53 protein-coding genes, 4 tRNA genes and 1 pseudogene (1 of these 58 running past the window's edge) are annotated in these 54,931 nt (G+C 69.4%); 22 read left to right on the top strand and 36 right to left on the bottom strand.

Annotated elements, in window-relative coordinates:
* Together WDJ58_RS04125 and WDJ58_RS04130 are read left to right on the top strand one after the other, a co-directional pair.
* Positions 1–602, top strand: partial view of a hypothetical protein gene (locus tag WDJ58_RS04125; protein WP_338916361.1) — the 3' portion only. 67 nt of this gene lie to the left of the window's left edge; 602 of the gene's 669 nt are visible here — the last part of the coding sequence; the start codon falls outside the window, past its left edge; the stop codon is at positions 600–602.
* Between the two features lie 242 nt (positions 603–844).
* The gene (locus WDJ58_RS04130; protein WP_338916362.1) at positions 845–1,123 is read left to right on the top strand and encodes an amphi-Trp domain-containing protein; all 279 of its coding nucleotides are present in this window, start codon (positions 845–847) and stop codon (positions 1,121–1,123) included.
* Between the two features lie 123 nt (positions 1,124–1,246).
* Here WDJ58_RS04130 and WDJ58_RS04135 read toward each other — a convergent pair whose 3' ends face one another.
* A complete protein-coding gene (locus WDJ58_RS04135) occupies positions 1,247–2,002 on the bottom strand; it encodes an SDR family NAD(P)-dependent oxidoreductase (protein WP_338916363.1) in 756 nt (251 codons plus the stop codon).
* A 235-nt stretch (positions 2,003–2,237) separates the two neighbouring features.
* On the opposite strand from WDJ58_RS04135, the gene WDJ58_RS04140 reads away from it, so the two are divergent.
* The gene (locus tag WDJ58_RS04140; protein ID WP_338916364.1) at positions 2,238–3,419 is read left to right on the top strand and encodes an MFS transporter; all 1,182 of its coding nucleotides are present in this window, start codon (positions 2,238–2,240) and stop codon (positions 3,417–3,419) included.
* A 100-nt stretch (positions 3,420–3,519) separates the two neighbouring features.
* On the opposite strand, the gene WDJ58_RS04145 is transcribed toward WDJ58_RS04140, so the two are convergent.
* The 6 genes from WDJ58_RS04145 to WDJ58_RS04170 all read right to left on the bottom strand — a co-directional run bounded on the left by WDJ58_RS04145 (position 3,520) and on the right by WDJ58_RS04170 (position 11,615).
* Positions 3,520–5,550: a hydantoinase/oxoprolinase family protein gene (locus tag WDJ58_RS04145; RefSeq protein WP_338916365.1), complete on the bottom strand. Its 2,031-nt coding sequence runs from the start codon at positions 5,548–5,550 to the stop codon at positions 3,520–3,522.
* Entirely contained in the window at positions 5,547–7,340 is a 1,794-nt protein-coding gene (locus WDJ58_RS04150) for a hydantoinase B/oxoprolinase family protein (protein WP_338916366.1), read from the bottom strand. The genes WDJ58_RS04145 and WDJ58_RS04150 overlap by 4 nt, the downstream gene beginning before the upstream one ends.
* Before the next feature lie 60 nt (positions 7,341–7,400).
* The gene (locus tag WDJ58_RS04155; protein ID WP_338916367.1) at positions 7,401–8,093 is read right to left on the bottom strand and encodes a universal stress protein; all 693 of its coding nucleotides are present in this window, start codon (positions 8,091–8,093) and stop codon (positions 7,401–7,403) included.
* On the bottom strand, positions 8,093–9,514 hold the full coding sequence (locus WDJ58_RS04160) for an APC family permease (protein WP_338916368.1): 1,422 nt from the start codon (positions 9,512–9,514) through the stop codon (positions 8,093–8,095). The genes WDJ58_RS04155 and WDJ58_RS04160 overlap by 1 nt, the downstream gene beginning before the upstream one ends.
* 197 nt (positions 9,515–9,711) lie before the next feature.
* Positions 9,712–10,584, bottom strand: a complete 873-nt coding sequence (locus tag WDJ58_RS04165) for an NAD-dependent epimerase/dehydratase family protein (protein ID WP_338916369.1) — start codon at positions 10,582–10,584, stop codon at positions 9,712–9,714.
* Between the two features lie 50 nt (positions 10,585–10,634).
* Positions 10,635–11,615, bottom strand: a complete 981-nt coding sequence (locus WDJ58_RS04170; RefSeq protein WP_338916370.1) for an LLM class flavin-dependent oxidoreductase — start codon at positions 11,613–11,615, stop codon at positions 10,635–10,637.
* A gap of 274 nt (positions 11,616–11,889) precedes the next feature.
* Here WDJ58_RS04170 and WDJ58_RS04175 point away from each other — a divergent pair, with 274 nt between their 5' ends.
* Positions 11,890–12,210, top strand: a complete 321-nt coding sequence (locus WDJ58_RS04175; protein ID WP_338916371.1) for a DUF5789 family protein — start codon at positions 11,890–11,892, stop codon at positions 12,208–12,210.
* Between the two features lie 88 nt (positions 12,211–12,298).
* Here WDJ58_RS04175 and WDJ58_RS04180 read toward each other — a convergent pair whose 3' ends face one another.
* The 3 genes from WDJ58_RS04180 to WDJ58_RS04190 form a co-directional block, all read right to left on the bottom strand.
* Positions 12,299–12,691, bottom strand: coding sequence for a pyridoxamine 5'-phosphate oxidase family protein (locus WDJ58_RS04180; protein ID WP_338916372.1), 393 nt, complete (start codon positions 12,689–12,691; stop codon positions 12,299–12,301).
* Between the two features lie 87 nt (positions 12,692–12,778).
* Positions 12,779–13,528: a polysaccharide deacetylase family protein gene (locus WDJ58_RS04185; RefSeq protein WP_338916373.1), complete on the bottom strand. Its 750-nt coding sequence runs from the start codon at positions 13,526–13,528 to the stop codon at positions 12,779–12,781.
* Positions 13,529–13,744: 216 nt separating this feature from the next.
* A tRNA-Ile gene (locus WDJ58_RS04190) sits at positions 13,745–13,854 on the bottom strand.
* A 148-nt stretch (positions 13,855–14,002) separates the two neighbouring features.
* Here WDJ58_RS04190 and WDJ58_RS04195 point away from each other — a divergent pair.
* From WDJ58_RS04195 to WDJ58_RS04210, 4 genes are all read left to right on the top strand, one after another.
* Positions 14,003–14,401 (top strand): DsrE family protein, encoded by a 399-nt coding sequence (locus tag WDJ58_RS04195; protein WP_338916374.1) that lies wholly within the window; start codon positions 14,003–14,005, stop codon positions 14,399–14,401.
* 57 nt (positions 14,402–14,458) lie between these two features.
* Positions 14,459–14,707: a sulfurtransferase TusA family protein gene (locus WDJ58_RS04200; protein WP_338916375.1), complete on the top strand. Its 249-nt coding sequence runs from the start codon at positions 14,459–14,461 to the stop codon at positions 14,705–14,707.
* Positions 14,708–14,777: 70 nt separating this feature from the next.
* Complete coding sequence (locus WDJ58_RS04205; protein ID WP_338916376.1) at positions 14,778–15,923, top strand: NAD(P)/FAD-dependent oxidoreductase; 1,146 nt, start codon at positions 14,778–14,780, stop codon at positions 15,921–15,923.
* Between the two features lie 9 nt (positions 15,924–15,932).
* Positions 15,933–16,640, top strand: coding sequence for a DUF1641 domain-containing protein (locus tag WDJ58_RS04210; protein ID WP_338916377.1), 708 nt, complete (start codon positions 15,933–15,935; stop codon positions 16,638–16,640).
* Positions 16,641–16,755: 115 nt separating this feature from the next.
* Here the strand turns inward: WDJ58_RS04210 and WDJ58_RS04215 are convergent.
* A tRNA-Asn gene (locus WDJ58_RS04215) sits at positions 16,756–16,828 on the bottom strand.
* Between the two features lie 115 nt (positions 16,829–16,943).
* Here WDJ58_RS04215 and cca point away from each other — a divergent pair.
* Positions 16,944–18,308: a CCA tRNA nucleotidyltransferase gene (gene cca / locus WDJ58_RS04220; RefSeq protein ID WP_338916378.1), complete on the top strand. Its 1,365-nt coding sequence runs from the start codon at positions 16,944–16,946 to the stop codon at positions 18,306–18,308.
* Positions 18,309–18,376: 68 nt separating this feature from the next.
* The gene (locus WDJ58_RS04225) at positions 18,377–19,144 is read left to right on the top strand and encodes a DICT sensory domain-containing protein (RefSeq protein ID WP_338916379.1); all 768 of its coding nucleotides are present in this window, start codon (positions 18,377–18,379) and stop codon (positions 19,142–19,144) included.
* Between the two features lie 108 nt (positions 19,145–19,252).
* Here the strand turns inward: WDJ58_RS04225 and WDJ58_RS04230 are convergent, their stop codons facing one another.
* The 6 genes and pseudogenes from WDJ58_RS04230 to WDJ58_RS04255 form a co-directional block, all read right to left on the bottom strand.
* Positions 19,253–20,257, bottom strand: coding sequence for a histone deacetylase family protein (locus WDJ58_RS04230; protein WP_338916380.1), 1,005 nt, complete (start codon positions 20,255–20,257; stop codon positions 19,253–19,255).
* On the bottom strand, positions 20,257–20,700 hold the full coding sequence (locus WDJ58_RS04235; protein WP_338916381.1) for a histone: 444 nt from the start codon (positions 20,698–20,700) through the stop codon (positions 20,257–20,259). The genes WDJ58_RS04230 and WDJ58_RS04235 overlap by 1 nt, the downstream gene beginning before the upstream one ends.
* 38 nt (positions 20,701–20,738) lie before the next feature.
* Complete coding sequence (locus WDJ58_RS04240) at positions 20,739–22,241, bottom strand: single-stranded DNA binding protein (protein WP_338916382.1); 1,503 nt, start codon at positions 22,239–22,241, stop codon at positions 20,739–20,741.
* A 99-nt stretch (positions 22,242–22,340) separates the two neighbouring features.
* Entirely contained in the window at positions 22,341–22,991 is a 651-nt protein-coding gene (locus WDJ58_RS04245; protein WP_338916383.1) for a DUF7504 family protein, read from the bottom strand.
* A gap of 17 nt (positions 22,992–23,008) precedes the next feature.
* Positions 23,009–23,681: pseudogene (locus WDJ58_RS04250) on the bottom strand (IS6 family transposase).
* A 666-nt stretch (positions 23,682–24,347) separates the two neighbouring features.
* Positions 24,348–25,850, bottom strand: coding sequence for a sulfatase (locus tag WDJ58_RS04255; protein ID WP_338916384.1), 1,503 nt, complete (start codon positions 25,848–25,850; stop codon positions 24,348–24,350).
* 74 nt (positions 25,851–25,924) lie between these two features.
* Between WDJ58_RS04255 and WDJ58_RS04260 the strand changes: the two genes are divergently transcribed.
* Positions 25,925–25,997, top strand: a tRNA-Arg gene (locus WDJ58_RS04260).
* A gap of 237 nt (positions 25,998–26,234) precedes the next feature.
* Here WDJ58_RS04260 and WDJ58_RS04265 read toward each other — a convergent pair.
* Positions 26,235–26,387, bottom strand: a complete 153-nt coding sequence (locus tag WDJ58_RS04265; protein ID WP_338916385.1) for a hypothetical protein — start codon at positions 26,385–26,387, stop codon at positions 26,235–26,237.
* A 202-nt stretch (positions 26,388–26,589) separates the two neighbouring features.
* Between WDJ58_RS04265 and WDJ58_RS04270 the strand changes: the two genes are divergently transcribed.
* The 3 genes from WDJ58_RS04270 (at position 26,590) to WDJ58_RS04280 (ending at position 29,153) form a co-directional block, all read left to right on the top strand.
* Complete coding sequence (locus WDJ58_RS04270) at positions 26,590–27,621, top strand: metallophosphoesterase family protein (RefSeq protein ID WP_338916386.1); 1,032 nt, start codon at positions 26,590–26,592, stop codon at positions 27,619–27,621.
* Positions 27,618–28,427, top strand: coding sequence for a DUF7260 family protein (locus WDJ58_RS04275; RefSeq protein WP_338916388.1), 810 nt, complete (start codon positions 27,618–27,620; stop codon positions 28,425–28,427). The genes WDJ58_RS04270 and WDJ58_RS04275 overlap by 4 nt, the downstream gene beginning before the upstream one ends.
* A gap of 69 nt (positions 28,428–28,496) precedes the next feature.
* Positions 28,497–29,153: a DUF309 domain-containing protein gene (locus tag WDJ58_RS04280; RefSeq protein ID WP_338916389.1), complete on the top strand. Its 657-nt coding sequence runs from the start codon at positions 28,497–28,499 to the stop codon at positions 29,151–29,153.
* Positions 29,154–29,318: 165 nt separating this feature from the next.
* Here WDJ58_RS04280 and WDJ58_RS04285 read toward each other — a convergent pair whose 3' ends face one another.
* On the bottom strand, positions 29,319–30,374 hold the full coding sequence (locus WDJ58_RS04285; protein WP_338916390.1) for a diacylglycerol/lipid kinase family protein: 1,056 nt from the start codon (positions 30,372–30,374) through the stop codon (positions 29,319–29,321).
* On the opposite strand from WDJ58_RS04285, the gene WDJ58_RS04290 reads away from it, so the two are divergent.
* Positions 30,373–30,759 (top strand): rhodanese-like domain-containing protein, encoded by a 387-nt coding sequence (locus WDJ58_RS04290; protein ID WP_338916391.1) that lies wholly within the window; start codon positions 30,373–30,375, stop codon positions 30,757–30,759. The genes WDJ58_RS04285 and WDJ58_RS04290 overlap by 2 nt on opposite strands.
* A gap of 142 nt (positions 30,760–30,901) precedes the next feature.
* On the opposite strand, the gene yciH is transcribed toward WDJ58_RS04290, so the two are convergent.
* The 7 genes from yciH to WDJ58_RS04325 all read right to left on the bottom strand — a co-directional run bounded on the left by yciH (position 30,902) and on the right by WDJ58_RS04325 (position 36,803).
* Positions 30,902–31,195 carry a stress response translation initiation inhibitor YciH gene (gene yciH / locus WDJ58_RS04295; RefSeq protein ID WP_338916392.1) on the bottom strand — a complete coding sequence of 98 codons (294 nt, stop codon included), beginning with the start codon at positions 31,193–31,195 and terminating at the stop codon, positions 30,902–30,904.
* Positions 31,196–31,294: 99 nt separating this feature from the next.
* Complete coding sequence (locus WDJ58_RS04300; RefSeq protein ID WP_338916393.1) at positions 31,295–33,538, bottom strand: transglutaminase domain-containing protein; 2,244 nt, start codon at positions 33,536–33,538, stop codon at positions 31,295–31,297.
* Complete coding sequence (locus tag WDJ58_RS04305) at positions 33,535–34,545, bottom strand: DUF58 domain-containing protein (protein ID WP_338916394.1); 1,011 nt, start codon at positions 34,543–34,545, stop codon at positions 33,535–33,537. The genes WDJ58_RS04300 and WDJ58_RS04305 overlap by 4 nt, the downstream gene beginning before the upstream one ends.
* Positions 34,542–35,501, bottom strand: a complete 960-nt coding sequence (locus WDJ58_RS04310; protein WP_338916395.1) for an AAA family ATPase — start codon at positions 35,499–35,501, stop codon at positions 34,542–34,544. The genes WDJ58_RS04305 and WDJ58_RS04310 overlap by 4 nt, the downstream gene beginning before the upstream one ends.
* A 193-nt stretch (positions 35,502–35,694) precedes the next feature.
* A complete protein-coding gene (locus tag WDJ58_RS04315) occupies positions 35,695–36,057 on the bottom strand; it encodes a DUF5615 family PIN-like protein (protein WP_338916396.1) in 363 nt (120 codons plus the stop codon).
* Positions 36,058–36,059: 2 nt separating this feature from the next.
* The gene (locus WDJ58_RS04320) at positions 36,060–36,368 is read right to left on the bottom strand and encodes a DUF433 domain-containing protein (RefSeq protein ID WP_338916397.1); all 309 of its coding nucleotides are present in this window, start codon (positions 36,366–36,368) and stop codon (positions 36,060–36,062) included.
* Positions 36,369–36,467: 99 nt separating this feature from the next.
* A complete protein-coding gene (locus tag WDJ58_RS04325; protein WP_338916398.1) occupies positions 36,468–36,803 on the bottom strand; it encodes a DUF7573 domain-containing protein in 336 nt (111 codons plus the stop codon).
* A gap of 98 nt (positions 36,804–36,901) precedes the next feature.
* Here WDJ58_RS04325 and WDJ58_RS04330 point away from each other — a divergent pair, with 98 nt between their 5' ends.
* The gene (locus tag WDJ58_RS04330) at positions 36,902–37,162 is read left to right on the top strand and encodes a hypothetical protein (RefSeq protein ID WP_338916399.1); all 261 of its coding nucleotides are present in this window, start codon (positions 36,902–36,904) and stop codon (positions 37,160–37,162) included.
* On the opposite strand, the gene WDJ58_RS04335 is transcribed toward WDJ58_RS04330, so the two are convergent.
* Complete coding sequence (locus tag WDJ58_RS04335) at positions 37,092–38,150, bottom strand: 5,10-methylenetetrahydromethanopterin reductase (RefSeq protein WP_338916400.1); 1,059 nt, start codon at positions 38,148–38,150, stop codon at positions 37,092–37,094. The genes WDJ58_RS04330 and WDJ58_RS04335 overlap by 71 nt on opposite strands.
* A gap of 66 nt (positions 38,151–38,216) precedes the next feature.
* The gene (locus tag WDJ58_RS04340) at positions 38,217–39,002 is read right to left on the bottom strand and encodes a coenzyme F420-0:L-glutamate ligase (RefSeq protein WP_338916401.1); all 786 of its coding nucleotides are present in this window, start codon (positions 39,000–39,002) and stop codon (positions 38,217–38,219) included.
* A gap of 192 nt (positions 39,003–39,194) precedes the next feature.
* Here WDJ58_RS04340 and WDJ58_RS04345 point away from each other — a divergent pair, with 192 nt between their 5' ends.
* From WDJ58_RS04345 to WDJ58_RS04360, 4 genes are all read left to right on the top strand, one after another.
* Entirely contained in the window at positions 39,195–39,710 is a 516-nt protein-coding gene (locus WDJ58_RS04345) for a gamma carbonic anhydrase family protein (RefSeq protein ID WP_338916402.1), read from the top strand.
* 70 nt (positions 39,711–39,780) lie between these two features.
* Positions 39,781–40,263: a deoxyuridine 5'-triphosphate nucleotidohydrolase gene (locus tag WDJ58_RS04350; RefSeq protein WP_338916403.1), complete on the top strand. Its 483-nt coding sequence runs from the start codon at positions 39,781–39,783 to the stop codon at positions 40,261–40,263.
* A gap of 76 nt (positions 40,264–40,339) precedes the next feature.
* Entirely contained in the window at positions 40,340–41,284 is a 945-nt protein-coding gene (locus WDJ58_RS04355; protein ID WP_338916404.1) for an oxidoreductase, read from the top strand.
* Between the two features lie 56 nt (positions 41,285–41,340).
* The gene (locus tag WDJ58_RS04360) at positions 41,341–43,245 is read left to right on the top strand and encodes a S9 family peptidase (RefSeq protein ID WP_338916405.1); all 1,905 of its coding nucleotides are present in this window, start codon (positions 41,341–41,343) and stop codon (positions 43,243–43,245) included.
* A 27-nt stretch (positions 43,246–43,272) separates the two neighbouring features.
* On the opposite strand, the gene WDJ58_RS04365 is transcribed toward WDJ58_RS04360, so the two are convergent.
* Positions 43,273–45,117 (bottom strand): PAS domain-containing protein, encoded by a 1,845-nt coding sequence (locus tag WDJ58_RS04365; RefSeq protein WP_338916406.1) that lies wholly within the window; start codon positions 45,115–45,117, stop codon positions 43,273–43,275.
* A 102-nt stretch (positions 45,118–45,219) separates the two neighbouring features.
* Between WDJ58_RS04365 and WDJ58_RS04370 the strand changes: the two genes are divergently transcribed.
* A complete protein-coding gene (locus tag WDJ58_RS04370; protein ID WP_338916407.1) occupies positions 45,220–46,698 on the top strand; it encodes an ATPase domain-containing protein in 1,479 nt (492 codons plus the stop codon).
* Positions 46,699–46,732: 34 nt separating this feature from the next.
* On the opposite strand, the gene WDJ58_RS04375 is transcribed toward WDJ58_RS04370, so the two are convergent.
* The 7 genes from WDJ58_RS04375 to WDJ58_RS04405 all read right to left on the bottom strand — a co-directional run bounded on the left by WDJ58_RS04375 (position 46,733) and on the right by WDJ58_RS04405 (position 54,216).
* Complete coding sequence (locus WDJ58_RS04375; protein ID WP_338916408.1) at positions 46,733–47,968, bottom strand: digeranylgeranylglycerophospholipid reductase; 1,236 nt, start codon at positions 47,966–47,968, stop codon at positions 46,733–46,735.
* 320 nt (positions 47,969–48,288) lie between these two features.
* A tRNA-Arg gene (locus tag WDJ58_RS04380) sits at positions 48,289–48,361 on the bottom strand.
* Positions 48,362–48,413: 52 nt separating this feature from the next.
* Entirely contained in the window at positions 48,414–49,862 is a 1,449-nt protein-coding gene (locus tag WDJ58_RS04385; RefSeq protein ID WP_338916409.1) for an MATE family efflux transporter, read from the bottom strand.
* Positions 49,863–50,090: 228 nt separating this feature from the next.
* Positions 50,091–50,678 carry a 2Fe-2S iron-sulfur cluster-binding protein gene (locus WDJ58_RS04390; protein WP_338916410.1) on the bottom strand — a complete coding sequence of 196 codons (588 nt, stop codon included), beginning with the start codon at positions 50,676–50,678 and terminating at the stop codon, positions 50,091–50,093.
* Between the two features lie 80 nt (positions 50,679–50,758).
* On the bottom strand, positions 50,759–51,652 hold the full coding sequence (gene gnd / locus WDJ58_RS04395; protein ID WP_338916411.1) for a phosphogluconate dehydrogenase (NAD(+)-dependent, decarboxylating): 894 nt from the start codon (positions 51,650–51,652) through the stop codon (positions 50,759–50,761).
* Between the two features lie 126 nt (positions 51,653–51,778).
* Complete coding sequence (locus tag WDJ58_RS04400; RefSeq protein WP_338916412.1) at positions 51,779–53,368, bottom strand: LVIVD repeat-containing protein; 1,590 nt, start codon at positions 53,366–53,368, stop codon at positions 51,779–51,781.
* Between the two features lie 272 nt (positions 53,369–53,640).
* Positions 53,641–54,216, bottom strand: a complete 576-nt coding sequence (locus WDJ58_RS04405; protein ID WP_338916413.1) for an LURP-one-related/scramblase family protein — start codon at positions 54,214–54,216, stop codon at positions 53,641–53,643.
* Between the two features lie 100 nt (positions 54,217–54,316).
* On the opposite strand from WDJ58_RS04405, the gene WDJ58_RS04410 reads away from it, so the two are divergent.
* Positions 54,317–54,775 (top strand): MaoC family dehydratase, encoded by a 459-nt coding sequence (locus WDJ58_RS04410; RefSeq protein WP_338916414.1) that lies wholly within the window; start codon positions 54,317–54,319, stop codon positions 54,773–54,775.
* Positions 54,776–54,931: the final 156 nt, after the last annotated feature.

The following is a 54,931-nucleotide window of genomic DNA, read 5'->3' on the forward strand; positions in this document are numbered from 1 at the left end:
CAGTATTCGTCGACGGCTACGGCCACGTCCGGCGGCGCGACGCGCTCGACTACCTGCTCGACACGCACGCGCCGCCGGCCGAGGAGCGGGTCCGAGCGGCGCTCGACCGCGAGGTTCGGGACGAGTCGGGCGGGATCGACTACCCCGCCCTCCAGTCCGTCGCGAGGAACACGGACGGCGTGAAGGGCTCCGGGATGGCCGCGAGGGAGATGTACGAGGCCGTCCTCGAGGCGAAGCTCCGGGAGACCGACCCCGGCGATCCGGTCGGGCTCGGCTCCGGCCCCCCGAGCGGCGAGGCGAACGGCGCGCCCGACGAGGCTACCGACCGGACCGAGGCGGAGACGGGTAACGCCGACGCGGGGGCGGGGCCGTCGCCTGGTGAGGGGGGAGCCGACGAGGGTTCCGGGACGGACCCGGCGTCGGCGGGCGACGACGGCGGCTCCCAGCTACGGGCGATGATGGACCTCCTGGAGACCCACGAGGACAGGTGGCGCAAGGCCGAGAGCGGCGACGCGCCCTACGAGGTCGACCTGCCCGACGGCGGAACCGAGCCCGCCCGGACCAGGGACGACGTGAAGCGGATCCTCTTCACCAACTACTGACCCGACGGCGCTCCGCCCGGACCCCGCCCGCAGGGACCAGCAGAACTGTTCGTGTTTTCCAACGTAACGGGGTGTTGACTCGCTGAAATCGGCGTGCGAGATATGGAGGGTGGAGTCAGCAGTCGGGTAGCCGGACGGGGACTGCCACGCAGGTCGAGGTCCCTCCTGGACACGCGGTCAGCGATTCTACGAGTCTGGGAATCAACACACCAATTTTCGAGCGCTCCTGCTTACTACCACGCATGGGAGAACTCGAGACAGAGGAACAGAAGACACGGGCGGAGATAGCTACGTACCTTCGGGACCTAGCCGACCAACTCGATGGAGACGGTGACGTGACTCTCGACCTCGGCGGGACAACAGTGCAGTTGAATCCGACAAATCCTGTCACGTTCAAACTCGAGGGGGAATCCGACTGGTCCCAAGGAGACACGGATGCCAAACAGAGCATCGAGTTCGAGCTCGTCTGGTGGCGAGAGGCTGCGTCTGCCGAGGAGGGCACACTCGACGTTCAGGAGTGATCCGTCGAGTCGTCGACCGATTCAGGCGGGTGACCGATTCGTGCCCTGTATCCATCACGACGGTTCTGTTGGACACGGATCACTACGCCAACCGAATATCAAGAGGGCTCTGATAATCCTCCTTCAGTTCATCCGCATCCCACCGTTCACGTCCAGTACCGTACCAGTCACGTAGTTGGACATGTCCGAGGCGAGGTAGAGGACGCCCTCGGCGATGTCCTCGGGTTCGCCCAGGCGGTTCAGCGGTGCCATGTCCGGGCGGTAGTCCTCCCCCTCGGTCATCGGGGTCACGACGGGTCCGGGCGCGACGGCGTTGACGTAGACACCGTCCGGGGCGGCGTTCTTCCCGAGCCACCGGACGAGGCCGTGGATGCCGGCCTTCGAGGAGGCGTACCCCGCGTCGGAGATGACGCCGCCCACGCGTCCCGAGACGGAGCTCACGCAGACCACCTTCCCGTAACCCCGCTCGACCATGTGGTCGTAGAACGCCTGGGTGACGAGGAACGTCCCCGTGAGGTTGATCCCGATGACGCGGTTCCACTGATCGAGCGTCATCCCCGAGAAGTCGTTGCGGTGGACGACGCCGGCGACGTTCGCCACGATCTCCACCGAGTCGGCGAACGCGAACGCGGTGTCGCGGAGCGCCGCCACCTCGTCGGGATCGGAGATGTCACACCCGACGGTCTCGCACTCGCTGCCGTGGGATTCGACGGCCTCGACCGCCGGGTCGAGGTGATCCTCGTCGACGTCCGTCGCCACGACGTCCGCCCCGTGGCGCGCGAGGGCCTCGCAGGTCGCCCTCCCGATGCCGCCCGCCGCTCCCGTCACCACGGCCGTCTGTCCCGTGAGATCGATCGGTCCGCTGACTGGTGCCGTCATGTCCCGGGGTTCAGTGGACCCGGTATTAAACGTGGGCGGAGGTGGTCGCTCCCGTTCGGAACCGTCGGGTATCGACGAGGACAGGCGTATCTCTCGAATCGGAGAGGAACAGGAGTGCTGTCACTCTCCTGGCCCGACGTGGAGACCATACAACGAAGTGACGGCCGGTCCCTACCTCCTGATAGCCCGTATCGATGAACTACCCCAGAAACGGTCGTTCAGGGAGGTGACACGCTTGACGACCGTCGACGCGTCCGCGGAACTCTCGATCCCGTGGCACTCGTCCACGCTCCGCGTCGTCCTGTTGAGCACTCTGTTGGCACCGTTCAGCGTCGCGCTCATCAGCCCGGGGCTGCCCGTCTTCCGGGACGCGTTCGGTACAACGGACACGGGAGCCAGCCTCCTGCTCGCCGCGATCCTGGTGCCGGGGATATTCCTCTCCCCGGTCCTGGGCCTCCTCACCGACCGTCTGGGACGACGGCGGGTGCTCGTCTCGTCCCTCGTCGGATGGAGCCTCGCCGGCGGGCTGATCGTCCTCCGCCCCTCGTTCCCCGTCGTGCTGGCGCTCAGGCTCGTTCAGGGGGCGGCCCTAGCCGGCATCGGCGTCACCACGATAACGCTCCTCGGAGACGTGTTCGAGGACGTTCAGCGGAACGAGGTCCTCGGCCTCAACACGGCCGTGCTTTCGGCCGGAGCGACCGCGTTCCCCCTCGTCGGCGGAGCACTGGTGACCGTCTCCTGGAACGCTCCGTTCGCCATGTACCTGCTCGGAATACCCGTCGCGCTCTTCGCTCTCCGCGTTCTTGAGGAACCCCTGGGGGAACGTGAATCGCGGAGCCTCGTGTACCTCCGGCGGGTCGTCTCCGCGCTCTCTGCCAGGGAGGCCGTCATGCTGTACGGCTCGGCGTTCGTGATCGACTCCCTGCTGTTCGGTGCGGTCTTCACCGGGCTCCCGTTCCTGCTGGCGGGTACCTACGGCCTCTCGCCGGTACTGATCGGGCTCGTGGTGGCGATCGGGGAGGTGGCATCGACGATCGCCGCCACGCAGAACGGTCGTCTCGCTCGCCACCTCTCGGACTACGGCATCATCGCGGTCGGGTTCGTGGCCACCGCCGCCGGTCTCGTCGGGGCGGGACTCGCACCCACCCCCCTCCTGATCGCGCTCGCGACGCTCGGGTTCGGGGCCGGGTGGGGGTTGGCCCTCCCGTCGATAGACGCCGGTATCAGCAACCTCGTCCCGACGCAGTTCCGTGCCGGAGCGCTGAGCCTCCGCGGCAGCGCGAGCTTCGCCGGACGAGCGGCCGGTCCGATCGCCTTCGCCGCGCTCGCGGTCGGGAGCGGCTATCGCGTCCTCCTGCTCCTAGCGGGGGTCGTCGCGCTCGTCTCCGCGCTCGTCCTCTTCCTGCTGATGCGGTGACCGTTCGAGCTTCGGTTACCTCGATCCGCGTGGAATCGCACGTCCCGTATCAGCCGTCCCTGCCGATCGCTGACGACTCGACGGCGTCGTCCGGGGCGGACTACCGTTCGATGACGAACGAGCCGTCGTCGGCGACCCGCCCGGTCGTCCCCGGTGGGAGCATCGCCGTGCTCCCCGTATCCTCCAGTATGGCCGGCCCCTCGACGGTCTCGCCGGCCGCGAACGCCGGACGGAACAGTACCTCCGTCTCGGTGTAGCCGGTCCCCTCGAAGTAGACCTCCCGTTCGCCCCGGTGGGGGTCGGCGTCGGCGGCCTCGGCCCGGTCGGCCAGCGGCGGCGTCGGGACCGTCCCGGTGACCCGGAGGGTGACCGCCTCGACGGGTTCCTCGCGCATCGCGTGCCCGTAGAGTCGGGCGTGCTCCTCGTGGAAGCGCTCGACGATACCTTCGATCGCCTCGTCGTCGAGCGGCCCGTCGCCGGCGGGGACGGTGAGTTCGTAGGACTGGCCGACGTACCGCACGTCGGCGGCGCGTTCGATATCGACCTCGTCGTCGTCGAACCCCATCTCGACGAATCGCTCGCTCACGGTCCCCTCGAGCTCGGCGAACTGCTCGCCCATCGCCTCGGCGTCGAGTCGCTCGCCCCGGTAAGCCCGCGACTCGTCGGCGCGGACGTCAGCGAGCAGCAGCCCCCGGGCCGAGAGCGTCCCCGGCGTCCGGGGGAGGACGACCGTGTCGATGTCCATCCGGTCGGCGACCGCGGGGGCCTGCATCGGCCCGGCACCGCCGAAGGCGACGAGCGCGAACTCCGCGGGGTCGCGCCCCCGCTCGACGGTCACTCGTCTGATCTCGCGGGCCATCTTCGCGTTCGCCACCTTCAGGACGTCGAGCGCGGCGGATTCGACCGACTCGCCCAGGGGGTCGGCGACGGCCTCCCGGAACCGCTCGCGGGTCCGGTCAACGACGAGGTCCATGTCGCCGGCGACGAACGCCTCCGCGGAGAGCCGCCCGAGCAGGAGGTTCGCGTCGGTGACCGTCGGGTCGGTCCCGCCGCGGTCGTAGCAGATCGGCCCGGGATCCGCGCCCGCGCTCTTCGGCCCGACCCGGAGGCCACCGCCCTCGTCGATCCACGCGATGGAGCCGCCGCCGGCACCCACGGTGCTGATGTCGATGAGCGGCGTCTTGATCGGGAGGTCGTTGATCTCTCCCTCCGTCGAGCGGACGATCTCGCCGCCCTCGACGATGCTCACGTCGGCGCTCGTCCCGCCCATGTCGAGGCCGATGGCGGCGTCGTAGCCGAGCCCCGTACTGACGTCGCGGCAGGCGACCGCCCCCGCGGCCGGTCCCGAGAGCACCGTCCGGAGCGCGAACTCCGTCGCCTGCTCGGGGCTGAAGATCCCGCCGCCAGAGTGCATCACGTTCAGCGGGACGTCGATACCGCGCTCCTCGACACCCGCCCCGAGCCTGTCGAGGTAGTCCGCGATGTTCCGTTTCACCGCCTCGTTGAGGACGGTCGTGACCGTCCGGTCGTACTCGCGGGCCTCCGGGTAGACCGCCGAGGAGAGCGCGTACGGGAGTTCGGCGTCGTGGGCTTCGATCAGTTCGCCGACCCGACGCTCGTGTGCGTCGTTCAGGTGCGAGAACAGCATCGAGACGACGACCGATTCGGCACCGGACTCGACGAGGTCGTCGATGGCCTCCCGGGCCGCCGCCTCGTCGAGTTCGTCCACCACCGACCCGTCGTGGGCGATGCGGCCGGGGACGCCGAGCCGCCTGTGCCGGGGCACGAGCGCCGGGGGCTTCTCCTGCTGGAGATCGTAGAGTTCGGGACGGGTCTGGTCGCCGATCTCGAGGACGTCCCGCAATCCCTCGTTCGTCAGCAGGCCGATCGGCGGGACGTCCCCCTCCAGGACGGCGTTCGTGCCGACGGTCGTCCCGTGGCTGAGGAACGCCACCCGTGAGGGGTTCACGCCCGTCTCCTCGACGATGGCGTCGATGCCGTTCAGTACCCCCCGGTCGAACTCCGGCGGCGTCGAGGGGGTCTTCGTCGTGTGGATCTCCCCCGTCTCCTCGTCGTAGAGCACGACGTCGGTGAACGTCCCGCCGGTGTCGACGCCGATGCGGACGCTCACTCGCGCTCACCTCCCGGCTCGGCGGCGGGGTTCGGTGTGGTGGCGGATCCGCCGTCGGTCGCGGTCCTCCCGTCGCCATCGGTCTCCGCCCTGGCGTCCGTCGGCTCCGTCGTCCCCGCCTCGGGATCGACCTCCAGTCCGTACGACTCGCGGGCCTTCCCGACGCTCACCTTCCCGTCGCGGACGTCCGCCAGCACCGCCTCCGGATCGCGTTTCGTCGGCGGACCGTACCCCCCGCCGCCCGGGGTCCGGACGCTCACCACGTCGCCGGGATCGAGGTCCGTCGTCGACTTCGAGGAGAGTTCCGTCGAGTCGCCGTCGGGGTCGAAGAGGAACCGCGAGGGGCTGGCGCTCTCCCCGCCGAACAGCCCCCAGGGTTCGGACTTCGTCCGGTCGGTAAGCAGCGAGAAGGTCGCCTCCTCGCCGTAGAACTCGTAGTCCCGGCGGACCCCGAGCCCGCCGCGCTGGCGGCCCGCACCCTCCGAGTCCCCGATCAGCTCGTACCGGCGGATGTACACCGGTACCTCGGATTCGAGCTCCTCGATGGGGCTGTTGGGCGTGTTCTGGAAGTGGGTCTGGACGGCGTCCATCCCGTCCTTCTCCGCGCGAGCGCCGTACCCGCCCGCGACCGTCTCGTAGTAGACGTATCGCCCGTCGTCGCGGGGGTCACGGCCCCCGAAGGCGATGTTCATGACGACGCCCTTCGTGGCCGCGATGGTCTCCTCGGGCACCGCGTCCGCCATCGCCTTCGCCACGAGGTCGCCTGCCCGCATCGCGATCTCCCACCCCGCCGCGACCGGCGCGTTGTCGGTCGGGTTCACCATCGTCCCCTCCGGGGTGACGGTCTCGATGGGCCGGTAGAACCCGTCGTTCTTCGGGAGGTCCTCGCCGACGAACGCCATCACGACCGACATGGCACCCGCGAAGGCCATCGCTGGCGTGCAGTTGAGCGGCCCGCGGTTCTGTTTCGCGGTGCCGGTGTAGTCGATGGTCAGCTCGTCCCCGTCGACCTCGATGGCGAGTTCGAGGGCCACGGGCTCGTCGACGATGCCGTCGCCGTCCATCTCGTCGGACGCGGTGTACCGGCCGTCGGGGAGCTCCTCGATGGCCGCACGGACCCGGCGCTCGGTGTAGTCGAGCAGCTCGTCGAGCGACTCCTCGACCCGCGAGAGGCCGTAGCGGTCACAGAGGTCCGAGTAGCGCTCCTCGCCGATGTGGTTGGCGGCGAGCTGGGCCTGGTAGTCACCGCGTCGCATCTCGTGCTCGCGGACGTTCCGCAGGAGAAAGGAGAGAACCGGGTCGCGGTACTCCCAGTCCTCGACGGCGTGAACTCCCGGAATGATCATCCCCTCGCCGTAGAGTTCGGTCGAGTCGTTCGGGATCCCCCCCGGCGTGCCGCCGCCGATGTCGACGTGGTGGGCGGAGTTGGCCGCGTATCCGACGATCTCACCCTCGTGGAACACCGGCGAGATGAGCATCACGTCGGGGAGGTGAACCGCCCCCCTGTAGGGGTCGTTGATGAGGATGCCGTCGCCGGGTTCGAGCTCCTTGCCCTCCTCGCGGAGCCGCCGGACGTTCCGGGGGACGACCGAGACGAGCGAACCGATGTGCTGTGGCGCGAGGTCGTGCTGGGCGACGTGTCTGAGATCCGAATCGAAGAGGGCGCAGGTGTGGTCCCGTCGGATCTTGATGTTCGTCGAGTACGCGGTCCGCTGGAGCGTCGCTCCCATCTCCTCGACGACGCTCTCCAACGAGTGTCTGAAAATCTCCAGCTCGCCGGTGGAAACCATACCCGCTCTGCCGGTCCCAGTCGTATAAGCGTGCAGGGATAGTGCCGGCCGGGGCCGGCCTCACTCCTGCTCCGCCGGCTCTCGTCTGACGACGAGCACCGGGCCGACCGACTCCGCCGCCACGCGATCGGTGACGTCCCCGAAGAGGAACGACTGGAGCGACGGGGCCTGCTCGCCCATCACGATGGCGTCGTGGTCGGGCAGGGCCGCGAGGAGTGCGTCGAGCGGGCCCGCTTCCTCGGCCAGCACCGTTCGAGCGCTGATCCCCGCGTCTTCGAGCCGCGACCGCGCGTTCTCGAGCGGCGTGGCCCCCTCGTCGCCCGCGACCCGGAGCAGCGTCACCTCGATCGCCCGATCGCCGACGAGTTCGGTCACGAACTCGAGGATCCGGTCGGTCGCGACGTCGCCGGAGAGCGAGACGAGCAGCCGGTCGACCGCGCCGGTGGCCCCGGTGATAGCGTACGCCCGGGCACCGACCTCGTCGGCGACCCGACGGACGGTCTTCGGCCGGTCGGTCGTGAAGACGAGTCGGTAGTCGGCGTCGCCACCTGCATCCCGGAACTCCTCCGTGATGTCGGCCAGCGCCGCGTTCGCCCGGTCCTCGTACTGCTGTCTGGCCTGGTCGGGCGGCGTCTGCTCGGGCAGGACGTGGTAGCCGAGCACCGTGACGTCCATCGTACCCAGGAGGTTCATCAGCCCCAGCGGTACCGCCTCGCCCTTGAGCACCGCGACGGGGACGACGACACGACTCATCAGAGGGCCCCCTTGAGGGTGACGTCGCGAGCGTAATAAGCGTACCAGCCGGCCGTCGCGAGCATGATGGCGAGGCCGATGGCCTGCGAGGCCGGCTGCATGAACCCGATGAGCGCGAAGCTCGCGAGCGCGCCGAGGATCGGGACGACCGGGTAGCCCGGCGTCCGGAAGTCGGGGTCGTACCAGTCGGGCTCGTCGCGCCGGAGGACGATCAGCGCGACGCAGATGAGCCCGTAGAGGACGAGGTGGAGGAACGATGCCACCTCCGCCAGCACCTCGACCCGGCCGGTCGCGACCAGCACCAGGACCGGCCCGCCGGCCATCCCGAGCGCCACGTGGGGGGTGCCGTACTTCAGGTTGATCCGGCTCGCCCACCGCGGCAGCAGCGCGTCCTTCGAGACCGCGTAGATGGCCCGAGAGGTGCTCAGGATCGACGCGTTTGCGCTCGACATCGTGGCGAGCAACCCCCCGAACACGATCGCGAGCGCGCCGGCGCTACCGAGGTAGTGCCGGCCGACGTCGACCATCGCGGTCTCGCCGAGGCTCGCCAGCCTGTCGCTGCCGAACGCGCTCGTGGCGACGAAGACCGTCACGACGTAGAGTATCCCGACGATCAGCACCGACCCGACCATCGCCAGCGGGAGGTTCCGCCCCGGCCGTTTCATCTCCCCCGCGACCGTCGCCACCTGGGCGAAGCCGAGGTAGGAGGTGAACACGAGCGCCGCCGTCGTCAGCACCGGAAACGGCCCGAACGGCATGAACCGTTCGGGGGCGCTCGGCTGGCCGATCAGGCCGAGGGCGTCTAGGGACCCCCAGAGCAGCACGACCGCGAGGATCGAGAGCAGGAGCGCGACGACGCCGTTCTGGAGCTTCGCGGCGTTCTCGGTCCCGGTGACGTTCAGCACCGTGAACCCCACCCCGAAGACCAGCGCGATGGGGATGACGAGCTCGCCGCCGAGGGTGATCCCCAGCTCGGCGAGCGTGTCGATGGCGTAGAAACCGAACCCGACGAGGTAGAACGCCGTCGCGAACACCAGTCCGAACCAGAGCGACAGCCCGACGACGGCGCCCGGGAGCGTGCCGAGTCCCCGCGAGATGAAGTAGTAGCCCCCGCCGCTCTTGGGCATCGCCGTCGCCAGCTCCGAGGTCGGCAGCGCGACCAGGAGCGCCACGACGCCGCCGAGCGCGAACGACCCCGCGGCGGCCGGCCCGGCCTGGCCCGCCGCCAGCCCCGGGAAGACGAAGATCCCCGCACCGATCATCGTCCCGACGCCGATGGCCAGCCCGCCCGACAGCCCGAGCGTCCGCTCGAGCTCGGCGTCGTCGGTGTAGGTCGCCTCGTCGGTCTCGACCGTCGGCTCGACGTCCGGTGCCTCGCCCTCGACGTTCGACCCCAGGGACGGCGAGTCCTCGGTCGTCATACCGACCTTTGCCGAAGGCCCGTTGTAACTGTGTCGGCGCTCCGGAACTCCCACCGTCCGTCACGGTGGACCGATGCGGTATATCATCCCCGTGGTGGTCGAACGGTGACCGGGTACGGGGTGACGGTCGTGTTCACCCTCGTCGGCGTGACCGGCCGGGTTCGTTCCCGCACTCTCACGGCAGACTCGCGGCGTCCTCACTCCGGTGGGGCGTCCCACTCCGCGCCGTTGTCCTGCGGGCGGAACCCGAGGGTCGCCCGGCCGTGTTCTAAGTCCATCCAGCGCCCGTCGTTGTCGCTGACCGCCCAGAAGATGTCGAAGTCGACCGACTCGTCTTGCAGGCAGAGGTCGACGAGCTGCGTGAGGTCGCGGTGTGAGAGCCAGGTGCACTTCAGGCGGTCGGCGATGAGCTCGTAGTCCTCGTCGCCGCGCTCCCAGTAGCCCGCCTCGACGCCCTCCTCGGAGAGCCCGTAGGGGTGGTCGTGCTCGGCGTCGCGGACGCTCGTGATCCGGAGCGAGTAGAACCGCTCGGGGTACTCCCGCGTGGGCGTGGTGAACGCGGGGTGGGCCTCGGACATGGGGTTGACCGAGCCCTCGATGAACAACCGACCGAGCCCCTCGCCGAACACCTTCGAGAGCCCGTAGAACGAGTCGGGCCGCACCGGATCGGTGTGGTGGACCACGGGTCGCTCGAACTCCGGATCGTACAGTTCGGGCGCGAGGTCGTTCTCGAACAGCCCGACGGTGTGGATCGAGGAGGCGAACAGGAAGTCCTCCACGCCCGCGTCAGCGGCCGCCTCCAGCACGTTGTACGTCCCGACGAAGTTCACGTTCAGCACCTCGTCCCAGTCGGAGGCGACGTCGACGACGGCGGCGAGGTGGATCACCGCGTCCTGGTCCTCGAAGTGCGGGCGGATGTCGTCGTAGTCGGTGACGTCCGCGACCACCGTCTCGTGTTCGGGGTGCTCCTCGACGTCGAGCCAGGTGAACTCGTACTCCTCCCGGTCGCCGAGTTCGTTCGCGATCGCGCTCCCTACCGTTCCGTTCGCGCCGGTCACGAGGATTCGCATTAGCGGCCCGTCTCTCGGTCCCCCGAAATACCTTCTGGAGCGGGCGGTACCTACGAGTCGACGGCGACGGCCTCGTCGAACCGCCGGAGCTGCTCGCGTTGCTGTGGGGTCGTGAACCGGACAGCCATCGTCTCGACGCCGGCCTCCGCGTACTCCTCGAGCCGCGCGGCGACCTCCGCGGGCGGGCCGAACACCCCCTTCGCCAGCACCTCCTCGTCGGAGAGCCGCCCCCACGCCGGGTAGTACCGGTCGTAGAAGTCACGGGCCTGCTCGATCGCCGCGTCCTCGTCCTCGTCGATCACGACGTCGAGGTAGATGGCGGGGTCGAGCGCCGCCGGGTCCCGCCCCGCCTCCTCCAGTAACCCGCGGATGGCCGAGAGCGAGGTCTCGTAGCCCGCCGGCGAGACGTTGATGGGGAGCCACCCGTCGCCGTGCTCGACCAGCCGGTCGCGTATCGGCCCCGGGAACCCCTCAGTCGGGTCGAACGCCGCCGTCGGGATGTATATCGGGGGTTTTCCAACCGGACCGAACCCGATCGAGGCGTCTTCGAGCTCGCAGAACCGCCCGTTGAAGTCGACGGCCTCGCCCGACCAGAGCGCCGTGACGACCTCCAGTAGCTCCGAGAGACGGGGCCCGCGCTCCTCGAAGGGGACGCCGAGGTTCGCGTACTCGGCCTCGACATCGGGGCCGATGCCGACGCCGATACCGAACCTGAACCGACCGCCGGAGAGCTGATCGAGCGTGGCCGTGAGGTGTGCGACGTGGACCGGGTCGCGCAGCGGCGGCAGGTAGACGGCGGTCCCGAGGCCGATCGCGTCGGTGGCCGTCGCGACCGCCGAGAGCGTCGAGAGCGGTTCGAGCCGGGGCTTGGCGAGGACGCTGTCGCCCACCCAGACCGACCCGAATCCCATCGTCTCGGCCCGCTCGGCCAGCCCGACGATATCGGACCGTGCCTTCGCCGCGAGCGTCTCCTCGTCCGCACTCGACAGCACGATCCCTCGCGTCGGGAGCAGGTAACCGTAGTCGGGCATACCCACCGTTCAACCCGCTGTGGTAATAACCTGCACCGGAGGACCGCGACCGCCCTCCCGGGGCCGAACGCGCTTCGATACCCCGTCGACCGGTATCGAACGGGTCGTCCGTGACGGTAATACGGCGTCGACGAGGAATGCGTCGCCACGAAACGGGGGCGGTCGCACGGCATCGTGCGGGGCATCGGCTTCGGCCCGCCCGCTCCCGACGGTCGCTTCCGTCCCCTTCCTTCGCAAGGCGCACGTTCTTCTGACAGGAACGATGACTAGCGATATGGCAGGAGACGAAACCGACCGCGAGGAGGGCGTGGACTTCGCCGGCCTGGAGCCAGTGTTCGAGGAGATCGACTACCCCATCACGAAGGAGGAGTTCGTGGACCGGTACGGGGATCGCTCGATAGAGCGAACGAACGCCGAGCCGGTCACTGTTCGGGAGCTGTACGCGGACATGGGCGAGGAGACGCTCGAGTCGACGGAGGCCGTCCGGCAGAGCATCCTCAACTACATGCCCCGGGACTCGGTCGGCCGCGCGCGGTACTCGGACCGCGGCGGTCCCACGCCGGCCGAGCGGGCGAGGTCCGAGGACTCGCTGTAGGCCGCCGGCCGTCGCTCACGGACCCCGAGCGGCGTCCGGAGGCGAACGGGTCCGTTCGACCGTCTCCCGACCGAAACGGGCGGTCGGGCTACCGCGTGATGACCCTGTCGGGTCGGATCTTCAGGACGATCCGGTTCGTCCGGTCGTGCAGGTACTCCTCGTTGCCGCGGTAGCGCCGTTCGAGCGAGTCGATGTGCTCCGCGGCCCCTTCCTCGGTCATCTCGTCGACCTCGCCGATCACCGACAGCGCCCGGTAGGGGTCGTCCGGGTCGGTCATGCTCATCCCGACCCTGGGATCGTTCTCCACGTTCACGTGCTTCTGTCGACCCTTCGCGGTGTTGACGAGCACCCGGTTTGCCTCGGCGTCGTAGTCGATCCACACCGGCGTCACGTGTGGGAACCCGTCGGGCGTGAGCGTCGCGACGTGGGCGAACGTCCTCCTCTCGAACAGGTCCCGGAACTCCTCGGGTATCTCCGGCATGGGGGGTGGTCGGTCGGCCCGCACAAGTAGGTTCGCCGCCCGCGAGCGTTCGCATCCCTCGCCTGGGTGGCGGGGGACGTCGTCCCCTCACTCGACCCGGAGCGGGCGCATCGCGTCGTTGATCATCCCTACGCTTTCCCGCCCATCCGCCTCGAACAGTGTCCCGACCGAGGCGGGGGTCGTGTCGGCCACCCACTCCTCGAACTCGGAGTGCGCGTCGTAGTACTCGAGCATGTTCGGGTGGAAGAGGAGCGCGGCCCCCGGTCGCGTCTGCTCGCGGATCCGGTCGAACGTCTCCGAGGGGTCGGCCCCTTCGTTGAGCAGTATCAGGTCGTAGGGGTGTACCGGTTCGAGGAAGTCGATACCCGGGGGGACCTCCGCCCCGGTCCGCCCGAGGACCCACGCCATGTCGAGTTCCTCGACCGCCCGCAGCGTGGCGGCGTTCACCTCCTGGCGGGGGGCGATGAACCCCCGCGGGGTCACGCCGGCGGCGTCCTCGATGGCGTCGAGACCGCGCGCGAGGTTCTCGTGAGCGATGTCGTAGTCGACGTCGTCACAGGCCACGTGACGGTACCCGTGGAGGACGATCTCGTGGCCGGCGTCGTCGAGCGACTCGATCGTCCCGGCGTAGCGCTCGGCGTCCCGACCGAGAAAGGAGAAGCTGCTCGTCGCGCCCGCGTCGAGGAGCGTATCCGAGAGCGCCTCGTAGTCCTCGTGTTCGTACTCCCCGAGGTTGTGGAACGACCGGGCCCGGAGCAGTCGCTCGGAGCCGCCGCGAGCGATCACGTCGAAGTAGGTCTTGACCTCGCGCCGCCTGAGTTCGGAGACCTCCTGCATCGGCGACCCTCGGATGCACTCCCGTAAAACCGTTTGGCCGTCGGCCCCCGGTGGCCGGTCGGCGAACCGTGGCGCGGGCCGGGACCCCCGGATCGCTTGTCGCAGAAACGATGAGCCCTGCCGGATTCGAACCGAATCGAGACTCGCTACGCTCGTGGCAGGGTTCGAACCGGCGGGCGTACCGGAACACCGCTCGCTATCGCTCGCGGGTTCCTATGGGCCCTGCCGGATTCGAACCAGCGACCACTCGGTGTCCCACAGCCCCCGGCACGCCGCCGAGACGCTGATATGAGCCGAGCGCTCTAACCGGACTGAGCTAAGGGCCCTCCCGTCAGCCAGTTTCACCCGCCTCCTAATTAGCTTGCCGGGTGTCGTCTACCAGCCGCCCCCGGCTCCAGCCGTGTGTTCTCACGATCTTGGAATTACCGAACAATACTATATCCAGCGTGTCCATCCCTCGGACGTGAACGCACCATGCTAGGATACGCGATCGTACTCGCATCGGGAAAGCTAGAGCGGCTCCAGGCCGTCTCCAACATCGCCTCCATCGCGGCAGCCTCGGACGTCCCGGTCGACGTGTTCGCCACGATGGACGGTCTCGAGGCGTTCGACCGCGACGTCGTCGCCGGGATGGACTTCGAGATGGGGCCCGTCGGCCGCGCGATGCTGGAGGCCGAGCACATGGACATGGCGCTGTTCAGCGAGAACCTCGCTCGCGCGAAGGAACTCGGGCCGATCAGCGTCTACGCCTGTGAGCTCTCGATGGACGCACTCGGGAAGACTCTCGACGACTACGAGGACGTCTTCGACGACGTGCTCGGTGTCTCGGGGTTCCTGGGCCACGCCGAGGACAAGCAGGTGATGTTCGTCTGACCCACCGGGTCGGATGGTACCGCAACCGAACACCGCGACCGACACCAGCACACGACAATGAGTGAAGCGATACAACCCGACGTCACGATCGACTCCCGCGGCGCGACCTGCCCCGGTCCCCTGATGGACCTCATCGGGAAGGTGAAGAAGGCCGACGCGGGCACCGTCTTCGAGCTCCAGACGACCGACAGCTCGTCCAGCCACGACGTCCCCGAGTGGGTCGAGAAGGCCGGCCACGAACTGCTCGGCGTCGACGAACACGAGGAGGAGGGCTACTGGAGCGTCTTCGTCGAGAAGACCGCATAGGCGGTCAGAGCCCGCTGGAGCACCGCATCCCCCGGACGGGTGAACCACACAGTTCAACCCAAATCCAACCATGACAGAACGGATCGTCATCGTCGGCGGCGGCACCGGCGGCACGGTGCTCGCCAACCGGCTCACCGACGACCTCGCGGCGGAGATCGACGCCGGCGAGGTCGAGGTGGTGCTGGTGAACGACACGCCAGAACAGACGTACAAACCGGCGTTCCTCTACATCGCCTTCGGCGAGAAGGAGCTCGCGGAGGCCCGCCGGCCGATCGCGGACCTGGTCGACACCGAGCACCTCCGGTTCAGAGTCGACCGCGTCACCGGGATCGACACGGACGCGAAGCGACTCACGTTCGAGAGCGGATCCGGACTCGCCTACGACCAACTCGTCCTCGCGACGGGGGCGAACCTGGTCCCCGAAGAGGTGCCCGGACTCGTCGAGGGCGGACACCACTTCTACGGTCCCGAGGGGGCCGAGGCGCTTCGCGACGCGCTCGCCGACTTCGAGGAGGGCCACCTCGTCCTCTCGGTGATCGGCGTCCCGCACATGTGTCCCGCCGCACCGGTCGAGTTCGTCCTGATGGCCGACGCCTGGTTCCGCGAGCGCGGCCTGCGCGACCAGGTAGAGATAACGTACACCTACCCCATCCAGCGGGCCCACGGCATCCAGTCGGTCGCCGACTGGGCGACCGACCTCTTCGCGGAGCGGGACATCGGCCTGGAGACGTTCTTCAACCCCGAGGAGATCGACCCCGAGGCGAAGGTCATCGAGACGATGGAGAGCGAGTCGTTCGAGTACGACCTCCTCGTCGCCATCCCGCCGCACGCGGGCAGCGACCTCGTCGCCGACGCGGGGCTCGGTGAAGACGGCTGGGTCGCCGTCGACAAGCACACGCTCGAATCGAGCGAGGCCGAGGACGTCTACGCCATCGGCGACGTCGCGGACGTCCCCACCTCGAAGGCGGGGAGCGTCGCCCACTACGAAGCCGGGACGGTCGCCGAGCGCATCGCCGCCCGGGTTCGAGGCAGGGTCCCGACCGCGACGTTCGACGGCAAGACCATCTGCTTCATCGAGAGCGGGATGGACGAGGCGACGTTCGTCGAGTTCGGCTACGGCGACCAGCCGATCGTCCGCGAACCGTCGAAACTGCTCCACTGGGGCAAGCTCGCGTACAACGAGTCCTACTGGCTGACTGCCAGGGGGCTCCTCTGAGGTGACGGGATGAGCGATCAGCACACGGAGACCGAGACGGAGACGGAAGGTGCGACGGACGCCGAGGCGTCGACCGGGGCGAACGAGCGCGGCGAGGACATCCGAGCCGGCGAGGCACGCGAGGCGCTCGAGACCGCCGTCGCCGAACACCCCGAGGAGATCGTCGCGTTCGTCGAACGGCTCGGGCTCGTGAACGAACTGCTCGACACCACCGCGCTCGCCACCGCGGCGCTGGACGACGAGATGGTGGCCCGCATTGCGGGGACCTCCTCGCTGCTCGTCGAGTCCGCGGATGGACTCGCCACGCCCGAGACCGCCCGGCTGGCCGCGAGCGTCGGCGAGAACGCCGAGGACCTCGAAGGTGCCCTCGAGACGCTCGTCCGACTCGAACGCACGGGGACGCTCGCCGAACTCGCCGAGCTGGCCGACGCCGCCACGCTCCTCACCGCGGCGCTGGACGACGAGATGGTGGCTCGGCTCGCTCGGACGGGCAGTTCACTCGGCGAGGTGGCCGACACCGCTGCCGAACCGGAGACCGCTCGCGGTATCCAGCGGCTCCTCGGTGCGGTGGGCGAGGCCGGCGACGAACCACCCGAGGCGGTCGGTGCGGTCGGACTCGTCCGGGCGCTCCGGGATCCAGAGGTGAAGCGTGGGATGGGCTTCCTCGTCGCGCTCGCCCGCGGACTGGGAAGGGTCGAGGAGGAAGGGATGGGCTGAGGGCAGTCTCGATCAGTACGGCCCCCCACGGCTCCACTCGCGGCTCGTCGGCTCGAACCACGTCGGAAACGTCGTTCGTGGATGAACCCGCTCGCAGGAGACGTATCCAACCGAACGCCGCCTCCAGGGCTCGAACCTGGGACCACCTCGTTAACAGCGAGGTGCTCTACCAACTGAGCTAAGGCGGCTCGCACTCCCTCGTAGTCGGATTGATTTCATAGGAGTTTCGCTTTCGCGTCGGCGTGGTACTGCGACACGGCACTTACCGACACCCTTTCGGCCGGCACCGGCGAACGGCCGGTGATGAACGACGGCCCGGGAGGGATCGCTGCGGTTGTCGAGGCGGTCCGCGAGCGGGTGACGCCCGACGCGGCCGAGCGCGAGCGGATGCGCGAGGTCGCCGACGAACTCCAGTCCCGGGCCGAGCGCGCCGTCGCCGACCTCCCCGTCGACGCCGACGTCGTCCGGGTCGGCTCCACCGCGAGGGGAACCTGGCTGGCGGGCGACCGCGACGTCGACCTGTTCGTGCGGTTCCCCGCGGACCTCCCCCGTACCGACCTGGTGCGCTACGGGCTCGCCGTCGGCCACGAGGTCCTCCCCGACGGCCACGAGGAGTACGCCGAGCACCCCTACGTCAAGGGCGAGTACCGGGGGTTCGACGTCGACTGCGTGCCGTGTCACGACGTCGAGAGCGCCGCGGAGATCCGGTCGGCCGTCGACCGAACGCCGTTCCACAACGCCTACCTGGCCGAGCGGCTCGACGAGCCGCTTCGCGCGAGTGTCCGTGTCGCCAAGGCGTTCCTGAAGGCTCACCGGGCCTACGGTGCGAACCTCCGCACACGGGGGTTCGCGGGCTACCTCGTCGAACTCCTCGTGGTCGAACACGGTGGGTTCACGGAACTCGTTGAGGCGGCCGCGGACTGGTCTCCCCCCGTCCGGTTCGACCCCGCCGGCCACGGCACCCGGGAGTTCGACGACCCGCTCGTCGTCGTCGACCCGACCGATCCCGGCCGGAACGTCGCGGCCGCTCTCTCGGCTACCAACCTCGCCCGCTTCCAGCACTACTCGCGTGAACTGCTCGCGGATCCCCGGGCGTCGCTGTTCGAACCCCGCGACCCCGATCCGCTCTCGGCTGCCGGGGTCCGCGAGGCGGTCGCCGACCGCGCGACGACGCCCGTCGCGGTGCGGTTCGAGGCCCCGGATATCGTCGACGACCAGCTCTACCCGCAGCTCGACCGCTCGCTCTCGGGTCTCCGCGAGGAACTGGACCGGCGCGGGTTCGATCCCGTCCGTGCCACCCGGTTCGCGGACGAAACGGCGGTCCTGCTCGTCGAGTGTGCGATCGGCGACCGGCCCCGTATCGAGCGCCACGAAGGTCCACCTGTGGGCGTCAGGGCGCACGCCGAGGGGTTCTACGCGAAGTACGAGGACGACCCCGACGTCTACGGTCCGTTCGTCGAGGACGGCCGGTACGTCGTCGAGCGGCGACGGGAGTTCCGCACGCCCGTGGCGCTCTGTGAGTCGGGGACGCTGTTCGACGTCTCGCTCGGTCCGCACGTCTCCGGGGCGCTCGAATCCGGCTACGAGGTCCACGCCGGTCCCGGGATCTCGGCGCTCGCCGACGAGTTCGGGGTCGACCTCGCGCGGTACTTCGATCCCCGACCATGACGTGTCAGATTACTAACTTCACGAAACGGGAGTCGTGTTTATACCTGTACTCGTCGGATCCGTGACTCGTGTCGTTCGCGATCGATGGACTGCGGACGTTCATCGAACGGGCCGAGGCGGCCGATACGGTCGACCGCTCGCTTCTCGTCGTCAACCGGACGGAGCCCGCCCCGGTGATGGACCTGTTCGGCGCGGCTTTCGACCGACAGACGGTGGACGTCGTAGAGGAGCACATCGAGGACGCCGAGGACGACGTCGTCCTCCTGGTCGAGGACGGGGAGGTCGTCGCCTCCTCGTCGCTCCAGTCGATCATGCGGGCGTTCCTGATGGTCAACGTCGACCTCTACCGGACCGGGACGAGCGGCATCGACAAGCACGGGCCACCGGCCGTCCTGACCGAACTCGACGACACCGTGTTTACCCTCCGCGGATTCCCCGACTCGGCCAAGGAGAAGCTCCTGCTCGTCCTCGTCTCCCGGTACATCGAACGGCAGGCGCTCCGGGCCGGCACCGGGCGGCTCCGGTCGGCGTTCCAGTGGCTCTCCCGCGTCGACGACGAACTCGGGACACGAAAGGTGTACGAGCGGCTGTGTGGGTCGGGCGTCGACGTCCACCTCTACGGGGTCCCGGACGTCACGTTACCCGCGTCGGTCGACGCGACGGTCCACGGCGACCGGAACGCCGCGTACCGACGGTCCTGGTTCGTCGTGTTCACCTCGCCGGACGAGAACGCGGCGATGGTCTCTATCCGCCGTGACGGCGAGTGGTGGGGGACGTGGACGCACAACCGGAAGCGGGTGGCCGCCATCGACGAGCACATCGGACGGGCGTTCTGAAGCTCGGTCGGTAGTCCCGCGTCTCCCGGCCACTGACCGGGCTCCCGGGGCCGTGAGCACCGGCCGGGAGCCCCCGTCTCCGATCCCTGCGGTCGGCGACCGGGGCGTTCAGAGCTCGTGCGCCTCCCGAACGTCCTCGACGACGGACGTCGCCCGCTCGGAGGGTTCGCCGTCGGGCTCGACGGGTTCGCGGCCGTCGAACACCTCGTGGACCATCGCGACGCTCTCGGCGAGGGCGTCTAGCCCGTAGCCGCCCTCGAGGACGAACGCGAGCGCCGCGTCCGTCCCCTCGGTGAGCGAGCGCATCCGGTCGGTGAGAACGCCGTACCCCTCGGAGGTGACCCGCATCCGCGAGATGGGGTCGTGCTCGTGTGCGTCGAACCCCGCCGAGACGATCAGGAGGTCGGGGTCGAACCGCTCGATCGCGGGGACGACCGCGTCCTCGACGACCGCGAGGTACTCCTCGTCGCCACATCCCCCCGGTAGTGGGACGTTCAGGTTCGTCCGCTCGGCGTCCGCCGTGCCGGTCTCATCTACCTCGCCGGTCCCGGGGTAGAGTCCGCGTTCGTGGATCGAGCTGTAGTGGACGTCCGGCCAGTCGTAGGTGATGTCCTGGGTCCCGTTGCCGTGGTGGACGTCCCAGTCGAGGATCGCGACGCCGTCGACCGCCTCCCGATCGAGCGCGGCGTCGGCGGCGACGGCGGCGTTGTTGAAGAAGCAAAAGCCCATCGCGTCGTCGTAGACGGCGTGGTGTCCCGGCGGTCGTCCGATCGAGAACGGGGTGTCACGCCCTTCGAACCCGTCGAGGGCGGCCTCGGCCGCCCAGACCGCGAGGCCCGCCGACGCCCGCGCGGCCTCCCACGTCGACTCCGTGCCGAGGGTGTCCGCGTCCCAGGTCCCGCCGCCGTTCTCGCAGAACGTCTCGACCGACGCGACGTACTCGGGGTCGTGGACGCGTCCGAGCCGCTCGACGTCGGCGAGGTCGCCGGAGTCGTACTCGACGCCGTGGAGGCGCGAGAGCCGTCGACGGATGGCCTCGAGCCGGTCGGCCGACTCGGGGTGTCGGGGACCGGTCTCGTGGTCGAGGCAGGCCTCGCGGTAGCCGAACCTCATCACTCGAAGTACGGTTGCAGCTCGTAGTACGCCTCGACGTCCTCGGCCTTGACGGTGCGACGGTCGGCGTGTCGTGCGAGGGTGGCCGCCGCCGCGGCCACCCGGTCGGCGTACGCCTCGAGGACGCCCGCGAGCGCCACCCGGGCGTCCATCGAGACGCGATAGCTGTCGTCGATATCGAGCCGGGCGATGCGGTCGACCGGCGCGATCGGGAGTTCGAGGTCGGCGCTGTCGGCCTCGGCCCCCTCGCCGGTGAAGTCCCCGTCCATCAGCGTCTTGCGCCCGTCCTCGGTCGCCCGATCGGCCGCTTCGACGGCGAGTTCGGCCCCGTAGTTCTGGATCCGACGGGCGAGTTCGGCCGCCGCCTCGGCGCTGACACGCAGGTCGCCGGCGTTCCGTCGGATGATGGTGTCGACCGGGGCGAACGGCAGCTCGACGCTCATAGCGTGTTCCGGGGTCGTTTAGCGCATAAAACCGTCGGTCACGGGAGTTCGACGTCCTCGGCCTCGATCCGGTCGCCGTCGCGCCGCCCCCGGACCGTCACCTCCTGTCCGAGTTCGACCGTTACCTCCGTCTCGACGATCCGCGTCTCCTCGCCGTCGTCGAGCATCACCGGGTCCCCCGTCTGGACGACCGTCCCGGTGAACGCCTCGACGCCGCCGCTCTCCTCCCCCTCGGGCTTCGCTTCGAGTTCGGCACCGGCGGCCTCACTACCGCTCCCGCTCTCGGAACTGCCGTCACCGCCGGCGAACGCGTCGAGCCCCGTCTCGGCGCTGCTCGCCCCGCCCCCGTCGGATCCGCCCTCGCTCCCCGATCCGCCGCCCCCGTGCTGGTTCCCTGACCCACCCTCCGCCCCATCCCGCTCGGGCGGCTTCGCGGTCGTCCCGTCGAGCTTGACGATAGTCGATCGGAACCCCGCCGACGCCTCGATATCGTCCTGCCAGCCGTCCTGTATCTCCACGTCCGCGAGGAACACCTCGTCGCCCGGACCGAGGTCGCGGTCGGCCTTCTCCCCCCACAGCGCCACGCGGACGTCGCCCGTCTCGTCGGTGACGCGGACGTTCCTGACCTGCCCCTCGCTGCCGTCGTCGCGGTCGAACGTCCGTTTGGGATCCGCTGATCGGATCACCCCCGCGATATCGACCGTCTGACCGATCTCCAGGCTCCCGATGTCGGTCGCCTCGGGGACGAACGTGACGGCCTCGTCGATCTCCTCGACGGCCCCCCGCGAGCCGACGTGGAGTTCGAGGTTCCCCTCGCGCTCGCGGACGTAGCCGTCGACGACCTCGACGGTCGTCCCCGGGTCGAGCTCCTCCGCGCGGTCGGCCCGTTCGTCCCACATCGTCACGCGCACGCGCCCCGTCTCGTCGCCCAGCGTCAGGTTCGAGACGCGACCCTCGCTGCCGTCGTCCCGGGAGAACGTCCGCACCGAGCCGGTGTCGAGAACGACCCCCCGGAGGTTCACGTCCGACTGGCCGAGCGAGAGCGACTCGACCGTCGACCCCTCCGCGAGATCGACGTCGATCTCGGTCTCCTCGTCGCCCTCGACGCGGTTCGCCGAGACCTCGAGGCCGTTGTACCCGTCCTTCGGCCGGCCGGCGACCCGGAGCACCATCCCCGTCTCCAGCTCCTCCTCGGCGGCGGCGGCGTCCTCGTCCCAGAGCGCCACCCGTACGCGACCGGTCTCGTCGGCGAGTTCGAGGTTGAGCACCTGGCCCTCCCCGTCCTCGCCGTCGCGCTCGAACGTCCGGAGCTCGCCCACCGAGAGGACCTTCCCCACGAACCGGACCTCCTCCATCCCGGCCTCGATATCCGCGATGGTCTCGACCTCACCGTCCTGCAGGTCGTGGACGATGAGCTGGGCCGCCGTCTCCTCGTCGGCCAGCCCGCCCATCTGCTCGACCTTGGCCTCGACCGCCTCGCGGAACTCCTCCAGCGAGACGTCCGCGTCGAGGTCCTCGTAGATGTCTTCGATGACCCCCATAGTTAGCGATAGGTGGTGGCCCCCGTGGTTAATCGTTGTCGTGTCGGCACGGGCTCGATGGTCGCCCCATCGCCCAAGAATCTGCGGGATTGGGGAGCGCTACCGCGACGTGATCCGCCACTCGCCGTCCTCGTAGCGGGCGACTGCGTCGAAGACCGAGGCGAGCGTCGTCACCGTCTGCTCGTCGTGTGCGTCCGGGTCCATGTGGTAGTGTCCGATCGCCCCCGCGCTCTTCACCCGGTTGACCATCACGTGGAGGAAGCGGAACGTCCGCTTGAGGTCGACGTACTGCAGGAGCACCGTCAGCGAATCGAGCGTGACCAGCGTCAGCCCGGAGTACTCCTCCCCCCGTTCGAGGTGGCTCCCGATGGTGATACCGAGTCCGGTCAGATCGTCCGGTGACTCCACGACACTGACGGTGCTCCCCGCGTCGTCACCGCCGTAGTTCGTCCCACCGCCGTCGGCCGCCGCCGCGCCCCGCCTCCCGTCGCCGACGCTGACGACCGTCGTCCTGCCCGGGGACTCCCCAACGTGTTCGCGCCACTCGTCGAGCCACCCGTCCGGCCCGTGCGTGTACTGGACGGCGAGGACGTTCAGGCTCGCCGGATCGGCGGGGAGGAGGCTCCGGTAGTAAGATCCGCGCGCTTCGGGGTCCATGCTATCGGAGAGAACGAGCACGTTCGAAGCTCCACCGAGCGGGCTCGCGGTCCGCTCTCTACTCCCCCCATCGAGCACGGCCCCCGACTGCATTGGTGACTGTTTCGACCTCACCCGTAATAAGCACCTGGGCCGTGGCGGCGGTCGTATTTAGTTAGTGCATTGTGCCAGCGAGCAAAGACTTGGGGCCCCGACTCGGAAGTGGCTGGTTCGACGTGACTGAAGCAGTTCGAAAACGACGACGTCCGGCGTTTTGGCTCTCGAAAAACCGTTCGGCAGCGTTCCGATTTCCGTGGCGACACATCTGAAATCGGACCCTGCTCGTCGGAGTGCAGTTTGGCGATGTTGGGCTTCGTCGACGAGAAACACGGCGCTTTCGACATCGTGTTTTTCGCGGAGTTCACGGAGGAACATCTCGATGAGCGCAGTCGTGGTGGTCGAAAAGAGCCGGACGTGAAGCAGATCGTTCGCCTTTGGGTCTCCAGCGGCGTACAGCCGGAATTGCTGGTCGTTGACCCGAACCACTGCTTCGTCGAGCGCGATCTGATTCGGGCTCTGGCCAGCCTCGGGCTGTAGATCGGCTTTCCGCACCCAATCGTGGATCGCTTTTCGACTGCGTTGGACACCCAACGCGTCGAGGAGATCGACGGTATTCGACAGCGAGAGACCCGCAAGATACGATTGAATACCCAACGCCATCGCTGGCTGGGGTGTCCGTTCGCGCTCTACAACATCCAAATCTATCCAGTCTCTAACTCCGGTGAGGCGGGCGATCTCTGGCATAGACCACCAAGAAATTCTCCCGCCTCGCTTTTCACGCTTGACTAAACACCACCGCTGTCACGGGACGATCTTCCGTTTCGTTCCGAATGGGTATCGGTATATCGACCGTTGCATCGCCAGACCTGTCCGACCTGCGTTCGACGACTCACGACCGATACGATACGGGGGACTTCTCAGTGGCTTCCGACTCGATTGTCCTCGCCGGGAAACCAGGACATCGCGGTTCGGGCTGAACTGCGGCCAGTACCCGCGGGTTCACTCACCAGTGGCGCCGGAAGTCTGGAGGCACTCCTGTAAAGGCCCGTGTGCGATCATGGCTGCGCCGTCGAGGGAGCGTAGGGTCCCCCATTCGGGAACCGGTGTGTCACACCCCGGACAGAGTCGAACCGCACGATCGCTTTCCGCTTGGGCGACCCACTTCTCAACGTCGGCGTCGTTTCCCTCCCAACCGCAGTCACAGCGGAAGGTAAGGTACGGTTCTTCGTAACTTCTCTCGACCCAGGGTTCGTCTGGCACGAACAAAACTTGAAGGATACTGATATATAACTTCTGGTGAGTCGCTTCGGCAAGGGCCAGACAGGTAAAGACGGCGGCGTATCCGTTCCACGGTGAGGGACGGAACGAACGTGCGATCGCTTCGTCGTCAGGTCGTGTTGAACAGCGGCCTCAGCGACTATCGGCGGCCCATTCGCCACTCCGATGGCCGCTTTCGATGCGCCACCTGAGCAGCGCGTTCCTGAGCTCCTGTTTTTTCTCTTGGGCCGCCGGGTCGTTCCAGAGGTTCTCCTCCTCGTCGGGGTCTTCGGTCAGGTCAAACAGCATCCCCTCGTCGTAGTCCACGAAGTGGACCAGCTTCCAATCCTCGGATCGAACCATGGTCATGAACTCCGTCTCCTGGAGAATGCCGTCTCGGGCGTGTTCGGCGAACACGTACTCGCGCCCGTTCCACTCGCCGACTTCGGGCCCCTCTTCCAGAATCGGTCGGAGGGAGCGGGCTTCCATGGAGTTCGGAACCTCTACGTCAGCGTACTCGAGGACGGTCGGACCGAGATCGAACAGCTGGCAGAGTTCGGAGATCTGACGACCGCCGTCGAACCGGTCCGGCGACCAGACGATCGTCGGGACACGGGTCACGACATCGTACATGGTCCACTTCTGGCTGTGACCGTGGTCGCCCAGCGCCTCGCCGTGGTCCGAGGTGAAGATCACGATGGTATCGTCGTAGCCATTTCGCTCCAGGGCGTCCATGATCTCACCGACCTTCTCGTCGATCATCGAGACGTTTGCGTAGTAATAGGCTCGCTGGCGGTGGCGCTGGTCGTCCGGCGCTTCGACCTGATGCACGACGGAATCGTGGTCGACCTGCTCGTTGTGTTCCCGGAGTCGCTTCATGGGTGTGGGCTGTCCCTCAAGGTCCTCCTCGGAGAGTATCGGGTCTGGCAAGTCTCGATCCAGATACTCCTCGGCCCACGTCTCGGTCGGGTCGAAGGGTGGATGCGGACCGGGGAACCCGACTTCCATGAACAGCGGGTGTTCCAGTTTTGGCATCGCGTCGAGCCACCAGGTCGCCCGGTCGCCGACGAACACGTCGGGGTGGAGGTCGTCCGGTGCTTCCCACTCGAAGGCACCGAGACGCGCCTCGTAGTCATCGATCTGACGGTAGAACTCCCGCCCCGGCCTCACCACACCACGAGCGGCCATCGCTTTGTCCAGTTCGTCCCAGTAGAACTTCTCGCCGGGCAAGGGTGGCTCGTCCCCCGGTACCGGTGCGAGATAACGATCTTTGTTTTCGACGATATGTCGCTCGTCGAACCCCATCGGCGTGCCGTAAGGTGCCGTGTGCATCTTGCCCACGTTGAGACAGTAGTACCCACTGTCCGAGAGGTCCTCGATCCAGGAGTGGCGCCACTCGTCGCCGTTCTTGTAGATGCCCGTCGTGTGCGGGTAGTACCCGGTAAAGAGGCTGGCTCGAGAGGGCGCACACGACGGTGCGGTAACGTGACAGTTCGTGAACGTCACGCCTTCCTCGACCAGGCGGTCGAGATGTGGCGTATCCATGTGAGTCGCACCGAGTGTGTTGATCGTATCGAATCGCTGCTGATCTGTATTGATAAGAACGATATTTGGACGATCGTCCGGCATTGGAATCCAGTAGGAACCCTGCTGCACACTATTTAAATCTCCTCACTACCGTGGCGGCCGGACCGTAACCCTAATACGCGGACCGGCGGTACTGTGGGTGAGTCCTGGTAGGGTAGTGGACTATCCTCCTGGCTTGCGGAGCCAGGGACCGGAGTTCAAATCTCCGTCAGGACGCTCCCTTCGGTCGCGCCCTGACGTGCCCACGCTCGCTTCGCTCGCGTGGACTCCGTCCGGACGTCATTCTCACGGAGTCACCCACGAGCGCCCGCCGTGGCGCTCGCACGGTGCGGAGCGCCCTGACGTGCCTCGCGCTGACTCCGTTCCCGTCAGGACGCTCCTATCGGCACGACGACGGGATCTCCGCGTGGCGTGTGCTCGCCCGACACCGAGCGGCGTCGTTCGAGGTCACTCTCACTCCGCCCCGTCGTCCGCCTCGTTTTCCTCGCTCTCCTCCTCGCCCATCGCCGTCGCCAGCGCCCACCCGAAGTCCCGTTCCCGCCACCTGGCGACCTCCTCCGGGCTCGCGTCCGGCGGCGGTCGCTCCGGCCGTTCCGAATCGGTCATTCCCGTCTCGGACTGCTCGTCTCGCGCACTTAACGGCCCGCAGGGAATCGATCACCGATCCGAACGCGAGGCTCGATCGATCGGTCTCCCCGCTGGTGGGCCCACCTGGATATATACTGGTGCGCTATCTCTACCGAATTCAGTATCTCGATATATACAACATACGACCGCTTATGTGGCGGTCGGTCGCGCCCTCGCGTACATGGTGTCGAGACCGCTCCGAACCCGCGCGGGTCCGGTGCTCGCCTCCCTCCCTCGGCCCACCCTCCCGACGCCGACGACGCTGGCTGTCGTCTCGGACCCGCACCTCGCGCCCGACGCCCGCGGGTCCTGGAAGGTTCTCCACCGCAGTCCCGACCGGTTCCGTGCAGCGCTGGCCGACGCGGATCGGCGGGGGGTCGACGCCGTGCTCTCGCCGGGCGACCTGACGAAGGACGGCGCGCCGGAGGAGTTCGTACTCGTCGACGAGGTGCTCGACGATCACGCGGCTCCCCTCGTGGCCGTCCCCGGGAACCACGACGTACCCAAGCCCCGCTGGGATCCCTACGAGACGCCCCCGGTCGAGCGGTTCGCCGAGCGGTACGGGACGGGGCGTCTCCCGTTCGTCGAGCGTGTCGGCGGGCTGGACGTCGTGGGATTGAACTCCGCGTCGACCCCCGACGGGTCGCTCTCGGACACCCACGAGGGAACCGTCGGCCCCGTCCAGCGGGAGTGGCTCGACCGCACGCTCCCGGCTCTCCGGACGCCTCTGGTCTGTCTCCACCACGGCGTCACTCACCCGGCTTCCCGGACCGACACCGAGGGGTTCGATCCGGGTGGACACTATCGGGTTCGGGACGGCGACGCGCTACGGGAGCTACTCGTCCGTCACGACGTCCCGCTCGTCGTCTCGGGCCACGTCCACTGGCCGGGGGTCGCGCCGGTCGGTGACGGGTACGAGGTGGCCGCGCCCGCGACCTGCTCGCTCCCGCCGTCCTACCTCCTGCTCCACGTCGGCCCCCGGGGGACGGCGGTCGAACTGGTCGCCCTGACGGACCGCGCGGGGTTCGAGGAGGCGTACGCCTCCGCCCGCGAGGGGAACGACCACGGTCGAGCGGTCGCCGCAAGCGCCGTCTCGACGGGACTCGTCGACGACCTCCTGCTCGCGGCCGAGGCCGGGCCGCCGACCTCGGCGTACCGACTGAGCGCGACCGATACCCCGGCCCGCTCGGACGCCGACGGGGGGATGCCGTGACCGACCCCGACCCCGACCGTCTCGCGACCGCCGAGCGGATCCTCCGGCGCGAGCGCCGACGGACCGTCGACGAGCGCGAGGCGTTCGACGCCCTCCGGGCCGCCGTCCGGGACACCCCGACCGAGCGCGCCCAGTCGGTTCCTCCCGAGTCCCCGGCACCGTCGGTACTGTCCGGGGCGACGAACACGGGTTCGAACGGTGCCACGGCCGTCCGCAGGGCGTACGAGCGGACCGTGATGGCGGTCCCGCACTACGAGGAGGAGTACGGCGACGCACTCCGGGAGAGCCTCGAAGCCGAGTTCGGAACGGAGGTCGTCGTCGGGCTCACTGATCTCGGCCGCCTCACGCCCGGCCTGAAGCGGGCCGTCCTCGACGCTGCCGGGACCGCTCGCGCCGAGCGCGACCGGTTCGTCGAGGCCCTCGACGCCGAGGCCGACTCGCTGCGCGGAAGCGAGACCCGGCTCGCCGTGATCCGCGACGAACTCGGGACGCTCGCCGACGAACCGACCCCGGACTTCGGTGCACGGGACGCCGTCCGGGCCCGGCTTGGCGTCCTCGCTGGCGACTGCGACGCCGTCGCCGACGACCGGCAGGCGACCCTCCGCGAGTGGGACGACCGCTTCGACCCCCCTGCGGGGGTGCCGGATCTTCCACGGTACCTCTACGCCGACCTCGACGCGACGTACCCGGTCCTCGCGACGGTGGCCGAGGTGGGCGAGCGGGTGACGCGGCTCCGCCGGTGTGTCGAACGCGAGATGGCCGCCCCGCCGCGCGCCGACGACGCTCCGGGCACGTCGTCCGACTGACGTCCGTACCGACGCCGGACGGCAGTGACTCACCTCCCGATTTTTCCCTGCTCGACCCGAACCGGAGGTATGGAGGACGCCTCCCCCGACCGCGCGGACGCCGACCTCGACGCGCGGCTCCGGGCCGGCGTCGCGCTCTACGCGGCCGGGCGGTACCGCGCCGCCCACGACCCGTGGGAGGCGGCCTGGCACGGCTCGACCGGCGACGACGACCCGTTCCTCCACGGGCTCGTGCAGTTCACCGCCGCCGTCCACCACGGGCTCGCGGGCAACCGCGAGGGAGCGACCGGGCTCGCCCGCTCGGCGGGGGAGTACCTCGCGGGGCTCCCGCCGCGGTACCGCGGGATCGACCTCGACCCGATCAGGGCGTTCCTCCCCGAACTGGAGCGCGATCCGGTGACGGCCGCCGAGGAGCCCCCGGAGCTCCGGTACGAGGGCCGGCAGCTGTCGCTCTCGGTCATCGAGTTCCCGGCCGCCCGGCACGCCGCCGCCGCCCTCGCCGAGGACCTCGACGGGTACGACGAGGCCGTCGTCGAGCGGGCGGGCGAGTACGCCCTCGCCGACCTCGACGCCGGCCGGGCGACGACGCCGTTCGTCGCGCTCCTGCTCGACTTCGTCGACCCCGGCGAGGTGAGTCGTGCGCTCGTCTACGCACGACTGGAGAGCCACGTCGAGAAGCGCGACGCCGAGGCGTCCGACGTCGACGGGCTGTTCGACCTCGAGTGAGGTCGGACGCCCCGGATCGCCCAGAGAACCCCTGGTGTCCGGGCCGTCTCCCCCGTCGGCCCGGACGTGTGTCGATACCCGCGCCGATACGAAACGGTACGGACGATTCTCACGACTCTGTACTCTGGTAGGTGAGTGTGAGTCCGACCGACCCGCCCCGTCGGGTCACTCCTCCCGGACGCCGTTCGGATCCGGGTCGTAGTCCTCGCCGACCCGGAGGTCGAGCGTCCGCGGGAGGGCGTACAGCTCTATCTCCTCCCGCTCGAACAGCTCGCCGTCCCGGGAGAACCGGATCGGTCCGTCGCAGGCGACCTCGACCTCCGAGGCCGGGAAGTGCTGGACGTGCTCGGTCCCCTCGCCGAGGATGCGGTGGGTGATCGCCTCGGTGACGAGGTTGCCCGCCGGCATCCGCTCGACGACGGCCACGTCGAACAGGCCGTCCTCCATGTCGGCCTGTCCGCCCTCCTCGACGAACTTCCGGGCGTTACCGACGAGGACGGCGATGGCCTCGCCGGCCCAGGCCTCGGTTCCGCTCCCGTTTCTGGTCTCGATCTCGAGCGAGAGCGGCTCGAACGAGGCGGCCTCCTGGAGCGCCGTGACGAGGAACGCGAGCGTGCCGAACCGCTCCTTGAGGTCGCTCGTGGCCGCCGTGGAGGCCTCGGCCGGGAGGCCGGCGATACAGGAGACGATGAACGGCTCCCCCTCGGCCATCCCGACGTCGACCGACCGGACGGGCCCGGAGCCGGCGAGTTCGAGCCCGTGGGCGACGTCGTGCACGCCGATGTTCCCCGCCAGGAGGTTGGCCGTCCCCGCGGGGATCACCGAGAGGGTGACCTCCTCGAGGTAGTCGGCGTCCTCGAGCCCGCGGAGCGCCTCGTTTATCGTCCCGTCGCCGCCACAGACCGCCAGCTCCGAGACGCCCTCCTCCGCGGCCTCCCGCGCCAGTCGGACGGCGTCGTCCTCCCCTTCGGTCTCCCGGACGTCGAACCCCATCTCCCGGGCGCGGATCCGGACGTCCTCGGCGTGATCGCCCGAGCCGCTGATCGGGTTCATCACCAGCGTCCGCGAGCCGTCCTGCATGACCCCATCGATGGGATCGATGCACTTAGTGGAGTCGGCTCGGAGTCGATGCTCCATGCCCCCGATCACCGTCGCCCCGTCGCTCGCACCGCCGCCGTCGATCCGACCGCTTATTCCGCTCGCTCCCCATCGCTCGCGCATGGACGACGAGATATCGGCCGCCGAACTCCACGACCTGCTCGAGTCGGGTCCGGTCCGCGTGGTGGACATCCGGTCGCCCGCGGCGTTCGCCCGCGGTCACGTCCCCGGGAGCGAGAACGTCCCGTTCGCCGAACTCACCTCACGGATCGAGGAGTTCGCCGGCGAGGATCGGGTCGTGACGGTCTGCCCCCACGGGAAGGCGAGCGTCCAGGCGGCCAAGCTCATCGGCTCCTACGAGGGGTTCGGGGGACGGGTCGTCTCGCTCGAACCCGGCATCGAGGGGTGGGCCCGGGAGTACGACCTGGAGACCGACGCGGAGGCGGGCGAGGGGGGCGGCGCGGAGGCCGAGACCGATGGCGGTGGCGCCCCCGACGCACCCTTCTGAGCGGTCCACGGCGGACACCGGTGCCGCGGCTATCGGCGCTCGGTGATACCGGAGAGTCGGCGACAGTTCGGTCGTTCGATCGGGACACCGCCGAGCGGACGCTCGACGGCGGTGAGAAGGAGGCGGCTCGCTCGACGTGCGGTCAGGCGACGTTGAACCCCTTGTCGCGGAGGAAGTCCTCCACGCGGCCGGTGTGGTTCCCCTGCAGCTCGATGGAACCGTCCTCGACGGTCCCCCCGCAGGCGAACTTCGACTTGAGATCGCTGGACAGCGAGTCCATGTCCACGTCCTTCGGGTCGAACCCCTCGATGACCGTTACCTCCTTACCGTATCGGCGCTCGTCGATGCGGATACTGATCTCCTGGGACTCCTTCGCGACGTCCTCGCAGACGCAGAGTTCCTGGGGCAGTCCGCACGTCGAGCAGACTTCCGACATTACACCCTGTCGCTACTGAACGCGTGATATTAAACCCTGTCGGGACTCACGGGCTGGGTCACGGCCCGGAGCGGCCCGGATAGGGGTCGAGCGGTGCCGTCACTTGACGCCGGGCCGGTCCGAGACGAGGGCATCGGCGAGCTCGACCGCCTCGTCGGCCTCGGCCGCCGTCACGTCCCCCGCGTAGTGCGCCCGCTCGTAGAGTTCGCCCAGCCGACCGGCCCGACGGTCCATGACGTCCTCGAGGAACTGCCGGGGCGTCTCGCCGGGCCGGCGCGGCCGGCCCCGCCGGGCGGCGACGTACTCGAGGCGCTCGAACGCCCGCTCGACGTCGCGCTTCGGGTCGGTACGGGGCTGGTAGCGGAGCCACACCTCCCGGTATGCGCGCGTCGTCAGCCCGCTCCGGCGGGCCGCCGCGGCCGCCCCGACGAGGACGACCAGCCCGAAACCCATCTGCTCGCGGGTCAGATCGGGGATCTCGATCCCGCCCGACCCGCCGTCCGTCGTGGCTACCCCGCCGCCACCGGCGGCCCCGCTGATGGGGCTCTCCGGGCCCTGTGCGAGCCCTTCCTCCAGGTTCGGGTTCACGTCGGACGGCCCGGAGACGGGCGTCTCGAACCCCGACACCGACGGTGTCGACGTGAACGTGTTGTTCGCGGTCTCCGGGACGTCGACGTCACTCTCGCCCTCCCCGCGAGCGTCTTCGATGCGGCTCCGTTCGGCGGCCTCGCGCGGGCCCGACGGGGTGGGGTCGAACCGGACCCACCCCGTGTCGGGGAAGTAGACCTCGACCCAGGCGTGCGAGTCGAGCCCACGGGCGACCCAGGTGTCCTGTGCGACGCGCTCGCCGGGCGTGTAGCCGACGACCAGCCGCGCCGGGATCCCCTGGGTCCGGAGCATCGACACCATCGTCGTCGCGTAGTAGGTGCAGTAGCCCGCCTCCATCTCGAAGAGGAACGCGTCGGCGATGTTCCCGTCCGGTCTATCGACGTCGAGGGAGTACTCGCGGTTGTTCTCGAGCCACTGCTCGACGACGCGGGCGGTGTCGTAGGGGTTGCCCGCGTTGGCCGTGATCCGCGCGGTCCGGTCGGCGACCCGCTCGGGCTGGTTCGCCGGAAGCTGGGTGTACCGGTTCACGACCCCGTCCGGGTAGTCCGTCCCGGCCTCGCGGAGCTCCCCCGGGCTGGCGGAGACGACCCGTGACTCGACGGTGTAGCCGTCCCCGTTGCTCAGCGAGCCGTCGGGCTGGAGTCCACCCTCGGCGGTCACCCGGACGCCCACGTCGGCCGACCTGACCTCGTGGGGCTTCCACACCGCCGGCATGATCGTCAGGTCGCCGTAGGCGTCGAACGTCTGGACGACCGGACGGGACTGACCGGGCGGCGTCGGGAGGTCCCCCTCGAGCGGGCGGTCGGTGCCCGTTCGGACCCACCCCTGGCCGGTGTACCGGTCGTAGGATCCGACCCGCCAGTACGAGCGGGCCTCGCTCGTGACGGTGAACCGGACCCGCGGGGAGAGGCTGATGGAGCCGAGGATACCGATCTCGTCGCCGGCGTTGATCAGGCTGGCCTCGACCGTCCCCCCCTCGCCGCCTCCCGGGAGGACCGGCCCGCTCCCGCCGCCCCCACTCCCGGCGACCGCCGGGATGACCGACAGGGTCAGCGAGACGACGATCATCGTTGCGACGACCACCGCGACGGCGTCGGCCGCCGAGGGGGCGGCCTCCCGCGAGGCGAGGTCGCCGAAGCCGACCGCGGCCGCCGCCCCGACGACGCCGAACAGCACCGTCGGTGCCGCGGCGTCGCCCGTGAGCACGAACAGGCCGAGCGTCGCCCCCGCGACGACCACCGCGGCGTCGTAGCGCCGTCGCAGCGTGAGATACCACGCCAGGAACGTCGGGGCGGGCGCGGCCGCCTGGACCCAGACCCCCGCGTTGACGATTCGGAACACCGACAGGCCCGTCAGCAGCGCGATGGTGTCCTCGACGAGCGTGGCCTGTTCGAGCAGCACCTCGACGCTGAACGGCAGCGTCTGGACGTAGAGGTAGCCCCCGCCGACGACCATCGCGGCCGCGACGAACAGCGCCGGGGTCAGCGCGAGGAAACGGGCGAAGACGGTCGCTGCGAGTACCGCCCCGGCGACGACCGCCGCGAGGACGGCCGGGTCGCCCGCCACGTTCGAGACGGACCAGAGCACCGATAGCGGCGCGGCGAGCAGGAGGGCGACCCCGCCGATCGCCAGCATTCGGAGGGGATCGCCCCCGAGCGGGAGACTACCGAGGAACCCCCGATCACCGCCGGTCGTTCCACCCGTCGTGCCACTCGTTCGGCTCCCGGTGCTCACGCTATCACCTCCTCGTGGATCCCTGTCCCGGCGGGACCGACGGCCGAGTCGTCGGTCCCGACCAGCGACTCGAAGCGGTGGCGGGTCTCCCGTATCCGGACGGTCGTGCCGTCCTCGTCGGCGAACACGTGGACGTCCGCGCGGTCGCCGCGGCTGCCATCGATCCGCCCCGCCCCCGTCCGGGCGAGCAGTTCGAGTATACGGGTGCGGTGCTCCTCGCCGCGCCCCTCCTCGACCTCCCCGCCGGGAGCGACCACGTCGACGAGCAGGTCCGCGTCGAGCAGGTAGCCGGCGATGCTGGCGGCCGCGCTCGCCATCTCGTCGGCGTGTCCCACCTCGCTCTCGGCGACGATGCTGATACCGCCCTCGTCCTGGGCGGCGAACTCCGTGACGACGAACTCCTCGATGGGCCGTTTCGCGCTCGCCTTCCAGTTGATGTCCCGGAGCGAGTCCCCCGAACTGTACTCTCGGAGCCGATCGAACGCGTCGCGGTCCTGCGTTCCGGCCCGCTCGACCAGGCCGGCGAAGGCCGTCCGGTCTGCGATGGGCTCGACGCGCGGGTAGACCAGCATCGGCGTCGTCTCCCGTACGGCCGTCGTGTGGTAGACGAGTCCCAGCGTGTCCCGCTGGCGCACCGTCGCTGGACCGAGCGCGTGCTCGCCGCGTTCGAGCAGTTCGACCTCGTACTCGTAGCTCCCGTCGCCGGCGAGGCGTGCGTCCGGGTCGATGGCCCGGAGCCCCTCCTCGGTCGACTCGCCGACGTCACACGGGAGGTTCGACTCGACCGCCACGCTCACCCGTCTGGTCTCGCCGGGGAACCCCGGGACGGGCCTGGACCGCCGGACGACCGGCCGGCGGCGTCGGAGCACTTGGACGACGCCGATGGCGAGGGCGACGAGGCTCGGGACGAGCACGGCGTCGAGCGACCGGGCCCCGTAGCTCACGCCCAGGCCGAGCGCGAGTGCCGCGACGACGAGGACGCCGACCCCACGTCGGGTGAGTCTCATGGAACGCCGACGGAGGAGAGCGCCGCGTCGACGAGCTCCGCGGCCGTCCCCGATCCGGAGGCGGTGCGGATCCGATGGACGAACACCAGCCGGGCCTCGGCCTGGACGTCGTCGGGGATGACGTAGTCCCGCCCGTCGAGCACCGCCCGGCCCTGGGCGGCCCGGAGCAGCGATATCGACCCGCGGGGGGAGACCCCGAGCTGGGCGTTCTCGCGGGTGTACCGCGCGAGCGCGGTGACGTAGTCACGTATCGGCTCCTCGACGGTCACGGCCGCGCAGGTTCGCCGGGCCGCGACGAGCTCCTCGACGGTCGCCACGGGGTCGAGCGAGTCGATGGGGTGCTCGCCGACGACGTTCGCCAGCACGCGCGACTCCTCCCGGGCGTCGGGGTATCCCAGGTTGAGCTTCATCATGAACCGGTCGAGCTCCGCCGCCGGGAGCTCGTAGGTCCGGTCGCGCTCGACGGAGTTCTGCGTGGCGACGACGAAGAACGGGTCCGGGAGGGTGTGCGTCGCCCCGTCGACGGTGACGGTCCCCTCCTCCATCGCCTCCAGCAGGGCGGCCTGGGTCTTCGGCGGCGCGCGGTTGATCTCGTCGCCGAGGACGACGTTCGCGAACACCGGGCCCTCGCGGAACTCGAACTCGCGGGTCTGCTGGTTGAACACGTTCGTCCCCGTGATGTCCGCGGGGAGGAGGTCCGGGGTGAACTGCACCCGTTTGAACGAACACTCCAGCGACCGTGCGATCGCCCGCGCGAGCATCGTCTTCCCGACCCCGGGCACGTCCTCCAGGAGGATGTGCCCCCGTCCGAGGACGGCGACGACGAAGTGCTCGATAGCGTCGTGGTTGCCGATGATGACTCGCTCGGTGTTCTCGATGACGCTACGGGCGACGTCGCCGGCCTCGTCGACGCTCATCGGTGACTCTGCCGTCTCTGTGGGTTCGGCTTCTGTCATACTACCTCGTACGGGCCGGGTTCGACGCCGATCGACGGCCGCTGGCTACCGCCCGAACACCCCGTTCCTCGGGAACGCTTCCCCCCGTCCGGACCGTCCGTACCGTGCGGGCGGGCCTGAAAGCGGTTGACACGCACACTTCTACGGGTCCAGGGGGTGTAAGTTTGCTGGGTAGGGGCAGAGGACACGCTTATCATGGATCCTCGTGTCGATTCAGATCGGCTCTTCGGAGATGATACACCGGCGGGACATCTATCTGATCCCCGACGTACGAGTCCAGCAGATCGAGCAGTTCACCGATCTCTTCCGGCGTCAGATCGTCGTCCTGGCAGAACAGCACCGTCGCATCGCCGCGATGGTTCGGTTCGAGGAATCCCGTGTCGCCGGTGATCAGGAGTCGGTCGGTGTGATTGACGAAGGCAACGAGGTCGACTTCCGACGTTCCAGTTCCGAGTTCGTCTGCCGTCAGGACGTGGACTGCGTCGTGTCCACGACCTTCGAGTTCTGCTTCCGCTTCGCTCGCGACGTTCTCGTCCAACAGTATCCGAAACGGCACGCCTACGCGTCCTCCCCGATCTCGCCTTCGAGGTCCGAGAGCGACGGTGATCCGGCAGAAGAGGTCTCGACTCGCCGCTCCCGTTCGACCTCGATCGTGGCCATCTCGTCGGGGTGTTCGTGGTAGTACGTGAGCGCGGCGTAGACGTCGGCCACCCGAAGGTCGAACCGATCGGCGACTTCGGCTGCGGGGAGTCCGGACTCCTCGACGAGCACGCGTATCTGCCTGACCCCGATCCGTCGGCCCTCGATACGGGGCTCCCCGTGGAGGACATCTTCGGTCCTCACGATGCGGGCGGCACGCTGTGCCATACACGTAGGTAGTGACTTCTCGTATCTAAACCTCCGGGTCAGCGAGCGGACTCAGACCGATGCGACCGCTTCGAATCGTCTGGGTATCTGGTTATCGACCTACCACTCCTTGCACTCGACACACACCAGCCCGTCGGCCGACTCCCAGCGCTCCTCGACCCGCTCACCGCACGCCTCGCAAAGCCCGCCCTCGGGTGACCAGGCGTAGGTCGACCGCGCCGGTTCGACCTCGGCTGTCGACGGCGGACCCTCCTCGCTCTCGTCCGCCCCGTCGGTGTCCGATTCGCTCTCGCTCTCGATTTCGTCGTCGGGCTCGGGTTCGGCGTGTTCGGTCTCCGGGTCGTCGAACGTCTCGCCCTCGCTCGCACTAGTCCCCTCTACCTCGCTCTCCTCGTCGGGGTCCGAGAGGAAGTCGTCGAGCGAGGAGTCGCGCATACCCGATACTCGCCGGCCGGCCCTTTAGCGGTGACGGAGGTGTCGCGGAGCCGTCCGCGAGAGACAGGCACAAGTACCCCCCGTCCGGAGTCCGGGGCATGGTAGAAGCCACGAGCGGCGGGCTGGTGGAGAGCCTCGTCCAGCTCCTCACCGAGTTCGGACGGGTGGCCCTCGGCGTCGACCCGCTCACGACGATCCTCCTCCTCGTCGGCGCGGCCCTGACGGGCTTCTCGATGCTGGTGTTCGGTTACCTGGCCGTCGGGGGCGTCCTCGGCGGCATCGGGGACCTCATTCCGAGCCCGTCCCAGGGGGGTCCCCGGGGTGGTGGTCCCGGGGATCGGCCACGAGATCACGAGTAGCCCCGCCGAGCAGGTCGATCGCGCTCTCCGGGTCGGGTCCGAGCGGCGTCCCGAGGACGAGGCTGTCGGCGTGTTCGAGCACCGCCTCGGCGCGCTCGGCGACCGTCCCGGGCGTGCCGGCCATCGAGAACGCCTCGACCATCGCGGGCGTCACCGCCTCGAACGCCTCCGAGAAGTCACCCGCCGAGAGCCTCTCTCCCACCTTTTCGGCCGCTTTGCGATCGATACCGTGCCGTTCGAGGACCGGCGGAGCGATTCCGGCGGTGATGAACGCGACCGGCGGGCGGGCGGCCTCCTTCGCCTCCCCGGCGTCCTCGGCGACGGAGATGGCGGCGTACGCCGCGAGGTCGAACCCGTCGTCTCCCTCCCGAGCGTCGTCTCCCTCCGAGCCGTCGCCGGACCGCTCGGCGAGCCCCTCCTCGACCCGATCTCTCGCCCACGCGAGGTCGTCCGGGTGCGAGCCGTTGAACAGCAGGCCGTCGGCCCGCTTGCCGGCCATCCGGCACATCGACGGCCCCTCGCCGGCGACGTAGACCGGGATCGATCCCTCGACGTCGTACTTCAGGCCCGCGTCGCGGGCCGAGAAGGTCCCGTCGTGGGTGACCGTCTCGCCCGCCCAGAGCTCCCTGGCTACCTCGAACGCCTCCAGCACCGACCGGAGCCCGCGCTCCTCGGCGAGGTCGAGCGCCTCCAGGGTGGAGGGGTCACCCGGGCCGATCCCGTAGACGGCCCGCCCCCCCGAGGCCTCCTGGAGCGAGGCCATCCGCGAGGCGAGGGTCACGGGGTGGACCTCGTAGGGGTTGGCGGCGGCCGGACCGACCCGCACGCTCTCCGCCCGGCGCGCCACGCGGTCGAGCGAGACGAACGGGTCGCGGTTGAAGTAGTGGCTGGTGACGAACACGGTGTCGAACCCGGCGTCCTCCGCGAGGACGCCGAGGTCGGCGATGCGCGAGACGGGGTGTTCCGGGGTGAGTTCGATGCCGAGCATTGTGGGGTTCGTTTCGGGTCGAGCCGGTCGTCCGGTCGTCGGTCGAGCGAGTGCGGGATGGTCGGATCAGGGGGCCTCCTCCTCGCCGTGGGTCGTCGCGCCGTCCTCGTAGCTCCACGCCCGGAGCGCCTGCCGGATCAGGTCCCGTTCGGGTTCGCGGAACAGCCGGTCGCTCCCGGCGTGGTCGCCGAACTCGAAGTCGCGGATGACGGCCACCGGGGTCCCGCCGTCGCCCTCGCCGGTGACGAGGTTCGCCGCGCCGGCGAGTTCGTCGACGACGGCCTGGACGGTCACGTCGAGTTCGCGCCCCTCGCGGTCGTGCTCGCCCCGCCAGTCCCGCGCGGCGGGCATCCCCGCCCACCCGACCGCGACGCCGCGCTGGCCGTGTCTGAACGGCCGGCCCGACGTGTCGGTGACGATCACGGGCGCGTCGAGCGTCTCCGAGAGCGCCCGCGCGCTCGCGGTCGGGTCCTCCGGCAGGAGGAGGAGGTCCCACCCGGGGACGTTCGAGCGGTCGATACCCGCGTTGACGGTGATGTGGCCGAACCGCGTGGCGGCGAGCAGTATCGGCGCTTCGAGCAGCAGTTCGTCGGACTCCTCCAGTACGGCCTGTGCGAACCGGGGGTCCTTCTCCTCGCCGGCGATCGCCGAGATCCGGCGGGCGATCTGTTCGGCCCGTTCGGTCGGCGGGAACGAGAGGAGATCGGCCCCCCGTCCCTCGGCCTTCGAGACCACGGTGCTCGCCACGCAGACGACGTCGTCCGGTTCGAGGTCGACGCGCTCCGCGACCATCTCGCCGACGTCGTCGCCCGGCCGAACCTCGGGGATGCCGGGGACGGCGAACACCTCCATACCCGCGGGTTCGGGGCGGTCCGGCTAAAAGAGGTGCGGTCCGGGGTGTGATGCGACGGGGTCGACGGACTCCACCGAGAGGCAGTGCAGGTCGCTCCCGGGAGTCCTCGCAGGGTCGATCACTGCCTCACGGAGTCGCGGGTCCGGGCCATCGTGCCAAGAGCTTTCACGGATCGGGGCCCTCCCGGGTGTATGCCCGACAGGCGACACTACGGGTTCGAGGGGACGGCTCCGGCGGTCGACGAGGAAGCGCGCGTCAGCCACGAGTCGACGCTGGTCGGCGACGTCCGCGTGGGTCCGGACGCGAGCGTCTGGCCCGGAGCGGTCCTCCGGGGGGACGTCGACCCGGTCGAGGTAGGGCGCGAGAGCCACATCGGCGACAACGCGACCGTCCACGCCTCGAAGCTCGGCCAGCGGGTGATGGTCGGCCACTCCTGCGTGGTCAACGACTCGACGATCGGCGACGGGAGCCTCGTCGGGTTCAACTCCACGGTCGACCAGTCGCAGGTCGGCCGGGACTGCGTCGTCGCCGCCGGGGCCGTCGTCCAGCAGGGGACCACCGTCCCCGACGAGTCGTTCGCCCACGGCGTCCCGGCGAACATCGTCCCGCTCTCGGAGACGACAATCGACGTCGACCGCGTGTTCGAGGACTACCACTCCGGGGGGTACGCCGACCTCGCCGAACGCCACGACGAGCTCTTCGAGTAGGTCCGGCGGCTCCCGGACGAAGTACGTCCGCAGGAGTCAGCTATATGCGGGGACCGCCCGCGTGTCGGCCATGTTCCGAAGCGGCGCGTTCGTCGCCGAGCACGTCTCACCGACCGACGACGACCAGGTCCAGCCCAACGGCGTCGACCTCACGCTCGGCGCGGTGTACGAGCAGGTCGCTCCCGGTTACCTCGGCCGATCGGGGAAGACCGTCGGCGAGCGCCGTCCGGTCGAGCCGGTCGAGGAGGAGGACGCGGCGGACGTACCGACCTACCGCCTCGATCCGGGCGGGTACGTCGCCGAGTACGCCGAGCGGATCCGCATCCCGGAGGGGCACGTCGGGTTCGTCCTCCCGCGGTCCTCGCTCATGCGCAACTCCTCGATGCTCCACACGGCGGTCTGGGACGCCGGCTACGAGGGCCGGGGCGAGGGACTCCTCGAAGTCCACCACGAACTCGCGGTCGAGCGGGGGGCCCGTTTCGCCCAGTTCGTCCTTGCGGCGGCGGACCACGAGGGGACCTACGAGGGTGACTACCAGGGCGAGCGGCTCTGAGCCGGCGTCGTCGCGCGGCGGTCGTCGTCGTGGCCGCGAGCGACAGTCGCATCAACGCCCGGCCTCACGGGGGAGTATGAGCGACTGGACCGCCGCGGACGTTCCCGACCGGACCGGCCGGACCGCCGTGGTGACCGGCGCGAACGGCGGCCTCGGGCTGGAGACCACCCGCATCCTGGCGCGGAAGGGCGCGCGGGTCGTGATGGCCTGCCGGAGCCTCGACCGCGGGGAACGCGCGGTGGAGGACGTCCGCGTCACCGATCCCGACGCCGACCTCGACGTGCGCGAACTCGATCTCGCCTCCCTCGACTCGGTGGCGGCGTTCGCCGACGGGCTCGACGAGCCGGTCGACCTCCTCGTCAACAACGCGGGCGTGATGTGGGGGCCCTACCGGGAGACCGAGGACGGGTTCGAGGCGCAGTTCGGGATCAACCACCTCGGCCACTTCGCACTGACCGGCCACCTGCTCGACCGGCTCCGTACCGGGGACTCCACCCGGGTGGTGACGGTCTCCTCGGCACTCCACAGCCGCGCCGACGGCGTTCCCGACGAGTTCGACGAGCGCGAGTACGACCCGCGGGTCGCCTACGCCCGGTCGAAGCTCGCGAACCTCCTGTTCGCCTACGAACTCGATCGCCGCGCGGACCGGCTGACGAGCGCCGCCTGTCATCCGGGCTGGGCGGCGACGGACCTCCAGACCCGCGGGGCCGAGATCGCGGGCAACCGTCTACGGCTCCTCGTCACCCGGGCCGCGAACGCCCTCCTCGCCCAGGACCCGGCGGCCGGGGTGCTCCCGACGCTGTACGCCGCCACCGCCCCCGACGTAGTGGGTGGTGGCTACTACGGCCCCTCCGGGTTCATGAATATGCGCGGGCCCCCGGAACGACAGGCCTCCAGCGAGGCGTCGTACGACCGCGAGGCGGCCCGCCGGCTCTGGTCCCGCTCGGAGGCGCTGACGGGCGTCGAGTACGACCTTTCGCCGTCCGGCGAGGGAGACGAGGCCGACGCCGTCGGCGACTGACCACCGAGCGCGACCGCCCCCGCGGCGCATTTAACCCCGCGTCCACATCCTCCCGTATGTCCGATCCCGGGGCCGACGAGACGGCCGAGACCGACGAGGGTGACCTCCTCGAGACGCTGGCGAGCCTCCCCTCCTTCTACCACCCGACGGCCGACCCGGACGGCGAGCGGGTGGCGATCTACTACGACGTCACCGGGCGCAACGAGCTCCACGTCCTCGACGCCGCGACCGGCGGCTCCGAGTGCTGGACCGACGGGCAGGTCCCGCGGGACGCCCGCTGGCACCTGCGGTGGAGCGCCGACGGCGACCGCGTGTTCTTCCACCGCGACGAGGCCGGCGACGAGCAGAACGACCTCCACGCCGTCGACTCGGACGGGTACACCGAGCCCGTCGTCGAGATGGACGGCCAGGTCACCCTCCGGGACGTCGGCGGGGACGGCGAGACGCTCCTGGTGGGTTCGACCCGCGACGGACAGATGAACCTCTACCGCCACGACCTCCCCGCCGGCGAGACGACGAAGCTCACCGACTACGAGCGGGCGGTCTGGGGCGGGCTCCTCGACCCCGACTGCGAGCGGATCGCCTACGCCACCAACGAGAGCGAGGACTACGACAACCTCGACGTCTACGTCGCGAACGCCGATGGGTCGGACCCGCGGAACCTCGGCGTCGGCCAGACGGGTGCCGAGGCCGTCCCGGTCGACTGGTCGCCCGACGGCTCACGGCTACTCGTTTCGGACAACACCGAGGACCTCGAACGGCCCGGCGTCTACGACCTCGAACGCGGGGAGGTCCGGTGGCTCGGCGACCTCGACGCCGTCGAGGAGCCGGTCGCGTTCGGTCCCGCGGGCGAGCGCGTCCTCGCGTTGCGAACGCGCGACGCGGCGGTCGCGGCGGTCGTCTACGATCTCGGTAGTGGAATATCGCGGACGCTCGACCTCCCCGACGGGGTTGCGGCGTTCCCCCGGGAGGGCTCGCCGTGGCTCGCGGACGGCCGCGTCCTCCTCACCCACATCACCTCGGACACCCGACCGGACCTGCTCGCCTACGACCTCGCGACCGACGAGTACGAGGTCCTCCTCGAGGCCGACTACGGCGACCTCGACTCCGACCGATTCGTCGAGGCGGAGTACCTCACCTTCGAGTCCAACGGGGTCGCGAACACCGAGGCCCGGTCGGTCGAGACTGAGCCAGCGAGAGAGTACGAGATCGGCGCGCTGCTGTACGACTCGGGGGAGCGACCCTCGCCGCTGATCGTCAACCCTCACGGGGGTCCCCGGGCGGCGGACCACCGGGCGTTCGGCCTCTACACGCAGTTCCTCTGCTCGCAGGGCTACTCGGTGCTGCAGGTGAACTACCGCGGGTCGACCGGCCGCGGCCGCGAGTTCGTCGAGGCGCTCTACGACGACTGGGGTGGTGCCGAACAGGCCGACGTCGCCCGGGGCGTCGAGCACGTCCTCGACACCCGCGGGTGGGTCGACGAGGACCGGATCGCGGTCTTCGGGGGCTCCTACGGGGGGTACGCCGCCTACTGGCAGCTCCTCCAGTACCCGGCGCTCTACGCCGCCGGCGTCGCCTGGATCGGCGTCACCGACCTCCGTGACATGTACGAGAACACGATGCCGCACTTCCGCACCGAGCTCATGGAGAAGTACCTCGGGACGCCCGAGGAGGCCCCCGAGCTCTACGAGGAACGGAGCCCGGTCGAACACGTCCGGAACCTCGCCGCGCCGCTGCTGATCGTCCACGGCGTCAACGACCGACGGGTGCCGGTCTCGCAGGCCCGGCGGTTCCGGGACGCCCTCGACGACTTCGGCTACACCGAGGGGGAAGAGGCCGACTACGAGTACGTCGAACTCGGCGAGGAGGGCCACGCCTCCTCGGACATCGAGCGGAAAGTGCGGACCCTCCGGATCCTCGACGATTTCCTCGACCGCCGGCTCGGGTCCGGGGACGACTGAACGGGGATCGACCGAGGCGGTTCCGGTTCAGTCGTCGGCGTTCGCCTCCAGGCTCTCGACCCGCTCGTCCCCGCCCTCGGCCCGTCTGAGACGCAGCAGGATCCGCGGGGTGGTGCCCCCGGTGTCCACGTCGAACTCCCCACCCGAGTGCTCGACGCTCCACCGCAGCAGCCACAGCTCCACCCCCTGCGGGTGGATGACCTGGGTCTCGGTCCCCCCCTCGACCACGCGGAGGTCGCGGGCGCAGAGCCCGCCCGCCCGGTCGATCACCTCGACGGTCACCGTCTTCGGACTCACGTCGACGGTCCGAACGGCGATGTCGACCGCACCGCCACCCGTCTCGGCGAGCATCTCGACGACGCCCAGGAACGCGACGCCGATCGCCTCGTGGGCGTAGACGGGGACGCTCTCGGGGAGTCCGATATCGGTGGTGACGCCGGGGTACTCGGATCCGAGCCCCGCGACCGCCTCCTCGAGCGTCCGCCGGAGGTCGACGACCCCCGGCTGGCGCGGTTCGCCGGTGACGACCTCGCGGAACCGCCTCGCCTGGTCGCCGATGTCCAGTAGCTCGTCGGTCGCCCGGACGATGCCCTCGGCGGCCGCTCGCGCCTCGTCGGGGTCGACCTCCTCCTCGGCCAGTATGCGGTCGGCCTCTCCCCTGACCACGTTCAGCTGGTTCCTGAGGTTGTGTCGGAGCACCCGGTCGAGGACGGCCACCCGCTGTTCGCGCTCGCGCCGCCGAGTGACGTCCTGCTGGAGGCCGAGGAAGTGGGTCACCTCGCCGTCGCCGTTCCGGACCGGGACGATGTCGAGCCGGTTCCAGAACGGCGTGCCGTCCTTCCGGTAGTTCCGCAGCTCCGTCGAGATCGACCGACGCTCGGCGATGGCCGCGCGGATCTCGTCGACGGTCTCGGGGTCGGTTCCCTCGCCCTGGAGGAACCGACAGTTCCGCCCGAGTATCTCCGCAGCGTCGTACCCGGTGATCCGCTCGAAGGCGGGGTTGGCGTAGACGATCGGCTCGTCGTCCCGCCTCGCGTCGGCGATAGTCACGCCCTGAGAGGCGGACTCGAGCGTCCGTGCGTAGAGGAGGAGCCGCTCGCTCCGCCGGCGTTCGTCGGTCACGTCCCGGACGACCAGCTGGGTCGTCGGTTCCCCCTCGTAGGTGACGGTCACGCCCGCGACCTCGACGATCCGTTCCGTCCCGTCGGCCAGGACGAGTTCGACCGACACGAACCCCGCGAGTCCGCCGTCCCGTTCGATGCGGTCGACGATCCCCTCGAGCCGTGCGACCCCCTCCTCGTCGGCCAGTTCGGCTATCGCCTGCCCCGACAGGTCGGGCGAGTCCCCGGAGGCGAGGAGCTCCGTCGCGGTGTCGTTCCCGTAGACGACGCGCCCCCCGCGGACGAGCAGGATGGCCTCCGGGGCGAGCCGGACGAGTTCGCGGTACTGTTCCCTGCGGTCGGCGAGTTCGAGCGAGGAGTGCCGGCCACGGAGCAGGTTACCGATCCGCTGTCCGAGGGTCGCCTTCCCGACCGGAATCTCGACGACGTCGTCGATCACCTCCCGGGCCGTCTCGCTCTCCAGTGCGGCCCGGTCGCGTCCACTCCCGTCGTCGCGAACGGCCAGTAGCGTCGGGAGGAGGCAGGGTGCGGCCGCTTCGCGGCGGTCCCGGAGCCGGTCTGCAGCACGGTCGAACCAGCGCGGATCGACGAGACAGAGGTCGTAGTCGGCCGCATCGACGGCCGTGGGGGAGTCGACGCTGACGGCCTCGTAGTCCGGCTCGTCCGCCAGCCAGCCCTCGAGGAGTTCCCGGTCACGCTCGCCGGTGACGAGGAGAAGGATCCTGGCTGCTCGCGAATGGATCCCGACCATCTTTCCATCGGTTTACCTCCCCGTCCGGCAAATACGTGCCGTCAGCCACTCTCCTCGATTCGCACGGAAACTCCTTGTCGGGCCGTGTCGTCAACAGGTGACATGAGCCACTCCATCGAACGGATCTCGACGGGTGTCGAGGGCCTCGACGAGGTCCTCCACGGCGGGCTCATCGCCGGACGGAGCTACCTGCTCAACGGCCCGCCGGGAGCCGGAAAGACCGTCCTCGCCCTGGAGTTCCTCGAGGCCGCCGCGCCGGACGAGACGGCGCTGTTCGTCAACCTCGAGGAGGACCTCGACGACCTGCGGACGAACGCCGAGGTGCTGGGGTTCGACGCCGACGCCATCGAGTTCGTCGATCTGAGTCCCGGTCCCGAGGCGTTCGCGGAGGGGGACTCCTACGAGGTGTTCCCCGCGAGCGAGGTCGAGAACGAGCCGATCGTCGAGGCCATCGTCGACCGGGTGATCGAGGTCGACCCCGACCGGGTCGTCGTCGATCCCATCACGCAGTTACACTACCTGACGAGCAGCGACTACCAGTTCCGAAAGCAGGCCGTCGGGTTCATGCGCTTTCTCACCGACCGCGGTGCGACGGTGCTCTACACCGCACAGGACACCGACCGCCTCCCGACGGAGGACCTCGAGTACATCGGCGACGGGACGCTGTTCCTCGACGTCTCGTCGACCGATCGGACCCTGCGCGTCCCGAAGTTCCGCGGGTCGGCCGCGCGGGGCGGCGAACACGCCTTCCGCATCGACGGGGACGGCGTCACCGTCTTCCCCGAACTCCTCCCGGGGGACCACGAGCGATCGTTCGAGACCGAGTCGGTCCCCTCGGGCATCCCCGAGGTGGACGAACTGCTCCACGGCGGCCTCGAACGTGGGACCGTCTCCATCCTCAGCGGACCGACCGGTGTCGGGAAGACGACGCTCGGAACGCAGTTCATGAAGGAGGCGGCCGGCCGCGGCGAGCGGTCGGTCATCTACCTGTTCGAGGAGACCCGCGGGACGTTCATGGCTCGCTCGGCCGCGCTCGGCGTCCCCGTCGACCGGATGGTCGATCTGGGGACGCTCCACATCCAGGAGGTCGATGCGCTCGATAAGTCCCCACAGGAGTTCGCGACCGCGGTCCGGCGCGAGGTCGAGGAGAACGAGACGAGCATCGTGATGATCGACGGTATCGCCGGTTACGGGCTCACGCTCCAGGGCCGCGAGGCCGACGCCGTCCGTCGGCTCCACGCTCTCGGCCGCTACCTCAAGAACGTGGGTGTCACCACCGTGTTCGTCGACGAGACGTCGAACGTCACGGGCGAGTTCCGGGCCACCGACCGGAATCTCAGCTACCTCGCCGACAACATCGTCTTCCTCCGGCACCTCGAACTCCAGGGCGAACTCCGGAAGGCCATCGGCGTCCTCAAGAAGCGGAGGAGCGACTTCGAGCGCACGCTCCGGGAGTTCGAGATGACCGAACACGGGCTGAAGGTGGGCGAGCCGCTGACCGACCTCCAGGGGATCCTCACGGGGATGCCGACGGTGGTCGAACGCGAGGAACCGGCCGACAGCGACGGGGATCAGCCGTAGACGAGCGATCCCCGGACCGGGCGGAGGAGCCGTTTCAGATCCCGAGTCGCTGTCTGGCGAACTCGACGAGCAGTGGGAGGTCGTCGAGGTGGAGGACCCGCGCGATGGCGAGCTTGTCGCCGCTGTTCACCCGGTACAGGGTGTCCTCGTCGAGCCGGTTGAGATCGCGGAGCAGCCGGTCGTAGCGATCGTTCGGCGCGAGGTACAGCAGCCGCGTCAGCAGCAGCCGGGAGTCCATGTTCGGAGCGACATCGCGGTGCCACAGGTCGTCGTACAGCGAGACGTTCTCGGCGTCGGTCTCGGGCTCGTCGGGGGTGAGACAGTGGTCGGCCGTGACCGCGGCGGCCCGCGCCGAGCGCATCCCGACGTGGATCCCCTCGCCCCACAGCGGATCGATCGTCGGCACCGTATCGCCGATGGCCACGAACCCGTCCGTGCTCAGGCGGCCCCCCGGGGGCTGGATGTGGGCCGAGCCGCGGTGCTGTTTCCCCGCGATGCGTTCCGCGTCCGCGAACCGCGGGTCGGTGTCGATCCAGTGTTCGAGGTAGCCGTCGACGGTCCGCTCCTCGTCGGCGTACTGGCGGTAGCTCTCGTTCTGGATGAAGCAGACGCCGACCTTCGCCGTGTCAGCGCCGGTGTGGAAGATCCAGGAGTACCCCCCGGGGGCGTACTGGTGGTCGAGGCGGAGCATCATCGCGTCGGTCAGATCGGCGTACTCCGGCTCGTCGAGCGAGACGCCCTCGAACTCGTACTCGACGCCGATGGCCTGGTTCCCGCGCTCGAGGTCGCTCACGCCGAGCTCCTTCGCCAGCGGGGCGGCCGGCCCGGTCGCGTCGACCACCATGTCGGCGTACACCTCCTCGGAGCCGGCGTAGCGAACCCCGGCGACCTCGCCGTCTTCCACGATGGGTTTCGACACCCGGGAGTCGAAGCGGTACTCGACACCCCGCTCTTTGCCGTCCCGTACCAGGAACCGCTTGAAGTCGGCGAACTCGAGGACCGCGCCGGTCCGGTGTTGCGTGTAGTGCTCGTTCGGGGACTCGATGACCACGCTGTCGGTGAAGTGCATCACCACGTCGTCGGGGATCCCGAACGACGCCAGCATCGACGGGAACGTCCCGCCGGTGGACTTGTTACTCTGACGTGGAAAATCGTCCTCGGACTCCGTCTCCAGGACGACGACCTCGTACCCCCTCGCGGCCAGATCGCGGGCGCACTGCGCCCCAGCTGGGCCGGCACCGGCGATGACCACGTCAAAGTGGTCGCGCATACCCCATACTACACGGTCCCCCTGATGAGCTTTATTGACTGGAGCGGGCGTCGGCCGACTGGTTCGAAAGACCCTAACCACCGTCAGATGTGGTCGCCTCCGCCGAAGCACGCTCGATGAGCGTACACCAAGCGGCGAGCCCGATGGGAGTGAGCGAAGCCGAAGGCTTCGCGAGCTACATCGGGCGAGGAGCGAAGCGACGAGCCCGATGGGATTTGAACCACGGTCGGACGTGCTCGCTACGCTGTGCGCGCCCTCCCTGATTCAAATCCCACCGGCGCTGCTGATTCGCTCGTCACGTCCGTTCCTCGCAGAATCAGCGAGCCCGATGGGATTTGAACCCACGACAACCAGGTCCGGAACCTGGCACTCTGTCCACTGAGCTACGGGCCCTCCCTCCAGAGTATCCCGTCGGGCGGTATAACGGTTTTTCTTCGCGCCCCGATCAGCCCCCGCCGGTCGTCACCGACCGGTCGTCATCCGGGTCGATCTCCTCCCCCTCGTCGACGACGCTCCGCTTCCAGGTCCCGCGGGTGAACCACGCACCGGCGGCGACCGCCCCGAGGACGTTCCCGGCGGCCATGCCGACCCAGACCCCGAAGACGCCCCAGCCGAGCAGGAAGGCGAGGACGTAGACGGTCGCGACCCGGCCGATCCACAGCGACAGCAGGGAGAAGCCCAGCGCGGTCCGGGTGTTGCCCGCGCCGCGATAGGCCCCGAGGACGACCTGGAGGACGCCGATGAAGGCGAACTCGACCGCGCGAACCCGGAGGTAGTCGATGCCGTGGCGGATGGTCTCGGCGGCGGCCTCGGTCCCGGTGGCCATGAAGACGCTCACGATGGGTTCGGCGAACGCGACGGCCACGACGGCGACCAGCAGCATCACGCCCGCGCCGACGCCGGCCGCGAGGTGGACGGCCCGTTCGGCCCGCTCCGTGTTGCCCGCGCCGAGGTTCTGTCCGACCATCGTGTTCGTCGCCCGGCCGAGCCCCATCGCGGGGAGGAAGACGAGCGAGATGAGCCGGTTGCCGAGCCCGTAGGCCGCGACGACCGGCGGGGAGAACGTGACGACCATCCCCGTGAGGGTGAGCATCGCCAGCGCCGAGGTGGACTGCTCCAGCGCCGAGGGGGCCCCGATGTCGACGATCTTCCGGACGCTCTCGGGATCGGGACGGAGGTGTTCGAGTTCCACCTGTGGGCCGGCCCCGAGCCCGAACAGCACGTACAGCCCGATGACGGTCGCGACGGCACGGGCGATCAGCGTGGCGAGCGCGGCCCCCTCGACGCCGAGACCAGGGACACCGAGCGCGGGGACACCGAAGATGAGAACCGGGTCGAGGGCGACGTTCAGCGCCACGGAGACGGCCATCACCCGCATCGGCGTCCGCGTGTTGCCGTAGCCACGCATCAGCGCCGAGAAGACGAAGAAGCCGAACAGGAACGGCGTTCCGAGGAAGAACACCCGCATGTAGTCGGCCGCGAGCGGGACGACCGTCTCGGCGGTCACGGGGTCGGCGGGCAGCAGCGAGAGGAGCGGCCCCGTCAGGACGAACCCGAGCGCCCCGAGGCCTACGGCCAGGATCGTGACGAACGAGAGCGTCTGGCCGGCGGCCTTCCCCGCGCTCCGCTCGCCGCCCGCGCCCGTGTACTGGGCGACGAGCGTGCTCCCGGCGACAGTGAACCCTCCGCCGACCGAGAGCAGGAGGAAGATGATGGGGAAGGCGAGGCTCAGCGCGCCCACGGCCGCCGTCGAGTAGCGACCCAGCCAGAGGGTGTCGGCCAGGTTGTACGCCACCTGTAGCAGCTGCGTGACCACGATGGGCCACGCGAGCGTGAACAGCGGCCGGGCGAGGCCTCCCCGTGTAATGCTGCTGGTCGGTTCCGCGTCGGTCACTCGTCTACCGGGGCGAACACGGCACGATACTCCTTCTTTACGCACGTGTGCCCGACGTTCTCAAGCACGCTCGGTCCGGGACTCGCTGTCCGGTATCCGGCTCGACGATCGGGTATCGGGGACTGCGGGCCGAATGAGCGGGAAAATCGGACGGGATGGCGCTCCGGACGACCCGGACGCGTGGAGAACCGAACCGGCGAAACGAGGGAGGGGGCGTCGGATCTACGGTCAGGGACTTTCGCGGGTTTCGAGCGAGAGGTCGGAGGTGGGGTAGGCCACGCAGGTGAGCGTGTACCCGTCGTCGAGTTCGGGCTCGCCGAGCATCTGGTTGGTGTGGTGTACGACGTAGTCCTCGGAGTTGCCGCCGTCGGTGATCCGGCCGCCACAGGAGATGCACTGGCCCTCGCGGCAGGCGTAGGGCAGGTCCCAGCCCTCGTCCTCGCCGGCCTCGAGCAGCGTCTCGTTCTCCTTGACCTCGATCGTCGAGCCCTCCTTGACGTACTCGACCTCGTACACCTCGGCCTCCTCGTCCGGGATAGCCGAGGGGTCCTCGTCGCCGGCCTCCTCGGCGCTCTCCTCGAGCTCGCCCTCCGACCCCTCCTCGCCGGCGATAGCGCCCGCCGCGACGCCGCCACCGCCGATGGAGCGGTTCATCGGCTCGGGGAAGTCGGTCTCCGGCACCGAAGCCGCGCGCCGCTCGATGACCTCCTGTGAGATGTCCTCGGGTATCGGGCGCTCGGTCCCCCGCGAGAAGTGCAGGACGACGACCGAGAGGGTGAGCACCGCACCGATACCCACTGCGAGCAGGTCGACCATGAGCGGGCGTTCGGTTACCGTATTCAATAGCGTTGTGATTGTCAGACGCGGCGTCCAGCGGCGCGACGTCGGCTCGGCGGTCAGTCCCGCCTCACCTCGTGCCGGCCGAAGCCGTACCGGAGGCGGTTGGCGAGCCGCCGGGAGAACCGTCCCTCGCTACGGGAACCGAACCGCTCTGCGAGGGCCGCGTAGATCAGCGGGAGCGGGACCTCCTGGGAGAGTGCCTCCTGGACCGTCCAGGTGCCGGTCGAGCCCCCGGCGACGTGGTCGGCGACGTCCCCCAGCGAACTGCCCTCCTCGCGGAACGCCTCCTCACAGAGCTCCAGCAGCCACGAGCGGATGACCGCGCCGTTGTTCCAGGTCCGGGCAACCGCCTCGAGGTCGAGGTCGTACCGGCCCTCGTGGAGCAGCTCGAACCCCTCGCCGTAGGCCTGCATCAGTGCGTACTCGACGCCGTTGTGAACCATCTTCACGTAGTGGCCCGATCCCGAAGGGCCCATCCGATCGTGCCCGGCGGGTCCGGTAGCGACGGCGTCGAAGACCGGCTCGAGCTCCTCGTATGCCCACTCGGGCCCGCCGACCATCAGCGAGAAGCCGAGCTCGGCCCCGGCCGGCCCACCCGAGGTCCCGCAGTCGAGGTAGGCCGCCGGGCACGCCTCGGCCCGCCTCGTCGAATCCTCGAAGTGGGAGTTCCCGCCGTCGACGACCACGTCCTCGTCGTCCAGGTGCGGTTCGAGGTCGGCGAGGGCGGCGTCGACCGCCTCGCCCGCCGGCACCATCAGCCAGACGCGCTTTCGCTCGCCGAGCGCGTCGGCGAGCGCCGGTATCGAGGCCGCGGGCTCGGCACCCGCCTCGGCGGCCTCGGCCACCGCCTCCTCGTCGACGTCGAACGCGACCACCTCGTGTCCCGCTGCCAGACACCGGTCGGCGACGATACGACCCATCCGCCCGAGCCCGATGAGACCCAGTTGCATACCCGCGTCTCCGGTGGGGGGGGAGTAACGGATTGTGGTTCCCGAAGCGGATCGCGGTCCCCGGGGCCCGTCGCGAACACACATCTCACCCGGCGACCGCGTCGGTGACTCCGGACCCCGCCCCGATCAGTCCTCGCGGCCCCGGAGGTACCGGCGGAGCGCGAGCCCGATACCCAGACCGAGCGCCCCGACGCCGGGACCGAACCCCGGACCTTCGCTGGCCGTCGTCTCCGGGTCCGTCGGTGTCGGCGTGGCGGTCGGCGAGGGGGTAGGGGTAGGGGTGTCGGTCGGCGTCTCGGTCGCGGTCGGTGACGGGGTAGGGGTGACGGTCGGCGTCGTCGTGGCGGTCGGTGAGGGGGTGGCCGTCGACGTCGTGGTCGGTGACGGCCCGTTCCCTCCCGGCGCCGGTGTCGTCGTCGTGGTGGACGTGGCCGGCGTCGTCGTCCCGTTCGACCCGCCCACGACCGGGAACGTGTATATGCCGGCGTCCGCGCTCCGGCCAGAGGTGTCGGAGACGCTGTTGCCGAGGCTCGTCCCCACGAAGAATTCGGAGGTGGCCGCCTGGGCCGTCCAGAACCAGGCCGCATCCCCGTCCCGCCAGTGGGCGAGCTCGGTAGGACGAGACGGGTCGGAGACGTCGTGTACCTTCACCCCGCCCGCGTACCACGAGGTGAACAGGAGGTCGCCGCGGAACTCGAAGTTGTGCGACGTGGTCCAGACCCCGCCGTAGGTCGGATCGTCGGTCGGTGGTGGCGGAATCTCCGCGACCTGCGTCGCCGCTTCCGGATCGGAGACGTCGTAGAGGTAGACGCTCCCGGGGCCGCCGTCCGAGTTCTGCGCCTGCCAGGACTCGACGCTGATGCCCACGACGTCGCCCGGGCCGCGGGCCGCGTAGTGGTCGTTCCCCGGCGGTTCGAGGTTCTCCCGTCGGGCCACGTCGCTCCCCATGTCGAGGAAGACCCCGGGTTCGCGCCCCCGGACCTTGGCGACGAGCGAGGGGTCGCTCGGGTCCGAGACGTCGACCATCCACGTCCCGGCGTCCCAGTGGGCGAGGTAGGCGATCCCATCCGAGACCGAGAGGTCGTGGAGAACCCAGTTTCCGGGCCGGACGCGGCTCCAGCGCTCGTCGGCGGAGACGATCGACCACGACCCGAGCCGTTCGCCCGTCTCGCCGTCGACCGTGACGAGCGCGTTCCGCTCGCCGTCGTTGCCGCACAGGTAGACGACCCCCTCGCTTATGTCGCAGTTGTGGTTGTAGAACGGGGTCTCGTGGACCCTTACCCGGGCGGGGGCGGTCGGGTCGCTCACGTCGTAGGTGACGAGCCCGTAGAACGCGTCCCCGCCGGTGGGGTTGGCCGGGCCGACGACCGCGAGCAGGTCCGTAGCCGGGTCGTGCTTGACGTCGTAGACCATCCGGAGCGTGTCGCCCTCGCGGTCCGAGAGGGGAGCGCGGTTCTCGAAGACCAGCTCCGGGTTCGCCGGGTCGGCCAGGTCGACGATCGCGAACCCGTCCGTGACCGCGAGGTAGGCGTAGCGTCCGTCGGGACCGACCACGCCCTCCTTCGTGCCGGGGACCGTGAGCGAACCGAGGGGGGCGAACTCCTCCCCTTCTTCCTCCTGTGCCCTGGCGCGGCCGAAACCGCCCGAGGCGAACGCGGATGTGCTCCCCAGCCCGACCCCGAGCCCGGCGATGCGAAGGAGGGCACGACGTCGCATTGTCGTCCGTGTGAGACGCGCCTACCTATGGGTTGTGGTCGAATGCACGCCCGATTTTCGGGAATAATCGCCGCCGGGACGGTTCCCGCCCGGGATTCGCTCGACTCCTCGACGGTAGCCCCCTGAACTCGGTCCCGTGGTCCCCGTCCCGGTCGACGCCGGGACCTCGGCAACCGGGCGCTCGCCGAGGGATGTGGCCGTCCCGACCGATGCCGGTCGCCAGGGACCGGGACACGCCGGAGGACTGTGGGCGAACGGTGTTCGAACGGCGCTCAGTCGTCCTCGAGGGCGTCGATGGCGCACGCCGCCGCGACGATGGCCTCGCGGGGGACGTCGCCGGTATCGGCCACCTGCACGTCGAAGATGTCCCGGAGCGAGAACCGCTCGTGGATGCTCCCCAGCGACTTCCCATCCTGGCCGGTGATGGAGTAGCTGTGGGGGAGCAGGCCGAGCACGCCGACGAACTCCTTGGCCGCCATGACGACCGTCGACTCGGACTCGATGGTCGCCCAGAGGTCGCCGTCGGGCGAGCGGATGCGGTAGACGTGCTTGAACAGCGTGAACTGCTTTTCGATGACGGCGACGGCGTCCCCCGAGGCCTCGTCGACGAGCGTGTAGTCGCCCGCGATGTCGAACACGTTCTTCGCCTTCACCCGGAAGACGACGTCACCGTCGGGGTCGGTGAACGGGAACTCCTCGCGCATCTTGAACCGCTTCTGCTTCCCCTTCAGGACGACGTTGCCGTCCCCGTCCTCGACGGCGTACTTGTTCCGGATCAGGCTCTGTTTGATCACGTAGCGGTCGCCCGAGAGGTCGACCCCGGCGATGACGTCCGTCCCGACACTCATGTCCCTCAGCGTAACTCTCCGCCGAGTTAGACCTGTCGCTCTCGCTTTCACGTCCGTCCCGCCGTAGCCTACTTCCCTCCCGGGGTCTCACCCGCGTGCGATGGACTACTACGAGGACATGGAGGTCGGGGACGTCACCGAGCACGGCTCGAAGACCATGACGAAAGCCGAGATAATCGAGTTCGCCACGAAGTACGACCCACAGCCGTTCCACCTCGACGAGGAGGCGGCGGAGGAGACGTTCTTCGGCGGGCTCGCCGCCTCGGGCTGGCACACGGCTGCCGTCTGCATGCGGCTGCTCGTCGACGGCGTCCTCCGAGATCAGGCCAGCATGGGCGCGGCCGGCGTCGACGAACTCCGGTGGAAGCGGCCGGTCTACCCCGGCGACACCCTCTCCGTCCGCGTCGAGGTGCTGGAGAAGGACCCGGATCCGAACGACCCCACGCGCGGACGGGTCCGCTCGAAGCTCACCGGCCTGAACCAGGACGGCGACCCCGTCATCTCCTGGGAGGGGCTCGGACTGGTCGCGCGGCGTGAACCGGCGGACGCCGAGGAGTGAGCGGCGTCCGGTCGACCGGGGGCCGCGCCGACCGGGCCCGCGTACGGGCGGTCAATAGCGATCGTGAGGGGTCCCGAGATCTTCGGATCCGTCCGGTCTCGAATATATAGAAATTACGACAGTATTAAGCGACGACCGGCGGACCGCGTACCCGTA

This window comes from Salinirubellus litoreus (assembly GCF_037335815.1).
Taxonomy (GTDB): domain Archaea; phylum Halobacteriota; class Halobacteria; order Halobacteriales; family Haloarculaceae; genus Salinirubellus; species Salinirubellus litoreus.

Excerpts from the sequence above, each read along its gene's own strand:
- WDJ58_RS04270 (WP_338916386.1), top strand. The coding sequence starts at position 26,590 with ATGGTGTCGAGACCGCTCCGAACCCGCGCGGGTCCGGTGCTCGCCTCC.
- WDJ58_RS04155 (WP_338916367.1), bottom strand. The coding sequence starts at position 8,093 with ATGAGTCGTGTCGTCGTCCCCGTCGCGGTGCTCAAGGGCGAGGCGGTA.
- WDJ58_RS04175 (WP_338916371.1), top strand. The coding sequence starts at position 11,890 with ATGGCAGGAGACGAAACCGACCGCGAGGAGGGCGTGGACTTCGCCGGC.
- WDJ58_RS04130 (WP_338916362.1), top strand. The coding sequence starts at position 845 with ATGGGAGAACTCGAGACAGAGGAACAGAAGACACGGGCGGAGATAGCT.
- WDJ58_RS04230 (WP_338916380.1), bottom strand. The coding sequence starts at position 20,257 with ATGAGGTTCGGCTACCGCGAGGCCTGCCTCGACCACGAGACCGGTCCC.
- WDJ58_RS04360 (WP_338916405.1), top strand. The coding sequence starts at position 41,341 with ATGTCCGATCCCGGGGCCGACGAGACGGCCGAGACCGACGAGGGTGAC.
- WDJ58_RS04205 (WP_338916376.1), top strand. The coding sequence starts at position 14,778 with ATGACAGAACGGATCGTCATCGTCGGCGGCGGCACCGGCGGCACGGTG.
- WDJ58_RS04370 (WP_338916407.1), top strand. The coding sequence starts at position 45,220 with ATGAGCCACTCCATCGAACGGATCTCGACGGGTGTCGAGGGCCTCGAC.
- WDJ58_RS04210 (WP_338916377.1), top strand. The coding sequence starts at position 15,933 with ATGAGCGATCAGCACACGGAGACCGAGACGGAGACGGAAGGTGCGACG.
- WDJ58_RS04160 (WP_338916368.1), bottom strand. The coding sequence starts at position 9,514 with ATGACGACCGAGGACTCGCCGTCCCTGGGGTCGAACGTCGAGGGCGAG.
- WDJ58_RS04165 (WP_338916369.1), bottom strand. The coding sequence starts at position 10,584 with ATGCGAATCCTCGTGACCGGCGCGAACGGAACGGTAGGGAGCGCGATC.
- WDJ58_RS04405 (WP_338916413.1), bottom strand. The coding sequence starts at position 54,216 with ATGAGTGTCGGGACGGACGTCATCGCCGGGGTCGACCTCTCGGGCGAC.
- WDJ58_RS04365 (WP_338916406.1), bottom strand. The coding sequence starts at position 45,117 with ATGGTCGGGATCCATTCGCGAGCAGCCAGGATCCTTCTCCTCGTCACC.
- WDJ58_RS04265 (WP_338916385.1), bottom strand. The coding sequence starts at position 26,387 with ATGACCGATTCGGAACGGCCGGAGCGACCGCCGCCGGACGCGAGCCCG.
- WDJ58_RS04340 (WP_338916401.1), bottom strand. The coding sequence starts at position 39,002 with ATGGAGGTGTTCGCCGTCCCCGGCATCCCCGAGGTTCGGCCGGGCGAC.
- yciH (WP_338916392.1), bottom strand. The coding sequence starts at position 31,195 with ATGTCGGAAGTCTGCTCGACGTGCGGACTGCCCCAGGAACTCTGCGTC.
- WDJ58_RS04245 (WP_338916383.1), bottom strand. The coding sequence starts at position 22,991 with ATGCAGTCGGGGGCCGTGCTCGATGGGGGGAGTAGAGAGCGGACCGCG.
- WDJ58_RS04310 (WP_338916395.1), bottom strand. The coding sequence starts at position 35,501 with ATGACAGAAGCCGAACCCACAGAGACGGCAGAGTCACCGATGAGCGTC.
- WDJ58_RS04345 (WP_338916402.1), top strand. The coding sequence starts at position 39,195 with ATGCCCGACAGGCGACACTACGGGTTCGAGGGGACGGCTCCGGCGGTC.
- WDJ58_RS04320 (WP_338916397.1), bottom strand. The coding sequence starts at position 36,368 with ATGGCACAGCGTGCCGCCCGCATCGTGAGGACCGAAGATGTCCTCCAC.
- WDJ58_RS04240 (WP_338916382.1), bottom strand. The coding sequence starts at position 22,241 with ATGGGGGTCATCGAAGACATCTACGAGGACCTCGACGCGGACGTCTCG.
- WDJ58_RS04410 (WP_338916414.1), top strand. The coding sequence starts at position 54,317 with ATGGACTACTACGAGGACATGGAGGTCGGGGACGTCACCGAGCACGGC.
- WDJ58_RS04195 (WP_338916374.1), top strand. The coding sequence starts at position 14,003 with ATGCTAGGATACGCGATCGTACTCGCATCGGGAAAGCTAGAGCGGCTC.
- WDJ58_RS04280 (WP_338916389.1), top strand. The coding sequence starts at position 28,497 with ATGGAGGACGCCTCCCCCGACCGCGCGGACGCCGACCTCGACGCGCGG.
- WDJ58_RS04180 (WP_338916372.1), bottom strand. The coding sequence starts at position 12,691 with ATGCCGGAGATACCCGAGGAGTTCCGGGACCTGTTCGAGAGGAGGACG.
- WDJ58_RS04285 (WP_338916390.1), bottom strand. The coding sequence starts at position 30,374 with ATGCGCGAGCGATGGGGAGCGAGCGGAATAAGCGGTCGGATCGACGGC.
- WDJ58_RS04305 (WP_338916394.1), bottom strand. The coding sequence starts at position 34,545 with ATGAGACTCACCCGACGTGGGGTCGGCGTCCTCGTCGTCGCGGCACTC.
- WDJ58_RS04235 (WP_338916381.1), bottom strand. The coding sequence starts at position 20,700 with ATGAGCGTCGAGCTGCCGTTCGCCCCGGTCGACACCATCATCCGACGG.
- WDJ58_RS04330 (WP_338916399.1), top strand. The coding sequence starts at position 36,902 with ATGGTAGAAGCCACGAGCGGCGGGCTGGTGGAGAGCCTCGTCCAGCTC.
- WDJ58_RS04185 (WP_338916373.1), bottom strand. The coding sequence starts at position 13,528 with ATGCAGGAGGTCTCCGAACTCAGGCGGCGCGAGGTCAAGACCTACTTC.
- cca (WP_338916378.1), top strand. The coding sequence starts at position 16,944 with ATGAACGACGGCCCGGGAGGGATCGCTGCGGTTGTCGAGGCGGTCCGC.
- WDJ58_RS04325 (WP_338916398.1), bottom strand. The coding sequence starts at position 36,803 with ATGCGCGACTCCTCGCTCGACGACTTCCTCTCGGACCCCGACGAGGAG.
- WDJ58_RS04200 (WP_338916375.1), top strand. The coding sequence starts at position 14,459 with ATGAGTGAAGCGATACAACCCGACGTCACGATCGACTCCCGCGGCGCG.
- WDJ58_RS04375 (WP_338916408.1), bottom strand. The coding sequence starts at position 47,968 with ATGCGCGACCACTTTGACGTGGTCATCGCCGGTGCCGGCCCAGCTGGG.
- WDJ58_RS04335 (WP_338916400.1), bottom strand. The coding sequence starts at position 38,150 with ATGCTCGGCATCGAACTCACCCCGGAACACCCCGTCTCGCGCATCGCC.
- WDJ58_RS04400 (WP_338916412.1), bottom strand. The coding sequence starts at position 53,368 with ATGCGACGTCGTGCCCTCCTTCGCATCGCCGGGCTCGGGGTCGGGCTG.
- WDJ58_RS04135 (WP_338916363.1), bottom strand. The coding sequence starts at position 2,002 with ATGACGGCACCAGTCAGCGGACCGATCGATCTCACGGGACAGACGGCC.
- WDJ58_RS04355 (WP_338916404.1), top strand. The coding sequence starts at position 40,340 with ATGAGCGACTGGACCGCCGCGGACGTTCCCGACCGGACCGGCCGGACC.
- WDJ58_RS04350 (WP_338916403.1), top strand. The coding sequence starts at position 39,781 with ATGTTCCGAAGCGGCGCGTTCGTCGCCGAGCACGTCTCACCGACCGAC.
- WDJ58_RS04290 (WP_338916391.1), top strand. The coding sequence starts at position 30,373 with ATGGACGACGAGATATCGGCCGCCGAACTCCACGACCTGCTCGAGTCG.
- WDJ58_RS04390 (WP_338916410.1), bottom strand. The coding sequence starts at position 50,678 with ATGGTCGACCTGCTCGCAGTGGGTATCGGTGCGGTGCTCACCCTCTCG.
- WDJ58_RS04150 (WP_338916366.1), bottom strand. The coding sequence starts at position 7,340 with ATGGTTTCCACCGGCGAGCTGGAGATTTTCAGACACTCGTTGGAGAGC.
- gnd (WP_338916411.1), bottom strand. The coding sequence starts at position 51,652 with ATGCAACTGGGTCTCATCGGGCTCGGGCGGATGGGTCGTATCGTCGCC.
- WDJ58_RS04170 (WP_338916370.1), bottom strand. The coding sequence starts at position 11,615 with ATGCCCGACTACGGTTACCTGCTCCCGACGCGAGGGATCGTGCTGTCG.